The sequence below is a fragment of the Paenibacillus cisolokensis genome (assembly GCF_050481165.1).
Classification (GTDB): domain Bacteria; phylum Bacillota; class Bacilli; order Paenibacillales; family Paenibacillaceae; genus Paenibacillus_AH; species Paenibacillus_AH cisolokensis.
In genome coordinates this window covers 1-57,671 of record NZ_JBCNFP010000031.1, presented here as the reverse complement: position 1 = coordinate 57,671, position 57,671 = coordinate 1, and the positions used below count along the sequence as shown (strand labels likewise).

The window sequence follows — 57,671 nt, the reverse complement described above, 5'->3', positions numbered from 1 at the left end:
TCCGGCCGCCTTCGTCGTGCTGCCGGACTTCGAGGCGCCCGCCGGTTTCGTAGGATTTTTCGGCTTGCCGTAAAAACCGATCTCGTCGTCGTAAGCTTCGAAAATTTTACGGACGATCGGCGCCGCGCCCTGCCCGCCGAAACCGCCTTCCGGCACGACGACGGCGACCGCAAGCACCGGATCGTCCGCCGGCGCGGCCGCGATGAATACGGCGTTGTCGACGATCTTCCCGGCCACGCTCTGCTCGGACGTACCGGTCTTGCGCAAGAACGGGTACGGAAAGCCTTCGAACCCTGTTACCTTGACCCGGCGCATCCCCTGCTCGATTTCCTCCCAATAGCTGTCCGGGAAATCGATGGTGTTCAGCACCACCGGTTCGAAGCCCTGCACAAGATTGCCGTTCGCATCGCGGATTTCGTTCACGAACTGGGGCTTCATCCGCTTGCCGCGGCTGGCTAGCGTCGCCGCGTATTGGGCCAGCTGCAGCGTCGTATAGCGGCCCTGCTGGCCGAAGGACGCCTGGACGAGCGCCGACTGCACGCTTGCCGATTTGGCCTCATTGAAATATTCAATGATACCCTTCAACTCGTTATGCAATCCGCTTTCCGTCGAGACGCCGAGACCGAACTGCTTCATGTAGCTGTCCCATACTTTTACGCCTTCGTCGCCTTTATACTTCATGTACAGCGCGTTGCCGACCATCTCGGCCATGAACGGGTTGGACGATTTCTCGATCGCCCGGGCCGGGTCCATCATGCCGTAAACCGCCCCCCGGGCGTTGCGAATCGATCTCCGGTGAATTCCTTCCTTCCCGTAATAGAAGACGCCGTCGTCGTTATAATAGGTGTCGGTCGTAAACAGCTTCTCGTTCAGCCCGATCAGCACCGTCAGCGGCTTGATCGTCGAACCGAGCGGCACAAGCGAAGAGGGGTGCTTGCCGTAGTCCTCTACCGGCTGATACACTTCCCGAATCGTCCCGTTCTCCATGAAACGTTGGAGTCTATTCCAATCTTCGGTCAAAATGCTGCCGCCTTCCCAGACGTTCGGATCGTAATCCGGCATGCTGGCCATCGCGATCACTTTGCCCGTTTTGACCTCCATCGCCACCGCGTAGCCGGTGCGGGCGTTCGCCCCCCGGCCGTTCGGGGTCGACTGCAGCTCCTTCAGCTGGTCCATAATCGCCTGCTCGGTGCGCAGCTGCACCTGTTTGTTGATCGTCAAATACAGATCGTTGCCCTGCTCCGGGTTCGTAATCTGCACCGGGCCGATAATGCGGCCCGCGGCGTTGACCGGGTACGTCTTCAGCCCGTTCTTACCGCGCAGCTGCTCCTGGTACATATATTCGAGCCCGTCGAAACCGACCTGCTCGTCATCCAAATATTTCAGCCGCGGATCGGTTACATTATCCATATTTTTGTAGAACGAAAGATCTTTTGCGCCCTTGAATTTCTTCAAGTAACCGATCAGTTGCACCGCCACCGTATCTTTATCGTAATGGCGGATGCTCTCCTCGACGATGTCGATCCCTTTGAACTGATCGCGGTTTTCCGCGAAGTAGGCGATCTCCTCATTCGTCAGCCCGGACTTGATCCGTCTCGGCACCGAAATCGTGTTCCGTCGGAATGTCAGGTCCATATTCTCGATGATTTCCTCGACCGTCATCGCCTTCTCCGGATCGCCGTATTTATCGAACACCTCTTTCAGACGGCGCGCGAATTGTTCTGCTTCGTCGTTCTTGAATCCCGGCTCGATCTGAAAATAGAGCGACTGCGTCGAGGTCGAATAAGCAATCGTCTCCCCGGTCGAATCGTAAATATTGCCCCGGATAGGCGGAATCCGGACGTCTTTGGTGCTGATTTTATCCTGTGCGGCCTTCAGCGTCGGCCCTTCGACAAATTGCAAAATGGCGAGGCGCACGATCAGGATGCTGAACAATACGAATGTGGCGAAAAAAAACAGGTTCAGCCGAACGGAGAATTGCCTGCGGCGGGCAATCTCCTTCTGTTGCGGATCTTGCTGCATGCCGCTGTACCTCCTCTCCCGTTATCGTCTCCATGGCGGATAACATCTTGCCGTTCTTTTAGGCGCCGCGAATATGCGTCTCATCGAAGTTCGGCGGATCGAACCAGTTACCGGACGATGCCCAGGTTGCGTCCAGCGGTATCCACCGTCCGTCGTCGACCTTCACTTCGTTCCAGGCATGCGGGCCGAAGCCTCCTTGCCCGTCCGCCCCCAATCCGGTCACGACGCGCGCCTCGAGCCCCGCCGCCCTTGCCATCAAAGCGTACAGGCGGGCCGTATCGATGCAAACCCCTTTGCGGTGCTCGAACGTATATTGGGGCGTCTGTTCCTTCCAAATGCCGCGTTCCTCGTAATTTCGCGCTTTTTCCCAATCATAGGCGATGCGCGTGCCGAGCCAGTTGTAAAGCGCCTTTGCCTTGCCTTCCGCCGTCCGCTCGTCCTTCGTCACCTGCAGCGCCGCGGCGGCGATATCGTCCGGTATGTTGTAATCGATAATTTCGTATTTGCGCTGCAAAATCCGCTGGAATTCCTCTTCCACCGCTTTCGTCAGCACGGGCCCCCGGTCGGCCAGCATGCTGCCGGCGACCGGCTGCAGCAGCCGTTCCGACGCCTCTCCGTACAGCGGCGAGGATCGTATCCCTTCGGCCAGCGGACCGCCCGGCACAAGCGAGACGTAGATGAACAGCGCGGCCAGCAGCACGAGCGATCTTCCCGCGCCGTGAACCGCCCCGATCAGCGCCCCCGCGGCCCGGCTGGCGAGCGAGCCGGCCGATCGTTCCTCCTCGCCGTCCCGATCGCCGGTAAGCCGCTCGAACAGGATATGGGCGAGCGGGGTAAGGAAGCTGCCCGCGAAACGCAGCAGCCAGTAGCTGATCAGAAACAGAATGCCGAAGCGAAGCAGGGTGAAGTCCCGCATGCCCGTCAGCAGCGTATACCACAACTGCGCAAGCGCGCCGAGCTCCCCTTCCGGCACCGTTACCCGCGCCGCCAGCCAGCGCTGTGCGGCAGGCGACCATGCTGCCGCAAGGCGCGCGGCCGCAAACAGGAATACGACGACGAGCAGCGCTTCCCATATAAAGAAGAAGAGGCGCTTCGCGGAACCCGATGCGCCTCTTCGCATGCCTTGGACGAGCGAGCCGAGCAGGAGCAGCAGCACCACGACCGCCACAGGTTCCCATTGCGTCAACGCCTGCACGAAGTGTGTCATGCTGTTACCTCCTACAACAAAACCAGGCTATACGTTCTGCTTCGCCTTGTCGATCAAATCGCGAATCGTATCGTCAATCTTCCACGTTCCGAGAGGGGCGCCGCGAAACGACACCTTCACTTCATTCTCTCCCAGGACGCCTTGCAGCTCCAGGTTGTCCGTCTTTACCGTAAACGTGCCGTCCCCGTTCTCGATGTATGTCGCGTTGAGCGCTTCCCCGACCATCGCGTTGAGCGCTTCCTGCTTGACCGTGTCGGTCACCTTCTCGCCGATAGACTTCAAATCTTCCAGATTGTAGCCGCTGTACACGACGACCGCGATGACGACAACGGCAACGAGCAGCCACTTGACCACCGTCTTGACGATGCCGACGATGACAAGCAGCAGAATGAGCGCGATGACAAGAACGAACCAGTTCTCCTCGAAAAAGCGGCTCCAGGTTGCCCAATCGTAATTGAAATCGAAATTCACAATCGCTTCCCCTCCATTATACCGCGTACGAAACACGATTACAAAACATTATACCTTACGTCGTCGGCCGGCGTAAATGCGCACCGCAGGCCGTTTCCCGCGTCCCAGACATATTCGCCGAAAACGGGCGTACAAGTAGTAGTAACTGTTTGTACAAGGCAAGGGAGGAAACCGGCTTGAAAACCGCCGTATGGCTTTATCTGTTCCTGTTCGTGGCGTTCTTCGACCTGCACGCCCAGTACCCGATTTTGACGCCTTTCGCCATCTCGCTCGGAGCCGCGCCGTCATTCATCGGACTGATGATGGGGCTGTATTCGATTACTCACCTGCCGGGCAACCTGATCGCCGGCTACGGCGTCGACCGATACGGCAGCCGGCTGTTTATCGTGTTCAGCCTGCTCACCGCCGGCGCCGTGCTCATCGTTCAATCCCATGTCACCAATCCGTGGCAGCTTCTCGTCCTCCGGTCCGTCAGCGGTTTCGTGCTCGCCTTCCTGTCGCCCGCTTGCATGACGCTGCTCGCCCGGATTACAACCGACCGCGTCCGCCAAGGCAAGCTGATGGCCGGCAACGGATTCATCCATACGCTGGCATCCGTCGTTTCTCCCGCCGCCGGCGCCTATCTGGTCGCGCAAATCGGCTTTACGGCAGCGTTTTACGCGCTCGGCTGGATTCTGATCGCCACCGCGGTCTGCGCGCTCTTCTTCATTCGCGACATTGCCCCTGCAACGGCGGACGCTTCCGCTTCCTCCGCAGCTCCGGCCGAATCCGCTTCCGATCCGGCCGCGAAGCCTTCCGATAGCGGCGGCAAGCTGCGCCGGGAGGCCGGCATCCCTTGGACGGTCTTTCTGCTGCCGGTGGCGACCAGCTGCGCGCAGGGCATCCTGTCGTTCGAGCTGCCGCTTATGGGTCAAACCCCCGATGCGATGATGACGACCGGCCTGCTCTTCTCCATCGTCAGTCTCGGTGCCCTGCTGACGCTCAGCATGCTGTTCCTGAACCGGCTTTCCCCTTACTACCGGACGCTGTGGGGGACGCTGCTGCTGGCGGTCTGCTACTATACGATTGCGGCGGACTTCCCGGTTCCGCTCATGGCCGTCCTGTTTATCATCGGAATGGGCAAAGGCGTCATTTTCCCTGCACTGTCGTCGCTCCTCATCGAGCTAAGCGGCGGGAAACGGTACGGACGGACGTTCTCCGCACTGTCCATCGCTTTTTCGGTCGGCGCCTTCATCGGCCCGATGCTTGCGGGACATCTTCGGGAGCAGATTTCGTCCTACTTTATCGCATTCGCCGTCCTGATGCTGGCTGCGGCCATCCTGCCGCTGTGCGTCGGACGTTCGATCTCCGCACGGACCCATATTTCGTGATACTGGGTGAACGCATAGGGCTATTTCACTTCCCGTACATACGATATGGTGTCGGGTGACCTATGCGAACGCATAGAGCCATGACCTCTCAACTTACGAAAGGGAGGAGTGACAACACGATGTCTCATGTCGGTGGTGCCGGATTCGGCGGTGGTCTTTGGACTTCAACGGGCACGATTCTCGTCCTGTTTATTCTGCTGGTTATTGTATTCTGCGGTTGTTTCGGATTTTTCTAAATAAATAATAAGGGTCAAAACAGTGCCGCTCCGGCCCGTGAACACGTACGGCTCTCCTTCGGGAGAGCTTTTTTTTGAAACCTGTCGGCAAATCGGGTACACTAGCATCATTAAACGCCGGCAAAAACGTTGCGCTTGCATCGAAGCCGAACTGAAATCCAAAGGGGGAGCGGAATGGATATTGTCGTCATCGTGGAAGGAAAAAACGATCGCGCCCGGCTGCGGCGTCTGTTAAGCGCCGAAATCGAAGTTTTCTGCACCTACGGAACGCCGGGCACGCGCCAGCTGGAAAAGCTGCGCAAGGCGGTGGGCGACCGCCACGTCTATCTGTTCACCGACAACGACGCATCCGGCAGGCGCATCCGCGGCATGTTGCGGGATCTGTTCCCCGATGCCGAGCATATCTACACGCGTAAAGGCTATCCCGGCGTCGAGAACACGCCGGACGAATATTTGATCGCCCAGCTCGAGAAGGCGGGGCTCGAAGAATATATCCTCTACCCGCCCGGCCAACCCGTTTCATTCTCTTGAAGCGGCACGCCGTGCTTGCAGATTCGGCACGGCTTCGGCGCCTATCTCCTCATGTCCCTCGTCAACTCCGCGAAAGCAAATCTGCAAAAGCAACTCCGCGAAAGCGAAAAAAAACAAACAAAATCGTAAATTTACGGCATCGCCAGCGCAGGGTCGTACTGACTAAGATGAAGTTGCGGCCGCCTTTCAACCAAACCGGCGTTCAGCCGCATGGAGGGGATCGATGAAACTGCGTGATAAAGTCGTCATGATCGCCGAAGCCGGAAGCGCATCGGGCATGGCGCTGATCGACCGTTTCGCTCCGGAAGAAGCGCGCTTCATCCTGAACAGCGAAGCGGGAACGGACGCCCTCGTACCCGCTCTCGAGAAGCTGCACGCCGCCGGCTGTCCGGCGATCGCCGCCGGCGCCGATCTGTGCAGCCCCCGCGAAACAGCCGCTTTGCTGGACCGGGCCGAGCGCGAACTGGGAACGGTCGACGTGCTCATTCACAACCGCCGGGCCGTCCGGCCGGCAATGGTGGAAACTTGCGACGAGGAGCGGTTCCTGTCCGTCCTGAACGCCAACGCCAAGTCGGCTTTCGTCGTCACGCAGGCGGTCGGACGGCAGATGGCCGCGAAGCGGTCCGGCAAAATCATCTATATCGGCTCCATTCATGCCGAGAAGCCGACGGGCGCTTCGTTCGCGTACAGTGTGTCCCAGGGCGCCATCAAAATGCTTTGCCGCGAAGCGGCGCTTGTGCTTGGTCGTCACGGCATCAACGTCAATCTGATCGAGCTCGGTCCGCTCGAAGGCGACGACGTGCGGTTCCGCAGCGGCATCTCCGCCCTGTACGAAGATTACCGCTACAAAGTGCCGAACGCCGTATTGGGCACTTATGCCGACGTTGCGAATCTCGCACTCTACCTCTCATCCCCTGAGGCAGACTTCCTGAACGGGGCCGACGTCCGGCTGGACGGCGGATTTCTGATGCATTATATGGACCATAAAATGAAACGGCCTCAACATGAAACGACGGGAGGTGCGCCATGAAGTTAACCGGCAAAACCGCCCTCGTCACCGGGGCCGGAACGGGAATCGGCCAGGGCATCGCCGTGGAGCTGGCCAGGCGCGGCGCGCAGGTGGCGGTTCATTACAACCGGAGCGCCGACGGCGCGCTCGAGACGAAGCGGCGGATCGAGGAGGCGGGCGCAAGCTGCATGCTCGTACAGGCGGATGTGGCGCATAAGCCGGACATCGACCGGATGGTGCGGGAAACTGTCGACCGGTTCGGGACGGTCGATATTTTGATCAATAACGCCGCCATGCAGCTCAATTACGATTTGTTCGAATATGACGAGGAACAGTTCGACCGGATGATGGCCGTCAATCTGAAAGGCTATTGGCAGTGCATCCAGGCCGTCGTTCCCTGCATGAAAGCCCGGGGTCAAGGCCGGATCGTCAACATTTCGTCGGTTCACGGCAAAAGGCCGACCGATTTCGACCCGGTCTACGCCATGACGAAAGGCGGCATCCGCATGCTCGGGAGGGAAAGCGCGATCGAGCTGGGGAGATACGGCATTACGGTCAATACCGTCGAACCGGGCGCCGTCGACGTCGGCAAGCGAAGCTCCATGCGATCGGCCCCGCCGCCGCCCGCGAACGTTGCGAAGCCGAAATCCCGCCCGCGCGACATCCGCCGCAAATTCCCGCTCGGCCGCGTCGGCTTGCCGGGCGACGTGGCCCATCTTGTCTGCCATATCGTCTCCGACGAAAGCGAATTTCTAAACGGCGCGGCCATCATAGAAAGCGCATTCAATTTTGGCAACCGCTAATTTTGTCGAAAATCAAGCGTCGATGCGCGGCGCGCCCGGCGCCCATGTGGTTGAACGCCACCATGCGGCGAGCCGCGTAACGGGAATGTCCTTACTGAATTTTGCCCCGCGCATCGACTGTTATGAACCGTTCGAGCCGCCCGCCGCGCACGCCCATACGCTTTTGTGCGTCTTCGTATGCAGTCTCAGCTTGATGCCGGCTTTTGCGGCCAACTCGGCCGTTCTGCGCAGATTGGCGTCGGGAATATCAAGATCGGCAGAAACTTGCGGCGTTTCCATAGGTTCCCGCATCGTTACGGCTCCTCTATCCGAATTTCGTTCCATCACGGGCATCATTTCGAATGCTATGCCGCTAGCCCTGAATTTGCAGCAAGTATATGACGACGGTAACCGTCACCACGCTGAGCAGCGTCGACATAAACACCGCCTGCGACGAAAATTCCGGCTCGTTGTCGAACTCGACCGCCAGCAGCACGCTGCTGAGCGAAGTCGGAACGGCCGACGATACGATAAGCGCGGCTCCCATCAAACCATCGATTCCGAGCAGCCAGACGACGAGGGCGGCCAGCAGCGGACCGACCGCAAGACGAAGCGCATTGGAAGTCAGCACAAGCTTCAGCAGCTTGCCCCCGAGCTGCCACTTCATGCTGCCGAGCTGCACGCCGAGTGTAATGAGCGCCGTCCCGATGAACGCGTCCGACAAATAGCCGATCGGCGTCATGATAAATCCCGGCAGTTCGACCGAAAAGCCGCGCAGCGCGAACGCCAGCGGGATAACATAGATGATGGGCATCGTCATGATTTGCCGCATAATATTCCGAAAATTGCTCTTGTGCGCGTTTACGCTGTACACCCCATATGTATTCGGCACGAGCGCCTGCATCATCATGATAAGCACCTGGATCGACAGCGTGTACGGATTGCCCGCAAAGGCAAGCTGGTTCAGCGGGATGCCGTAATTCGCGCTGTTGTAGAACAGCACGCTGTTGCGCATCGCGCTCCGCATGCCGCTGTTGAGCCCCAGCCCACGGACGGCCAGCTCGACCACGGCATACTGCAGCGCCATAAACACGGCAAAAAACATCAGCACCCGGGCCACGAGCTGCCCGGAGATGTCTGTCGTATACAGCAGGTCAAAAATAATGGATGGCGAAAACAGATAAAAGTTTAGCTTGGACAACGTCCGGATATCCAAAGAAAAAGCCCGCTGCAGGATGACGCCGATCGCGACCATCACTGACAGCGGGAGCACGTTGTTCCATAAGATGTGCAGCAAAATCGTCATTCCCGTCTCTCTCCCCGCCCGCCTTGCGACGGTACTCCTTTTTACATCAACGATTCCATATCCTTGACGATCTGCTCAGGGGTCAAGTTTTCGTCATTGCCGTTGTACCATTTGCGGATCTGGCCTTCCTTGTCCACGAGCGTGATGACGTTGAAATGGGAGAACTGCCCTTTCTCGTCCTTGAATACGCCGACCCCGAACTCTTTGGCCAATGCGATGGTCGGCTCCTCCTCGCCCCGCAAAAACTTCCAGCTCGTATAATCCGCATGCACCTTGTCGGCAAAATTGCGGATCGCCTCGGGCGTATCCCGCTCCGGATCGAACGTAATCGAGATCAGCAGAGCCTTCTCGCCGAACAGGTTTTTCTCCTTGAGCTGATCCTGCACCTGCGACAGCATGAACGTCGTCGGCGGACATACGTCCGGACAGCTGGCGAAGTAAAAATAGACGATCCGCACTTTGCCGTTCGTATTTTGAAGCGAAACCTGTTCCCCGTCGATGCTGGTCAGTTCAAAATCGGGCGCCTTCTGCAGCACTTCCAGCTTCTCTCCCTCGCCCTTCAGATTGGATATAAGCAAATAGGCTGCCATCGCCAGACACAGCGCGAACAGAGCGATTTTGAAGGCATGTTTGCGGACGAATGCCATCTTGCCCTCTCCCCCTTATCTTTCAGACGGTTTGACATACCGCCGTTTTCGTTAAAATATACCGTCCGTATCGATAATCATGGCCAGGAAGATGACCATCAAATAATTGACCGACAGAAGAAAGTTCGTCCTCGCCCATTTTTCCGTGTCTTCCGCCTTCAGGCCCTGCACCGTCTGAATGAACCAAACGGCTCCGAACACGACCGAGACGACAAGGAATATATAGCCGACATAGCCGTAAGCAAAAAGCAGAATACCGGCCGGTATGAGCAATAGCGTGTACGGAATCATCTGCAGCTTGGTTCGCTTGATCCCTTTCACGACCGGCAGCATCGTAAATCCAGCCGCCCGGTACTCCTCGACCCGCCGGATGGCAAGCGACCAGAAGTGAGGGGGCTGCCACAAAAACAGCAGGGCAAACAAAATCCATGCGCCCGCATCGACCTGGCCCTCAACGGCGCAATAGCCGATAACCGGAGGCATGGCTCCCGAAATGCCGCCTACAGAAGTATTCCATACGGACGTGCGCTTCAGCCAAAATGTGTAAATGACGACATATACAAACCAGCCCAGCACCCCGAGCCAACCGACCAGCGGATTGACGAGGAAGAACAAAACGGCCAATCCCGCAATGCCGAGCGCAACGCCGAAAGCGAGCGCCACGGAAGGCGACAGCCGGCCCTGTGGAAGCGGACGGTTTTTCGTTCGTTCCATCCTGGCGTCCAGATCCCGGTCCCAGTAGTTGTTAATAACGCAGGCGGAAGCCATCGTCAGCGACGAACCGATCAGCATATACAGAAGCAGCAGCCAATCGATTTCCCATTTCGACGCCACCCAGAATCCCCCGAACGCGGCAAAGGCGTTTAGGCGGATAATCCCTGGTTTGGTCAGGGCGATCATATCTTTTAACACCTGGCGAGCCTCCTATTAATTGCGAGACAAGGCGCGTATCATAACGCGCCTTACATAGTAAAATCGAATCGATCTAATGATACCGAAAAAACAGGGCGTTGACAATCTTCACGGCGTTTGTTCATCATTTTGCCACCTCTAAGACGCCGTTTCGACACAACCTTTATTTTTGGCCGGGACAAAGCACCAATTGCCGAACCTTCAAATAAAATGTCATTGTAGTCAGACGCCCATAAGCGGACCTCACCGCTTAAAGGCAGCAAACCCGAAAGGATGTGAACAACCCGCAAATGGCCGTCGTCAATGCAAATTCCGAGGATATCAAGCTGCTGGCCCGCCTCATGCGCGCGGAAGCCGAAGGCGAGGGCGATCTCGGCATGCTTATGGCTGGAAATGTCATGGTTAACCGCGTCAAGTGCAACTGTCTTGATTTTGTGAACATCCGCACAATTCCGCAGATGGTATTCTAGTCTCCCGGAGGATTCGAGTCAACCCAAAAAAGCTACTTTTATCAAAGGGCGCGGGACAGGGAAATCCGGTTGGCCCAGCGTCTCGTTAACGGCGAGCGCCATCACCCCGCCACCTACTCGCTGTGGTTTTTCCGTCCGGCAGGCGAGTGCCCGCCGACCTGGTGGAACCAGGCGCATAGCGGCCGGTTTAAAAACCATTGCTTCTACTCTCCGTCCTGGGAAGACTGCCCCGGCGTTTATTAACGAACAACTTACGAACAAAAGGAAAGAGAGGATCAACATCGATGGCATTACCTTATAATACGCAAGGAAATATCGCGCCTCAGTCGAATGTCGGCGCGCAGTCGAACCTCGGTGCGCAGTCGAACCTCGGCGCACAGTCGAAGCCGTCGAATGTCGGCGCGCAATCGAAACCGTCCAATGTCGGCGCATATTCGAACGTTGCGCCACAGTCGAACCTCGGCGCACAGTCGAACGTTGGCGCGTACTCCAACCTCGGCGCGCAATCGTATGTTCCGAAAAGCGGGTATGACGGTTACGGCGCTTACGGCTACGGCCCAGGCGCTTACGGCGGATTCGACGGCTACGGTGCAGGCGGATACGGAATGGGCGGGTACGGAGCAGGCGGATACGGTTCTGCCATGCATGGCGGTTATCCGACTATGGGCCAACATTACGGCGCCCCCATGCCGCCGAGCGTGCCCAGCGGGTCCGTCATTACGCCGAGCGGCTGCACCATCGTGACCGCCCCGCCGTCGGAAGAGTCGTACGTTGAAAACATTTTGCGCATGAACCGCGGCAAAATGGCTACTTTTTACATGACATACGAGAACAACCGCGAATGGAACGCCAAAGTGTTCCGCGGCGTAATCGAAGCGGCCGGCCGGGACCATATCGTCATCAGCGATCCTTCGACCGGCATGCGGTATTTGCTGCTTACGCTGAACCTCGATTACGTCACGTTCGACGGCCCGATCAAGTATCAATATCCGTTCCAGGGCGGGGTCGTTACGGAGACGACGCCGTACCAGACGAACGGCATGGCTTCGGGACGTTGACGCTTGTTTTATCATAAAATAGCCAGAATAGCCAGAGAACGCTTAAGACAGCGTTCTTTTTTCTTTTCGGCTGCCCGCGCCGTTGTCGGATTTCCGTTATTCTTTCCTTAATCGTCATGAAACTTGCTAACCTGTGAAATACTTAAAGCGTATACTGGACAGAACATTACAACGTGAGGAAGTGGACGATTCATGGATTCCGGTACACATCTTGTCATGGGCATCGGCCTTGCCGGTCTTGCCGCCGTCGATCCGGCTATCGCGGGCGATCAATCGCTCCACACCGCCGTGCTGATCGGTACGGTAGCGGGATCGCAGGCGCCCGATCTCGACGGTCTGCTTCGCTTTCACAGCAATGCGGCGTATATCCGCAACCACCGGGGACCGACGCACTCCTTGCCGGCAATTGCGATATGGACGGTATTGATTACCGCCGCCCTGCAAATTGCCTACCGCGGCAGTCTGCCGCTCATTACGGTGGGGGGATGGGTGCTTCTCAGCGTCGTCATCCATATCGTCACCGACCTGTTCAACGCTTACGGCACGCAGGCGATGCGGCCTTTCACGGAGAAGTGGATTTCCTGGAATATTATTCATATATTCGACCCGGTCATTTTCTTCTCCCATGTCGTGGCCATTGTGCTCTGGGCTTTCGGCCTTGTCGAGCCGTCCCTCATGTTTCCGCTGCTGTACGGCGCTTTAATTCTTTATTTTGCATGGAGGACGCTGGAGCATCGCCGCATTTCGGCCATGCTCCCCAAGCTCGATCCGCTCGGCGAGACGTTGCCCGCAAACCGGTACATTCTTATTCCGACCGTAAATCTGGCAGCCTGGAACGTGGTCAGGCACAACGCCGACGGCAGCTTCACGATCGGCGATTTGCGGAAAGGCAGGCTGAATTGGGCGGATACGGCCCGCTGCTCCGACCATCCTGCGGTGGAAAAATCGAAAAGCGACCCGGCCGTCCGCTCCTTTCTTTATTTTACTTCTTATGCCTGCGCGGAAGTGAAGGAGCATGATTGGGGATACGAGGTCCGATGGTCGGACGTCCGCTATCGCTACCGCAAGCAATATCCGTTCGTCGCCGTGCTGATGATGGACCGCAACTATAAAACGCTCGGATCGTACGTCGGGTGGCTGAGCGACGACCGGCTGGCCAAAAGGCTTCGAATGACGACATATTGACGCCCCGGAAGCAATCGGTCACAATAGAAGCATGCTGCGTGCAAGCGGCATGCTTCTTGCCTGCAAACAACAAAAGAAAGCTCAAGGATAACCCTTGAGCCCGTTTTTTGTCGTTTGACGATTAGCGGAATTGGCCGCCTTGGCCGGACAGTTGCTGCTCCGCGATTTGGACCAGCTTTTTCGTGATATATCCGCCGAGCGAACCGGCATCGCGGGTTGCGATGTTGCCGTAGTAGCCGTCTTGCGGAATTTGCACGCCCAGTTGCTGAGCGGCTTCGTATTTCAATTGTTCCAAAGCTTGGCGAGCTTGAGGCACTACCAATGTATTGCTGCTGCGGGATTGACCTGCCATAATCGAACGTCTCCTTTCAATCTCTACGCTGTGTTCTGTTGCAAGCTTGCAAGCTTATTATGTACGGTCAGCGGAATTCTATGCCCGCGCCGCGATGCGAAGCGAAAATTTTTTCAGGAGGATATTCGTATGCCCAAATCGCTATCCCTGCTGTTTGCCGTCGTCACCGTGCTGCTTATGATGGCGACGGCTGTCTCGATTGCTCATAACGGTTGGCTCGCCGTGCTGCTGTTCGTGCTGACGGTTGCGAATATCGGGGCCGGATTCATCGTCCGGGCCCGGCTGCGCCGCCGGGAAGGCACCGACAGCGGCAATTTGTAATCGCGCCAAGTCAGCGCTTCGCCGCCAGGAAGCCCATCCGCTCCCGCACTTCGGCAACCGTCTTGTTCGCGATGGCGGACGCCTTCTCCGCTCCCTGGCGCAGAATGTCGTGAATTTCGCCCGAGCTGCGGATTTGACGGTATCTTTCCTGCAGCGGTTCGAGAACGGAGACAACCCGCTCGGCAAGCTCCTTCTTGAACGCGCCGTAGCCTTGCCCGTCGAAGCGCGCTTCGATTTCGGCAAGCGATTCGCCGGAGCAGTGGGAGAAGATGCTCATCAGGTTGCTGATCTCCGGCTTGTTCGCCGGATCGTAACGGACTTCGCGTCCGGAATCGGTCGTCGCCCGGCTGATCTTCTTGCGAATGACATCAGGCGGATCGAGCAGGGCGATATAGCTGCCCGGATTCGGGTTGCTCTTGCTCATCTTTTTCGAAGCATCGTCCAGCGACATGATGCGCGCGCCCACTTCCGGCGTATACGTCTCCGGCACCGTAAAATAATCGCCGAACCGGCCGTTGAACCGTTGCGCCAGATCGCGCGTCAGCTCCAGATGCTGCCGCTGGTCGTCGCCGACCGGCACAAGATCGGCCTGATAGAGCAGAATATCCGCGGCCATCAGTGTCGGATAAACGAACAGTCCGACGCCGATCGAATCTTTGCCCGCCGATTTCTCCTTATACTGCGTCATCCGCTCCAGCTCGCCCATGTAAGCGAGCGTGGTCATCAGCCAGCCGAGCTCGGCATGGGCAGGTACGTGCGACTGTACGAATACGGCCGCCTTCGCGGGATCGATGCCTGCCGCAATGAACAGCGAAGCGACCGATTCCGTCTGCTCGCGCAGCGCCTCCGGCTCCTGCGGAACGGTGATGGCGTGCAGATCGACCACCATAAACAGACAATCGTGCGTATGCTGCAGCTTGACAAAGTTTTGCATCGCGCCGATGTAGTTGCCGAGCGTCAATTGGCCGCTCGGTTGAATGCCGGATAATACCCGTTTCATAATCATGATCCCCGCCTTTCATGAAATTCCCTAAAATTACCTGCTGATTTCCATCGAAATTGTCTGCGATAAAACGCAAAAAAGCCCTCTCCCGCAAGGGACGAGGACCGTGGTGCCACCCTTATTCGCCGTCGTTCCGAATGCAATCGGGACAAACCGGCCTTTCGAATCCGTAACGTGGATCATCCGGACAGACATTCTGCGCGGGAACTTCGATCGGAACCAGACCCCTACGCATCCCTTCTGCCGACTCCGGGACCCATTCCATTCCGGGCATGCGCCGGTTCGCAGCAACCACCGGCTCTCTGCCGCATTCACCCGAATGTACTCTTTCCCATCATCGCGTTACCAATGATTATACCGCTCGGGCCGTCAATGTCAAGGCGACAATGTTCGTTGGTCTTATTTTGGGTACAAGCCGCATACCGTATAGTAGTCGTAATGATTACCAAGAAGAAGGGAGGTACACGATGCCGGCTTTTGTATTCCGATATGGCACACCGTTACTCGCCTTATGCTGCCTGGGGATGGCGATTCTGATCGGGACAACGCGGGATTGGTCGGATTGGTCCGCTTGGTTCGATTGGATCGACGCCCCGCACCTCCAATCGTTCAAAATTTTGTTCGTCAGCATTGTTCTGGAGGCTTTCCCTTTCCTTCTTCTCGGCGTGATCTTCTCCGCGCTGATCCAGGTTTTCGTCTCGGACCGGTTGATCCGCAAGCTGACGCCGCGCCGCCCTGTCGCAGGAGCCGTGTTCGGCGGCTTGCTCGGCATTTTGTTTCCGCTATGCGAATGCGGTATGATTCCGGTCGTGCGCCGGCTCATACGCAAAGGGATGCCGGCCTATATCGGCATCGTCTACCTATTGGCCGGACCGATCGTCAATCCGGTCGTTTACACGTCGACCGTTACCGCTTTCCGGCTTCAGCCGGATATGGCATGGGCGCGTATGGGACTTGGCTTTGCCGTAGCCGTTGTCATCGGTCTGCTGCTTTACCGCTTCGTCCGTACCGATCCTTTGAAAGTTTCGCCGGATGACGCGCCGCATATTCATGAGAGCGGTCATTCCCATCGGCATGACGCCGGCCGGGCGAAGGCACGGCAGGGACGGCTCGGCGCCGTCCTCCACCACGCATCGGAAGAATGCTTCGATATGGGCAAATATTTGATTTTCGGCGCGCTGCTGACCGCCCTTATCCAGACGGCGGTCGGACGCGAAGCGATCGCCGCCATTGCCGGACATTTGTGGCTGTCCTACGCTTTTATGGCCGGTTTCGCTTTTATCCTTTCCATCTGTTCCACTTCCGACGCCTTTATCGCCGCTTCGTTCAACGGCATGTTTCCTCCCGGCGCGCTTCTGGCGTTTCTGGTGTTCGGGCCCATGATCGATTTCAAAAATATGCTCATGCTGCTGTCCGCGTTCCGCTTCAAAATCGTGCTCGTCCTGCTGGCGCTGACGGTTGCGCTCGTGCTGCCCGGCGCCTGGCTCATCGGACGAATCTTCTGGTCGTAACGGCGCATGCTGCGGAAGGAGGCGTTAGGGATACGATGTCGAAACCGATGCGTTCATCGCTGATTCATCATCTCGTTCGTGCGGCGGCTTTTGCCGGCTATGCCTTTTTCATCGTCTATCTGGTGCGGTCCGGTTCGATCGGCCTGTATATCGCTCCCCGTATGGAGATGTACGTCAAGCTGTCGGCGCTCGCGCTGTATGCGGCGGCCTCCTGCCAGGCTTATCAAGCGTTTCGCATCTGGATTGACGGCAGCAAGGAGGCGGATTGCGACTGCGGACATGCGCACGGCCCGTCCCCGTCCGTATGGAAAAACGTTCTGGTTAACGGGTTGTTCGTTTTGCCGGTCGTGCTCGGTTTCCTGATGCCGGATGCGACACTCGGGAGCAGCCTCGCCGATAAAAAAGGGATGGCTTTGGGCGGCGCGGAAATCGCGAACCGCTGGTCGGCCGGCGACGCCGCGCCGCAGCGGCCGGACGGAGACGCCTCCGCGGACGCAACATCTACAGAAGGAATCGATCCGGACAACCTGTTCCCGGCCGATGAATATACGGCGGCTCATGCCGAATACGGGAAGCGGTTGTACAAAATGGAGCGCATCGCGGTGCAAGAGAACCTGTTTATCGAGACGCTGACAACGCTTGATCTGTACCGCCAACGTTTTGTCGGCAAAACGGTGGAAATCCGCGGTTTCGTCTATCGCGAAGAAGGGATGGGAACCGATCGGTTCGCCGTCGGCCGCTTCGCCATGAATTGCTGCTCGGCCGATTCCATGCCTTACGGCCTGCTCACCGAATGGCCGGAAGCGTACCGGCTGCATCCGGATCAGTGGGTGCGCGTCAGCGGCAAGCTGACGACGGCCGATTTCAACGGCGATGAAGTTCTGCTGCTGCAGGCGGAAACGGTCGAAGAAATCGAGGCGCCCGAATCGCCGTATGTCTATCCGAATGCCGGTTTCGATGAAGATTTCGCGGGCTGAACCCTATTCCGATCCGGATGTTCCCAATCGTATATCCCCGAATTTTGCAATGGAATCGAATTTTTTTCCATTTTGTCGAATGGAGTCGCATAAAATCATCCAGCGGGACCATACTAAGGGTACCAAAAGGAGGTGAATACGATGGCTGGACAATCCCGCAGCAGCAACTCTCTTGTTGTACCTCAAGCTAGCGCGGCGCTCGACCAAATGAAATTTGAAGTCGCCCAGGAGCTTGGCATTCAAATCCCGCAGGACGGTTATTACGGGTATATGGCAACCCGTGACACCGGCGCACTCGGCGGCTACATCACCCGCCGTCTTGTACAAATCGCAGAACAGCAACTCGCTGGACAATACCGGTAAGTTTCACCTCCATACATCCATACATTAAAGAAAAATGCTGCCCCAAAGCAGCATTTTTCTTTTTCGCGTTTACCGGAAAGCCGAGCCGGAGCCGTTCGCTTCCCGGTATCCCGGATGCTTCGGCTGAAACCGGAACATCGTGCTCGCCATATTGTAATTCGATTCATACTGGATGCTTGCCGACCATGTTCCGCTGTTCGCGCGGACGGAAAAATCGTATAAAATTTCGCCATGCGTCCAGTTTCTCTTCATCTTCAGCGCTTCGATCGCCATTCTCCTGAACGCTTGAACCTGAGCGGGAGTCATGCCTTTGGGAGCGCTTTCGAGCTCGCCGTTTCGGCTTTCGATCGGGTGATGCCGAATACCGAATTTCCCGACCGTGTTGTTACGGATATGTATCAGTACAGTACCGGCAACCGCATTCGTCAATTCCTCTTCCAGCTGACGAAAAACAAAGTCTACTTGCCGGGCTAGCGGCATCGCATCCGCATCCATCACTTCACCTCCTTGTATTACCCTTAATTTCTTGTTGTTTCCAGTCGCAAGCTTATTATAAGACAATAGTCCCTTATTTTCAACAAAATTTATCATTTTATTAGTTCTTTAGGACCATTAACACTTACGTTTCCCTTGCTCCGCTTCATTGCCGACGGCTGCAATACTTGATCAGCTGCGCGGCGTTGCGCGCCGCCGCTTCCAGATTTTTCTCCGCGTGCCGCAAACATTCCTCCAGCGATACGGGTGACGTTACCGTGGAGAAGCAGCTGACAAAGTAAGGCTGAAGCCGCTCCCAGCCCGTCCCCAGACTTCCGGAAATGAGCAGCGCGGGCTTGCCGGCCGACTGCGCAAGCTTGCCGACATGAAGCGGCAGCTTGCCGAACAGCGTTTGCCCGTCGCTGCGCCCTTCCCCGGTTATAATCCAGTCCGAACGGGCTATGCGGGCGCGCAATCCGACGATCCGTTCCAAAACTTCGGCGCCGGGCACGATCTTTCCGCCGAGCAGCAGCAGGGCAAAACCGAGGCCGCCCGCCGCTCCGGCGCCGGGGAAGTCGCGCAGCCGTTTGCCTGCCGCATCCTCAACCTGATCGGCATACCGGCACATCGCCTGCTCCAGCAGCTCGACCATAGCGGCATCCGCCCCCTTCTGGGGACCGTAAACCCGGGTCGCGCCCTGCTCTCCGAGCAGCGGATTCGCCACATCGGAAGCGATCGTAATCGCGCATTCCGCCAGACGTTTGTCCAGTCCGGACAAGTCGACGCGCGCAAGCTCGGCCAAATCCCGTCCGAAGCCGGCCAGTTCCTCGCCGTCCCGTCCCCAAAATTTCGCCCCGAGCGCGCTCAGCATGCCCATCCCGCCATCGTTCGTCGCACTACCTCCCAATCCGATCACCATCCGCCGGTATCCGCGGTCCAGAACCTGACGCATCGCATCGCCGAGTCCTCTGGTCGTCGCGAGCAGCGGATTGCGTTCGGACGGCTTCACCATCGGCAGCCCGAACAGGCCGGCGGCTTCCATGACCGCGCAAGGTCCGTCTTCGGTCTCGATATGGCCGATGCGGGCGGCGATCGGTTCACCGGACCATCCGGCCGCCGTCAGCTCGACGATCCGCCCCGACGCCCCCGCGACGATCGCCTCCACCGTTCCTTCCCCGCCGTCCGCCATCGGCAGCGCCTCGATATCGGCGTCTTCCAGCTCCGCGCGCAGCGCCCTCCCGATTACGGCGCATACTTCCAATGCCGACATGCTTCCTTTGTACGAATCCGGCGCAAGCACGATTTTCATTCGACCGCCTCCTACAGCTTCCATAATCGTACGGACGCTTTCTTCCGCTTTGACTGCATTATACCAGATTACTTTTGGCGGGAATAAACGTTTTCCGGAACTCGTTTAAAAAAGTGCGTGCATCTGCCGATATATTGGTTATAAAGGCACGGCTATTGCAGGCGGTTCGACCTAAACCATCGGAACTTATGGCCGTTTATACCTATGAAAAGGAGCGTATTCAGATGCAATGGTTCTACTCCTTATCCTTGCGCAAGAAGCTTCTGACGGGCTGCTACGCGATCGCGCTGCTGCTGTCCGCGGCCATGGTGCTGACGACCAGTTTGAGCGGAGGCTCGTTCTGGGCCGCATTGATCGTCGCGCTCGCCCTGCTCTGCGCCGTATACCCGGTTGTTCGCGTGATCGAGCGGGCGATCGGCGGTTCCATCGAAGAGATGACTTCCATTGCGTTCCGCATCTCCAAAGGGGATTTTACGCAGAAAGTCGACATGAACTCCTCGATGGCTTCCTTGGGCGAGCTCGGCCATTCGTTCAACAGCATGATCGACAAGCTGCGCGAAATTTTGAACAACACGATGAATCTGACCCGTCACGTGACAGAGGCGAGCCACAGCATCCACAGCCGCAACCAGGAGTTGAAAACGGTTATGGAACAGGTTGCGGCTTCGGCGGGGGAACTGGCTACCGGGGCTAACGAAATTTCCCGGGACGTCGGCGACATGACCGAATCGATCCGGGAGATCGAAGAGCAGGTCGCCTCCTATGCCGATTCGACACGGGAGATGAATCGCCGTTCCGAGCAGACCTTGCAGCTGGTCGAGCAAGGACGGCAGGCTGTCGATACGCAGGCCGAGGGCATGAAACGAAATGTGGAAGCGACCGCCAAAGTCGCGGAAACGATCGCCGATCTGGCGAAAAATGCAGAAGGTATCTCGGCCATTACGCGGACGATCTCGGATCTGGCCGAACAGACGAATCTGCTGTCGCTGAACGCCTCGATCGAGGCCGCCCGGGCGGGCGAGCATGGCAAAGGCTTTGCGGTAGTCGCTCAGGAGGTGCGCAAGCTTGCCGAGGAATCGAGCACGGCTACCAAAGAAGTGTTCGGGCTTGTCCGCAATATTGACACCGGCATTCAGCAGGCGATCGAACATATGCGGGCCAACGAAGAAATCGTCCGGCTGCAGAACGAGCTGCTGAAGGATTCGGAACGGATTTTTGAAGAAATCGTTCAGAGCATGCGCTTCATATCCGAGCAAATATCCGCATTCGCAGGCCAGAGCGACTCCATGCTGGACAGCGCCCGGCACATTGCCGGCGCCATCCAGAACATATCCGCCATTACACAGCAGGCGGCGGCCGGCACCGAGCAAATGTCTTCCTCGATGAACGAACAGATCGCTTCGCTGCAGAACGTCGTCGAAGATACGAACCGCATGCTCCAGATGGTATCGCAGCTTCAGAGGACCATTCAAATTTTCAAGCTTCAATAAAACGCGGCGCGAGCGGCTTGTCCCCGGGAACAAGCCGCTCGCGCCGTCTTCATGTCCGAATCTTCTATCCGTTATTCCTTTTGTATTCGTACCCGATCGCATCGAGAAAGGCGCGGGCCAGCACCATATGTCCGGCGACCGACGGATGAACGCGATCCCAGGCCAGAACGGCGGGGTATACATGCTCCAGCACGCGGTCGAACGCCGCCTGCGTATCGACGAACAGCGTGCCGTTCCGTTCCGCCACCCGTTTCACGATCCCGCCGTACTGGTCCATTCGCGCGCGCATCGCGTCGCTCTTGTTCGGTTCCAGGTAGAACGGCGTCATCAGAACGATGCCCTTGACGCTGGGAGCGGTCTGCGCCACAAGCCGCTCCAGCGTTTCCTCGTATTCTTCAGGCAGCACATGGATTTCCGGCATCGTCGGCCGGTCGAATTGCCGCCACACATCGTTCGTCCCGATCATCACGGACACCCATTGCGGCTTAAGCTCCAGCACGTCGGTCTGCCACCGCTGCTGCAAATCGCGAACCGTATTGCCGCTAATGCCGGTGTTCGTTACGCGAATGTTCAGCTCCGGATATGCCGATGTCAGGAAAGCCTCGACGAGACTGACATATCCTCTTCCGAGCCCGTCGGATGAGCCTTCGCCAATCGGCCGGCCGCGTCCGCAATCGGTGATGGAATCTCCGATCATGACAAGCCTGTCATTCCGATCCAATTTCATGAGCCGTTTTCCCTCTCCCTTGCCGGCGGGGCTGTCCCCCATGCTGCGGATGGCGAATCAGCGCTCCGCCCTCATCGTATTGGTCAGCGAACCGAGCTTTTCGATCTGGATGGTGACAACGTCGCCGTCTTTCAAGTATACTTGCTTTTCCGGCGGATAGCCAAGCACAACCCCTTCCGGCGTGCCCGTCAGGATAATGTCGCCGGGAACGAGTGTCATATGCTGTGAAATATAGTGGACGATCTCCTTGCAGGAGAAAATCATATCGGACGTGTTGGACTGCTGCCGCACTTCCCCGTTAACGGTGCAGGAGATGGCCAAATTGTTCGGATCGCCCACTTCGTCGGCCGTGACCAGATAAGGTCCGAGCGGAGAGAAGCCGTCGCAGCATTTGCCGAGCAGCCACTGCGGGGTGCGGAACTGCAGATCGCGGGCCGACAAATCGTTGACGCAGCAGTAACCGAACACGTAATCGAGCGCATCGTCCGGCGAATCGATATATTTCGCTTCCTTGCCGATGACGATGACGAGTTCGGCCTCGTAATCGACCTGCTCGCTCACTTTCGGGAGCGCCACCTCGTCGCCGTGACCGCACAGCGTATTGGCGAATTTGTTGAACAGAATCGGATATTGTGGAATCGGCGAGTTCGTCTCTTCCGCATGCTTCCGGTAATTCAGCCCGACGCAAATTATTTTGCCCGGCCGCGTCACGCACGGCGCCAGCCGCAGCGACGCCTCCTCGCGAATGGCTCCGCCCGGCGCGGACAGCGCCTTGTCCACAATGCCGTTCAGCGCCGCGATAGCCGCGCTGCCGCCTTCGATGACGGCATGGACGTCCGCCGGCGCTTCGATTCCGGCGGCCTCGGCAGCGGCCGCAACGTCGACGACGCCTTTGTCCGTCACGACGCCCAGGCGCACGTCCCCATTCTCTTTAAAATTCAACAGCTTCATATTCGCATCTCCTCTCCTATATGGCTCCTTATATATGGCTCCTTACGCGTTCTTGCCGAATACGACGCCGCCGTCGATGTACAGCGGCGAGCCCATCATAAATTTCGATTCGTCGGATGCGAGGAACAGCGCCGCCTTGGCCACATCCTCCGGCCGTCCGAGCTCCCCTGTCAGCTGGCGCCGCTTGATCGAGGCGAACCCTTCCTCGGGATCGGCGTACGACGTGCGCAAATAATGCTCCACGAACGGCGTCAGAATGGTGCCCGGAAGCAGCGCGTTGACCCGGATGCCGTATTCCGCATAGTCGACCTGCATCGACTTGGTCAGCGCGAGCACGGCGCCTTTCGTCGCCGAGTACGACGCCCTGCGGGCGAGGCCGATCTCGGCGATGCAGGACGACATGTTGATGATGTTGCCCGAACGCCGCTCCATCATATGCGGAATGACGTATTTGCACGGCAGATAGACCCCGCGGATATTGACGTTCATCACCTTGTCCCATACGTCCGGCTCGACCTCGTGAATCGCGCCTACGCCGCTGATGCCCGCGTTGTTGAACAGCACGTCGATGCGCCCGAGCCGGCCGATTGCCGTATCGACCATCGCCTTCACCGATGCCGGATCGGTGACGTCCGCCTGAATAAACAGGGCGGAGCCTCCCGCCGCTTCGATTTCCCGGACGGTTTCCTCGCCTTTGGCCGGCTCGAGATCGTTGACGATTACCGTCGCCCCTTCGCCGGCGAACAACAGCGCGCTCGCTTTGCCGATTCCCGAACCCGCTCCGGTGATCAGCACCACTTTGTCTTTCAACCTCATCGTTGCTTGCTCCTCCCCCAATATGGCCCCGCGTCCTTCGCACAGAGCGAGGACCCGGCCCTGCGCTTTTTCCTTCCGTTACAGTCTTTGCCGGGAAGCCGAGATGCGCTTCGCGACCTCCCGCACTTCCGCTTCGGCCTGCTGCTGCTTCCGTTCCCATTCGTGAACGGTCATCGAGCAGCTGACGCCGGCTATGACCCGGCCTTCGCTGTCCACTACCGGAGCGGCAACGCAGCAGAAGCCGAGCACGCCTTCCTGCAAGTCATACGCGACGCCTGCCGCCGCCGCAGCGCGCAGCTCCGCGAACAGCGCGTCCCGGCTCGGAAGCGAATGGGGCGTCACCCGCTGCAGCGGCTCGCCATCCGGGTACAGCGATAGCCACGTTTCCTCCGGCAGCCCGGCCAGCATCGCCTTGCCGAGCGCCGTAGCGTGAGCGGGAAAGCGCATGCCGGGCGAGGAGGCCAGCCGGACGGGCGTATCCGCCTCCTCCTTCGCCAGATAGACGACCTCCCGGCCTTCGAGCTTGCCGAGCTGGAACGTCTCGCCGATCCGCCGCTTCGCCATCCCCGCTTCGCGGTGAAATGCGGCTATATAGTCGTGCTGGCGGAAGTAAGCGCCACCAAACTCCCCCATCGCGGAGCCGAGCGCATACGTATCGTCGGCAAGCTTGTCGACCCAGCGCATCCGCTCCAGCGTCGTCAGCATCGCATACATCGAGCTCTTGTTCACGTTCAGCCGCCGCGACAGCTCCATCAGCTTCCAGCGCGCCGGTTCTGCTGCAATGAGACGAAGCACTTCGTTGGCCCGCAGGACGGCGGGCACCTGGTATTTCTCTGCCAAAGCCCACTTCCTTTTGGTTTAGTATATAAAACCGTTGTTTTGTATAATGCAATCTTATCATACCACGGAAACGCTTACGCGAGCAATACCGTTCATACGGATAGCCGAGATTAGCTGGGCCTGGATTACCGGGATTGCAGGGATTGTCGGGGATTGCAGGGGATTACCGGGATTACCGGGATTACCGGGATTACCGGGATTACCGGGATTACCGGGATTACCGGGATTACCGGGATTGCAGGGATTGCAGGGATTGTCAGGGATTGCAGGGATTGTCAGGGATTGCAGGGATTGCAGGGGTTGCCGAGATAGCCGGGGCTGCCGCCTTCTCCTTCCGCCGCAGCATGAGCCGGAACCCAATTGACTGTAAGCGAGCATTATGCCGTCTCATTTAACTGTCATTAACCTTTTCCTTGGCGTTCCCTTCCAACCGCTCGAACTGTGCTACAATGAGGCTGAATCATTGCCGCTTCAAGAAACGCTCGGCATGTTCCGGGGAAGGCGGCGCTGTTGCCTACGTTTTCGCACAACGATAAATGTCAGTCAAGCCCGCCCAAAGATCCGAACGCCCCGGGCAACAGGACGGATGCGGCCCGTCCGGCAAAGGAGGCGAATAGAGCTTGAAATTATCCGTCTTTACGGTGGCGGTTCCCGACATGACGCCGGAGCAGCTGTGCTCGGCGGCCGAGGCGGCGGGTATCGTCGGCATCGAATGGAGATGCAAGGAAACGCCCGAGCATGTGCGGAAGGAAGCGCCCTCGTTCTGGGGCAATAACCGCTGCACGATCGATCCACGGGCGTCGGAGGAAAAACTGGCGTCCCTGGCGCAAACGGTGCGCGCAACGGGCAGACGGTCGCTTGCGCTGGCCCCTTACTTGTCCTGCGGCGACCTGGAGGGTACCGAGCGCATGTTTCGCATCGCCCGTTCGCTTGGGGCCTCTCTTGTGCGCGTCGGCGTCCCGGGCTACGACGGCAGCCGCGATTTCGGCAGCCTGTTCGCCGAGGCGTCCGCTTATTTGGCCGAAGTGGAAGCGCTCGCAGGCGACTATGGGGTGAAGGCGCTCGTGGAGACGCATCACCGGACGATTGCGCCCAGCGCCTCGCTCGCCCACCGTCTCGTATCGCGTTTCGATCCGGACAAAGTAGGCGTGCTGTACGATCCCGGCAACATGGTGTACGAAGGATTCGAAAATTACCGGATGGGGTTTGAGCTGCTCGGCCCGTATCTGGCGCATGTCCATGTCAAAAATGCCGGATGGTCGCCCGCCCGCGGCGGGAGCGGCGCGCATCCGAACTTGCCCCAGGCCGAAGGGAGCGGCGGACCGGAAGCCGAGCCGTTGTCTCCGGTCGAGTGGACTTGCGGATGGCGGCCGATCGCGAGCGGCATCGTGCCGTGGCGGCAGGTGCTCGCCGATCTCAAGGCCGTCGGCTACGACGGCTGGCTCGGTCTGGAAGATTTCAGCGGAGCTTACGGCTCCGCGGATATGCTGCGCGTATATGCGGCGCAAATGAACGAATGGCAGGGAGATGGAACGAATGGATAACGTACGGTTCGGAATTGTAGGAATCGGCAATATGGGGGCGAGCCATGCGAAGCATTTGCTGGCCGGCGCCGTCAACGGCGCGACGCTTGCGGCCGTTTGCGACGGCATGCCGGAAAAACGGCAGTGGGCGGAAGCCCATCTGCCCGGCGTTCCCTTTTTTGAAACGTCGGAGCAGATGTACGAATCCGGACTCGTGGACGCGGTCATAATCGCGACGCCGCATTATGATCATCCGCCGGAAGCCCGCAAAGCGTTCGCCGCCGGCCTGCACGTCCTGATCGAGAAGCCGGCGGGCGTCTATACGAAGCAGGTTCGCCAGATGAACGAAGCCGCCGCGGCGAGCGGCCGCAAATTCGGCATCGTCTACAACCAGCGCATGAATCCGCTGTACGTGAAGCTGCGCGAATTGATCGCAAGCGGCGAGCTGGGCGAAATCCGCCGCACGAACTGGATCATCACGAACTGGTACCGTTCGCAGGCGTATTACGATTCCGGCTCCTGGCGCGCGACCTGGGCCGGAGAAGGCGGCGGCGTGCTAATCAACCAATGTCCGCATCAGCTGGATCTGTGGCAGTGGACGATCGGCATGATGCCGTCGCGAATCCGGGCGTTCTGCCATTTCGGCAAGCATCGCGACATCGAGGTGGAGGACGACGTCACCGCTTACGTCGAGTACCCGAACGGCGCGACCGGCGTATTCGTGACGACGACCGGCGAAGCGCCGGGCACGAACCGGTTCGAGGTCAGCGGCGACCGCGGCAAAATCGTCGTCGAGAACGGCAACATGCAGTTTTGGCGGCTGCGCGAGTCGGAACGGGAGTTCAACAAGCGCAACCGAGTCCCTTTCGCCGCTCCGGAATGCTGGAAAGTGGAGCTTCCGCCGTTCGGCCGCAGCCCCGAACATGTCGGGATCATGCAAAATTTCACCGACGCCATCCGGCACGGCACGCCGCTTGTCGCTCCAGGCGAAGAAGGAATACGCGGTCTTTCCATTTCCAATGCGATGCATCTGTCTACCTGGCTCGACGATTGGGTCGACCTGCCTTTTGACGAAGATTTGTACGAGCGCGAGCTGAACCGGCGGATCGCAGGCTCCCGGCATTCCAAGAGAGCCGAACTGCAGAGCGCGGCCCCTGTCGATTTGTCCGGCACGCATTAACCCGCAAATGAAAGGACGTGAGCTTCCGATGTCAGCATCATCCTCTCCCGAACCTACCTTCGGCAAGAAGGACGGCATGACCTACGCGCCGAAAGCCGCCAAGCCGGAGCCCGTATGCGGGCCGGGCGAATTCGTTTTCGCCGCTGCGGCGCTTGACCACGGCCATATTTACGGCCAGACCAACGGCCTGCTTGAGGCTGGCGGAACGCTGAAATGGGTGTACGATCCCGACCCGGACAAGGTGAAGGCGTTCTGCCGCACCTTTCCGCAAGCGAAGGCGGCGCCGTCGCTGGAAACGATTCTGAACGATCCCGAAGTCCGGCTCGTCGCCGCGGCCGCCATTCCTTCCGAACGGTGCGCGCTCGGCTTGAGGGTCATGGACAGCGGCAAAGATTATTTTACCGACAAGACGCCTTTCACCACGCTGGAGCAGCTGGCCGCCGCCCGCCGCAAAGCCGCCGAAACGGGGCGCAAATATATGGTGTACTACAGCGAGCGTCTCCATGTCGAAAGCGCGATCTATGCCGGCCGTTTAATTGATGAAGGAGCGATCGGGCGCGTCGTCCAGGTGCTGGGCACCGGACCGCATCGGCTTGGCAAGAACCGCCCGGACTGGTTTTTCCGCAAAGAACAATACGGCGGCATCCTGTGCGACATCGGCAGCCATCAGATCGAGCAGTTTCTTTATTATACGGGCTGCAAGGATGCGCGCGTGGCCTCGAGCAAGGTCGGGAACTACCGCAATCCGCAGCATCCGGAACTGGAGGATTTCGGCGATGCGACGCTGATCGGCGACAACGGCGCAACCGGATATTTCCGCGTCGACTGGCTGACGCCCGACGGGCTCGGCACCTGGGGCGACGGACGGACGATCATTCTCGGGACGGACGGCTATATCGAGCTGCGTAAATATATCGATGTCGCCCGCGAGAAGTCCGGCGACCATGTATACCTGGTCAATCACGAGGGCGAGTATCATTTCAACGTCAGCGGACAAATCGGATACCCGTTTTTCGGCGAACTCATTCTCGACTGCCTGAACCGGACGGAACATGCGATGACCCAGGAGCATGCGTTCAAAGCGGCGGAACTATGTCTGATCGCGCAGCGGGACGCGGAACGGGTGCAATAACGGTAAGCGGCATGGTACAATCGCCTTACGAAGAAACGTTTCCGTGCCGTTAGCCGGCACGGAAGACGAAGATACGCCGGAGGTGAGGGCCGATGGCCGTGCCGCAATGGGATCGGCCGATCGATTTCGTTTACCGCCACGCAGCGCCGATGGAAGGAATCCACTTCCATTCCCATGCCATGTACGAGCTGTATTATTTTCATCAGGGGCAATGCAATTATTTGATCGGGGACAAGCTGTTCTCGCTTTCGCCCGGCGATCTTATCCTGATGCACGGGATGACTCTTCACTGCCCGAATCCTTCCCCGCACGCGCCGTATGTGCGGACCATGTTCCATTTCGATCCGGCGTACGTTCAGCGGATTTTACAGCCCGAGCTGGCGCGGGCGCTGCTTGCGCCGTTCGAGCGGCTGCGCAATTATCGCATTCGGCTGAATCCGGATCAGCGGAAGGAAGCGGAGCGGATGTTCGCGGAGATGGACGGGCTGTACGCCGCCGGCGACGGCGGGCCGGATTATAAGTACGAGCGGTTCGTCATGCGTTTTATCGAGCTGCTGTATATGGTGAAAGGCTGGTGCGCCTCTCCGGAAGGCGCCCATGCCCCGGCTTCCGAACGGGAGAAGCATGTGCAGCGGGTCATTACGTTTCTGGAAGAGCACTATGCCGAGCATTTGACGCTGGAGGCGATAGCCGAATCGCTCCATCTGACAAAGCCGTATTTGTCCAACATGTTCAAGAGCGTAACCGGTACGACCGTATTCAAATATTTGTACAACCGGCGCATTAATCAGGCCAAAATTTACTTCCGCCTCGAGCCCCATCGTTCGGTGACGGATATTTGCCATGCGGTCGGGTTTCAGCATTTGCCGCATTTTAGCCGAATGTTCAAGGCGGCGGTCGGCACGACGCCCGAAGCGTACCGCAGACGGATGGCCCAGGCGGCGTCCCGGTCCTAGACGGCCGGCGGACCGGGGCGGGCGCTGCCGTACCGCGCGCTGCCGTACTGCGCGCAGGCCCGGCTTTCGGGCTATACCTGCAAACCGACGCCGCCGGTGAAAGCCGAAGGCGGTGAATACTGCAAAAGTGCAGGATTTTTGCCCCTGACGGATACTTTTGGCTCACATTCCTGCAAAAGTACAGGATTTTTTATCCATTTCCGTCTCACATACCGTTTGGAGGTCGAAAATATTGCATTATCGCAGGAATTTGAGCGTTCAGGCTGTCAATAGCGGAAAAAAACTGCACTTTTGCAGGATTGGTTGATTTAACACGAATGAAAACAGCAGCGAACAGGTGCTAAGGCCAAACGGCTAAGGCTAAACGGCAGCGAGCAGGTGCTAGGGCTAAACAGTATCGACAGTTGTCAGGGCTAAACGGTAGCGAACAGGTGTCGGTTGCAATCGGGCGGCTCAATACCGTCGCGCAGCACGCCCCGGGACAACCTCTCATGCCCGTTGTGCAGCACGCCCCAGAGGAACTTGTCGCACCCGCCGCGCTCCCTCTTCATCGTTCCCTCCGTACCGCGCCGTTACAACCGGCAAAGTTGTCTGGCGTTTTCGTACAGCACCTTGTGCCTAGTTTACGGGCTCATCCGCCAAAAGGCCAGCGGGTCGAAATCCCATGCAGATAGTCGCTCGAATGCGGCAGCATGTTGTCGGTGCCGTCCATGGTGTCGACCTCGGCGTCGTCCATCGCGACCACAGCGCCGCCCATGGCGTCGACCTCGGCATCGTCCATGGCGCCGACCACAGCATCGCCCATAGCGCCGTCCATAGCGTCGACCTCGCGTCGCCCATGGTGTCGACCTCGGCATCGTCCATAGCATCGGCCATAGCGTCGCCCATGGCGTCGACCTCGCGTCGACCTCGCGTCATCCATGGCGTCGTCCATCGCGACCACAGCGCCGCCCATGGTGTCGACCTCGGCATCGTCCATAGCATCGGCCATAGCGTCGCCCATGGCGTCGACCTCGCGTCGACCTCGCGTCGTCCATGGCGTCGGCCATCGCGACCATAGCGCCGTCCATGGCGTCGACCTCGCGTCGGCCATCGCGACCACAGCATCGCCCATGGTGTCGACCTCGGCATCGTCCATAGCATCGGCCATAGCGTCGCCCATGGCGTCGACCTCGCGTCGACCTCGCGTCGTCCATGGCGTCGCCCATCGCGACCACAGCGTCGCCCATAGCGCCGTCCATGGCGTCGTCCTCGGCGTCGTCCATCGCGACCATAGCGTCGACCATAGCGTCGACCTCGGCATCGTCCATGGCGCCGACCACAGCATCGCCCATAGCGCCGTCCCTGGCGTCGACCTCGGCATCGTCCATGGCTACCGCAGCATCGTCCATGGCGACCTCAGCGTCGGCCCTATTGAGCAGGTCGACCGGATGTTGCAGATTGTCCGGCTCCTCCACCGGCTGCGTCGACAAGCAACAGTGCTCGCAGATGTATTGGCTCAGCAACTGCTCAAGCCAAGGCGCCTGGGTGCGCAGCGCCTTGGCTGAGCCACGCTATGCCGCCTTCAACAAGCACGGCCTTGAGCCGGGGAAACTTCCCGAATATCCCACCGCACGCTTTGCTCACAAGATGGTCCGCGCACATCTGGGACTGCCCCTTCGATTATTATGCTATTCGCCGGTAATGCCCGTCTTATCGATACTTTCCACAAACCACCGTTGAACGATCAAATAGAGGATCGCTAGCGGAATAATGGAAAGAAGAGTCCCCGCAAAAGCTTTGGCTTCCGTGAAATTCAGGTTCGGATTTTTGCTGAAATCGCCCCCTCCGCCGGCATTCACCGCCGCGCCGAAAGTATCCTGCAAATCTCCCAGCAGCATCGGAACCGTTTGGATTTTCCCGTCCAAATAAAAAGAGGTTAAGAACGTTTCGTTCCAATAGATCGAAAAGCCGTACACGCCTGTAATAATAAAAGCCGGTCCGGCCATCGGAAGCGCAATGTTCCAGAACGTTCGGAAGGCGCCCGCTCCATCGATAAATGCGGCTTCTTCCAACGCTTTCGGAATCATTCTGAAAAATTGATAGAAAATGAGAATAAAAAGCGCCGCCTGCTCTCCTTGGCCGGTTAAAGCCGGTACGACCAACGCCCCGAGATTGCCTTTCAGCCCCATCTCCGTAAAAATTTGAAATCTCGGTATGAAAAACAGCGTCTTCGGAACGATGTAGGTAAACAGAAGCAGCGCAAACACGATTACTTTGCCTCTGAATGCGAAGCGTGCCAAACCGTACCCGATCAGCGCCGAAGACAGGATGACGCTTACGGTGGAAGCGCCCGCTACCAAAGCGGTCGTAACGAAAGCGCCCGGCAGCTTTAGCGCCCTCCATGTCGTTTCGAAGTTAAACGTATACAGAGCGGTTGGCAGCCATTCGACGGTGTTGTCCACCAGATCCAGGTTGGACATGAAGCTTACGGACAACATGTAGAGCAACGGGTACAAAAAAACAAATCCGAATACCGTCAGCACCGCATAGGTTGCGGCTTTGTAAACGAGACCGTCGCTGATTTGCATTCCGAAAAACGCTTTTCTTACTGTCGGCATAAGGAGTATGATTCGATGTTTGATGCGTAAATACGTGCCCGTCAAATCGGTCACCTCCCTTTCGAGCTTCTGCTGCGAGTCGCATAATAGAGAATCGCGATCAGCAGGATCTGTACGGCGGAATAAAGGATGGCAAGCGCGGAAGCGTAGCCTTCGCGCCGGGAACCGTCATACTTGGACTCCATAATGATCGTATTGATCGGGTTCGCTTCGAAATTGGCCAGAAAAACGACCACATAAACGACGCATACGCTGACCAGCGGGTAAATCATCGGCAAGGTAATTTTCCAGAAAGAAGTCCATGGCGATGCTCCGTCGATCGACGCCGCCTCGTACATATCTTTGCTGATTTTCTGAAGCGCAGCCAAAAAAATCAAAATCGGTACGGCACTGTACCATAACAATTGAACGATCAGTTCGAAGAGGTCGACGATCAGCATCACCGCATGGCTGGAAGGAATGATCATCAAGAGCGTCTCCAGAATAAAACGGTTTGCCGCGATCGACATCCCGCCGTACGTGCTCATGTTGTCCATCAATTCGCCGTTTAAAATCAGGATCGGCAAAAAGAACAGTAGACGATAAAGCGATGTTCCTTTTATTTTCCGATTGAGCAAGAGCGCAATGATGACCGACAAAGCGATAATGACCGGAACGTACAACAGCGTGCTGACAAAGAAATTTTGAGCTTCGATGACAAAGTCGATCTCTTCCAGCAAAATTCTGCTGTAATTGTCCATGCCGACCCATTTGTATCTCCAGCCGGTCTTGAGCCCGAAAGAAACATTATGAAAGCTCATGAACACGGTCCTGTACAACGGATAGGCGACAAATGCCAGGAAACCGATAATCCAGGGGCTGATGAAGAGCAAGCCGGTCAAGCCTTGTTTGCTTTTTATGCTCAAGCGGCGTTTTGCGGGCTTAACCTTTCCCGTTTGCACTTTGGCTTCGGCGGAAACAGTTGTCATAGAATCTCAAACCCTTTTGATTTAATTTTCACATCTTCATACATATAATCCGAGCCGTTGTAATTCATAATGATTTTCCTTCCGTTGTCGTATTCGACCAGGACCACTCCGGCATCCAGTATCGTATGATCGATCATTTCGCGGCCCGCTACTTCCTTTAACGCGCGATTTACGGTGGAGTAGTAAAAATCGATCCGATCCTCCAAATATTCGAGCTCCGAAGTATAGACATCGTTGGATGCGGTTCGTTTGATGTCGTATGTCGACTCGCCTGTCAGGACGAACGACGGATAAATGCCGAACTCTATCAACCTGAGCGCCGCATCGGCATCATTGGACGAAAAATTCATATACGAAGAATACATGTCCGTATAACCGCTTAAAACGAGCGGCACCAGCGGAATCGTCGCATCGATGAACAGCAGCTCGGAGGAAGCGACCGGCGCGTCGTAATATTCGCTGACATATTTGTAGAGATACGCATCAGGCTGATAAAGGCCGGTTTGAATGCCGTTATCGTTCAGAAGCTGCAGGAGATGCTCCACATATGCCATTCCCTCATTGGAATAACCGATCGTTCCATGATCGTAATGGGTAAACAGGCTTGTCCCGAAGCCGTCCAATGCCAGCGATCCGATGTCGTATTTTTGGAAAGCGGCCAGGTCTTTTTCCGCCAGCACTTCGAAATATTTGGGATTATTCAAGTAGTTGTACAACGATTTATTTTCATTCAGGACACTTGCATCTTTTCGGTTCAACTTGCTCGCTGTATATCTCGTTTTTTCGTAATAAGATCTGGCATAGTCGACATAATAGCTAAACTTGATACCTTTGGATGCGAAATATTCCGTCGTCTCCTGAAAAGCGGGGCTTCCGCCGAGATGTTTCATCACTTTGAAACGATAGGACCGGTCTTCTTTCACGAATGTTTTAAATGAAACATTCAAACGATCGTATCCTTTGTCCGCCAATGTCCCGACAATTTCTTGCGCCTGCTTGTACGTGGTCGCCGGTACATCTTCAAGCCCCAACGTTCCCATCGTAATTTCGTTATTGATAAAGTCGATTTTCATCGGAATCTTGTCGTGAGTATTGTCCGCTTTCTTTGCCAAGCCGTCCTTCTTGACCAGAAAATCCCGGAAACCTTTCGCCACCCCGACATAATTGGCTTGCTTGCCGTTCAAAAAAACGTAGCGCTGGACAAGGTCAAATCGATTGGGTTGCTCCTGAAATCCCAAGATGTGCTGATCTTCTTTCACCCTGCTTTGGAACTGGGCATAGGCCGTCCGATAGTTGTAAGTGAAGTACGATTGATAATAGTTCGTTTGCAAATTTTTCGACACATAATTATAAGTCGCGTAACTGGCGCCGTTCTCCGCGATAACGAGCACGCCGGCACGATCCGCATCGTGAATCATCCCGTAAATCGGCAAAGATACCCTTTCCAGCGGTTTGACGGCAATTCGGCGGGGATTGAGCTCAACCGTATTTTCATATCCCGGATCCTGACCATATACGGGGGCCGAGTATCCGGTGGCATACTTCGGTGTTTCATTCAAGTTCACCATTGCGCCGGAACCGTCAGGAATCACGATATATCCGTCTTCCTTGGACGCCGCGCTCCCGAAGAACGGGAACACAATAATCTCGCTTAATGAAATGTCGTCGTTACCCGGCTTCCACAACTTGGGATTATATTCCTGAATGCTTTCACGCGGGATATGAACGATGACGTCTCCCTGCCGCAGCGTGACGGCCATATCGAATTTGATCTGCGCCTTCGTAAAATCAATCGTTACGGTAAAGCCGTCGTCTCTCAATCGGAATGTCTTTTCCGCCTTATCGCCCAGAATCGTCCTTCGCCCGGGCGTAAATTTGTCGTACGTCATGATCGATATGCCGGATTTGATATAAGCGATCATATCTGCGCTGTATCCGGCCTCTTGCATGTCCGTACCGACGTCATAGGAAAACCAGACATATCCGCTGCATTTGTCTTTGACGGCAATGGCAACGCTCTCTTCCTCGAGATAAAGCTCAAGCTGCTCATTATCGGCCACCTTTTTGAAGGTATCCGGAACGGACGCTTCGGCGGCATGGGCGGCGCATGTTTTCGTCCCGTCGTTCACCGCAATGTCCTCGTAGTTGCTTTGCGCTACAGCCAATCCATATTTTACATCCTGACGATTACCCAACAAACAGCTGACGCCGAATATGGCCAAGATGAGAAATACGATTCCGTATTTCCATATTTTCACTACCATCTTTTGCTCGCCTCCGCAAACACGTCATGCACGAATCCAAGCAGCTGGCTGCCTATCGAATAAAAGACAAACAGGAACAATCCGATAATGAGCATCGTAAAGACGCTTCTAAAAATGACGCTCACGGTTTCGCCAACTTCATAATTATGGATGTCCTTGATCATGAAAAACATTAAAAATGCGACCCAGATCGTCATCGCCTGAACCGGCAAATGGTAAAATACCGACTGCTCTAACGTTAACCCGTTGCTGAGCAGGACGAGCGGCGGCAAGATCACAAGTACCGGACTCAAGGAGTAAGCGGTAGCGTTGTAGACATCCCTGAATTTCCCTTCTCCGTCAGCGATCGAGCAAATCAGGTAATTGGACAGCACCCATAAGACGGCAAGGCCGACCATACTTGCCAATTCATACACGACGTACCCTTGCTTCTGTACGAACAACGGGCTGGCATATTCGTAATGTACGATCAACAGCATGACGATCAGCAGATAGATAACGGTAGATGATACCCTCGACACCCGGTTTTCGTACTGGATTTGATAATATCCCTCCAGCGGCTGCTTTAAGAAAGTAAAAACATACAGCAAATCGTCCACGATTTTAATTGTTCTGACGCTCCTGAACGCACCGGATATTTTCGGGCCGTATCCGTACTTTCGGTTCAAATATTTATGGACATAATGAGCGAGCAAAACGGCGAGGAAGACGATAAATACGATGTTCAAGTGGTTTTGCAGCCAGGATTGGCGAATTTCCCAGAAAGCTTCCGATACGCCCGGGTTATATTTGGCATACCGGTATTCTTCCATGGCAGCGGCAGCATCTCCATCCCGGAAATAGGCGTCGCCCAAACCGATACGGGCTTTGTCAAAAAGCGAGTTATACTTGAGCGTGTACTTCCAAAGCTCCTTACTCTTTTGATAATCACCGTCTTGATAGGCATCCATCGCTTGGTGAACGGCATCGGCGAACTCTGTCGAGCGGTAGGTTTGAATGATTTTCGTTCCCTGATCGACGACGATCAGTTCGTCCGCAGAATTGGACGCCATGCTTACAGGCCGGTTCAGCAGGCCCAGCCGGCTGGAGTTGAAGTCTTTTCCCCCGAACAGGAACAACAAATTACCATACGAGTCATACTCGAAAATCCAACCGTCCGCACTGACGGCGAACACGTTGTTATGATTGCCGATCCATACGCTTTCCATGGAAAAGGTTCCGACCATTCGATCGGGGAAATAGTTCGTTCCCGACACGTTAAATTTCTTGATCGGATTGGTTTCGACGGATGAGGTAACCGTATAAATAAACCCTTTCTTATCGATTGCAAGATTGCTGGGAACATCGGAAAATACTTTCTGCACTTTCTCTTCCTGCACTTTTGTGAGAAAAAGAGAGCGCAATTGGTCCAGCAAAGGGACTTTTAACGGATTGGCGCCGAAGAATGTCATAAATTCTCCGTCTCGGTTCAGCATAATTAAACCGTTTACGGAACCGGTGCTTCGCACATAAATGTTGCCCCTCACATCTACCGCAACATGCGTCGGAGCGAACTCATAGCCTTCCGCGAAAATCGGCGAGTCCGGTTTGCCGATCTCTTGCACCAGTGTATGAGAGAGTTTGTCGAAAATCATAATTTTATTTGCCGACGTATCGACAACATAGATGTATTGGTCGGTTACAAACGTGCTTTTGATAGCGGAGAACTTATTGCTGGCGAGCTCTTTATAAAAACGAAAATTTCCGTCCAAGATCAAAATTTTGTTTAACGCGCTGTCCGTAATATAGACATAGTCCTGATCGTCGACAAATACGTGCTCCGGCATCTCCAGCCTTTGGCCGTTAATTACGCTGATTTGCGCGCCCGGCGTATAAGCGGCTTGCGTCTTGATCGTATAGCCTTCGCTGTCGCTGGTATAGGTGTAGTAAGGGGCATCAGCAGCCGCATACGCATGCGGCATAACGAAATAAACCAGCACGACTGCCGCAAAAAAATTCAGCACACCTTGTAGTTTTCTCATACTTACTTGATCCCCGTATGCGCCATGGAAGCCATGACTTTATTTTGTAAAATAACAAATAGTATCAGATTCGGGACAAACATGACCAAGCCGGCCACAGCCGACAATCCCGCTCCGGCCACGATATTGCCGGATTGGGCGACCAGGGTGTTCATGTAAAACGGAAGGGTTCTTAACGACTCGTCATCCATAAAGATCGACGAGCCTTCGACATTGCCCCAGCTTGCCTGAAACGTCAATATGGCTACCGTAACAAGGGCAGGCTTGACAAGCGGCAGCATCACGTTCCAATACACCCGCCAATTGCCCGCCCCGTCCATCTTCGAAGCCTCGATCAGATCGTCCGGAATTTGATCCATAAACTGCTTGATCAAAAAAATGCCGATCGGCATGGCCAGCATCGGAATGATGTGTGCGAGATACGTGTTGAATATGCCCAAATTTTTAATAATTAGAAACCGCGGAATGGCAACGGCTATCGGAACGAACATCAGCGCCAGCGTATTGATTTTATTAAAAGTGTATTTTCCTTTGAAATGCAGCTTCGACAATGCGTAAGCCGCCGCAGAGCTGACGAGCAAAGTCAGCAAAATGACGATCGTCGTCGTGAACAAACTGTTAAACACGTATCGCGAAGCCGGAATTCCCGATTCCGCGGAAAAATGAAATAACAGACGAAAATTTTCAAGCGTTGGGCTGTTCACGAAGAACGTCGGCGGATACGCAAACAGTTCCGTGAACGGCTTGAACGCATGATTGACGATAAACACGATCGGAAGGGCCATAAAAACGGACATAACCGTTAAAACCAGATGGAAACTTAATTGATCCCTATGCAATTTGTCGGGGTTAATTTTGATCAACTCTTCTCACCACGCTAAAGGAAATAATGGAAACTACTTATGGTCTCCGAATAATTTGTAGCTGATCTTGTTAAACAGAATCACGATAAACAACAGAACGACGGTGACCGCGGAGGCGTATCCCATTTCATAACGGACGAATCCGAAGTCGTTCGCATGATCGACAATGAGCCAGCCGGCATACTGCGGAGGAGGCGACCCTCCGCTGAGTGTCGCCGCAATGCCGGATGCGTTGAACGTACCGATGATGGCCATAACCGCGCCGAACAACATTTGAGGCTTCATCGACGGAATAGTGATATAAAAAATTTCTTGCCAGCGATTTTGAATTCCGTCGATATAAGCCGCTTCATACAACGTTCTGTCGATATTCAGCAAGCCTGCCAGCATGGCCAGAAATCCTACGCCCATACTTCCCCACAGTCCGATAAAAATCATGATCGGCACCAGCAAATCCGGCGACTTTAACCACTGCAGCGGCTCCTGAATGATGTTCATGTTCAGAAGCCAATAGTTTAAATAGCCTGCACGGTCTCCGCTGAACAGCACCCTCCATACGACCGCCATCATGACGGGGCCGGTCACGGAAGGAGAATAAATGATGACGGTATAGATCGTTCTGATGTTGTGGGGCACTTGCGAAAGCATCCAGGCGAGCAAAAACGCGAGTATATACCCGATAGGCCCTACGATAACGGCATATAGCAAAGTATTGGACACCGCATGCTGTAAAAACACCGTATCGCCTGTAAATAGATCGATGTAATTTTGAAATCCGACGAACTTTGGAAATTCGACAGTATTAAAGTAAGTAAAAGACAACGCGATAGCGACAGCCACCGGCAAAACAATCAATAGCGAAAACAATACGGCATATGGCAAAATGAACAGATAAGGAGACTCCGCCCATCGGGCAAGGCTTTGCTTCAGTTGGCGTTGGCGCTGCACCCTTACGTTTGCCTCGACGCTACTTTCCATTGGTTCTCACCCAGTTCTCTACATTTTCGAGCATTGGAACAACGTAAGGTTTGATCATGTTGCCGTTCTCGATATAACCAAACTCGTTCAGTTTCCGTTCCAATTCCCTGTTGATGATTTTTACGGCATTGTCGATTGCAATTCGCGGGTTTTGCTTGTCAAATACGACCTGGTTCCACGCATTGCTGATTTCGCGCTCCAACACATAGTCCCCGGGCACTTTTCCGGTTGCCTGGATCCACTTCCATTGCTCCAGAATGACGTCCTTGGAGTCGGAAGGCCATGCGCTGTTTTCGAACCCTTCCAGGTTTGCCGTCATATACAGAAACTTGTCTCCCAATGTTGCCTGAATATTGTACGAAAACGCACTTTGCGTCTCGGCGCTTGCCCACCACTTGATGAACTCCCAGGCCGCTTCCTTTTTGTCGCTGTTTTTGAATATGATGCTTGCGCTGCCGTATGTAGGATCCCAGCGCTCAATGATTCCGGCTTTATTTTTGACGCCCGGGATCGGGAGAATCCCCCATTGCCCGGCCAGCTCCGGCGCGGCATGCTTTAATTGAATGTAAGTGTTGGCGTCGCCGATTCCAACCGGCGTTTTCCCGTTCCGAAAGCTTTGAAAAAACTCGGAGGTCGTAACCGGAACGTTGTAAACGGTAAAGAGGTCGGTCATAAATTCGAACGCCTGGTACGCGCCGTCTTTATGGATGACGGTTTTGGTTCCCGTCTCATCGTACAGCTGTCCGCCGAATTGATAGATGAACGGTGTCGTCACGTCGAATCCTTTGTACGCATTGTCGGAACCGAGCGGCGTATAGAAATTCATGTCATATTTTTGCAGCATCGGAACGAGACTGACGACATCGTCCCACGTCTCGGGCGGTTCTTCTCCCAGGAAATCCAAAATATCTTTGCGGTAAAATAACATTTTGACGTCTTGTGTTTCCGGGAAAGCGTACACGCCCTCGTCATAAATAAACGGTATAAACGCCCCGGGATGGTATTGTTCCGCCAATTCGTAGAATCCGTCGTACGTTCTCAAATTTTCGATGATCCCTCTGAGCGCCAGTTCGAAAGGTCTGCCGTGACTGACGCCCAAAGCCGCGTCCGGCGTGCTGTCTGCCGCATTCGACAACACGATTTTGTTTTCGTCCGGCAAGATGGACAGGTTGATTTTGATGCCTGTTTCAGGCGTAAACTCCTCATCGATCATCCGCTGAATGATTTCCACATATAATCTGGATTGATTCACCCATATCTCGACCGTATCATCGTCAATTTCCGCAGCCTGGACATATCTGGGGTTGGCAAAGGTATAAAAGAATGCTTTCGTGTTTTCGACCGTCCTTGTAAGCAGATTGGCTTTTGGCGCCGGCAGTTCGCCGCCGTTGTGAACGTAGATTTTGTCCAGGTGAAGCGGATTGTAAACGAGCATCGGGAGTACGGACTTTATTTTTCCGTATGCGGAAGACGGGCCTTCATTGAACTTGGTCATATAATGCGGCAATTGTTCCGGGTCTTGAATAAATTCGCGTATCAATTGTTCGGCGATTTCAAGCTCCGTAATGACGGGCAAATCGTCGCTTTGAGTCTGCGCAATCAAGGCAAGCTTTTGCTCCTCGATTTTAGCCGCGATCCCTTGCAAATAAGCGGCGATCTCGGGGATATAGGTTTCAATTTTCCACGTCCGTTCCTTGTCGATCAGGCCGCCTGTCAAGCGATTCACATGTTGAGCGGTAATATCGATAGCCTCCAAGGTTCTAAGCAGTTCGTGATAGATCTCCCTGATTTTGGCGTTATCAATCGACAGCGTAAGCGTATGTTCGCCTTTATGTAAATAAATTTGGTAAGGGACCCTGTTTTCATCCTGAAGCGTTTCGTTTTTCCAGCCGCTGGAATAGTGGAATGCGTAATGTTCCAGCTCTTTGAACGGGACTTCCCCGTCAATTTCGATTCTCCTGTTCGTCGGCATCCCGTTGTTGGTATCCTGGGAGTATTTAAACGTCAATTCATAGTATCCGCTTTCTTCCACCGTAAACGGATAGGACACCCGGTCCCCGCTTTCCCCGAACGAATAGCCGTCCAGTACGTTCATGACCCGGTGTTTATATGCATAGGGTGTCACTTGCGGATCTCTGACATATTTGGCGCGAATGCTTTGCCTGCTTTTAAGCGAGACTTGTTCGGCTTCGATCGTTATCACCTTGTTCGAACCGTTTTTCGAATCTTCAAGGTTTGCGCCTTCAAGGGCTGCGCGATATTCATTATAGGTCACGGCAGAAGGTTGCGTATTTTTCAGCTCGATTTTTCCGACCAAAATATAACCTTCGTTCAGCGTGATGCGGACCGAATTTTTCCCTTTATGCAATAAGAATTTCAACGGTTCGGTAAAAAAATAATTGGGATCGGCCAAACCTTCGCTTCTCCATCTGGTCATAATGGCCGACTTCGGCGTCAATTCATCGCCGAAACGGTCAACCTTGCGGCTGCCGTCGTTCACCTTCCAGTCGATTGCAAGATTTAATTTGTTCATTTCGTTAAATTGATATTTGCCGTTAATTTCAACGTCAAGTTCCGGGTTTAAAGCTGTTTTGTCCAACGTGTAATAGTCGATCCATATTTCATACAAACCTTGCTCGGCGACATCCGCATCGAAAGTCAGAACCTCTTTCGGTTCAAGATAGACGACATCGCTTCCATACCCTTCGCTTTGAGAACGGCCGTATACTTTTCCGCCGGTCATCGCAGCTGCCGGAATGTTGTACTGGCGGTTTGGAACGGCTTCTTTCGCTTCTTCCCATTTCTTGTAGACATGATAATAGCTGCTATTTTCGCCATTGGCCGTCACAAACGTCTCCAAAGCTGCAATACTGTGTCCGGGATCGGCGCCGGACCGTTCTTGCCCGGAACCGGCAGGCCGATCATTGCTGCCGAAGTACAACGCGGCGGCCGCCGCCGCCATGAGGAGCAAACCGAATATTCGTAAAGGGGCTTTCTTTTTTGTTGTCACTTGATCACAACCTAACAAAAATTTTGCGGTATGAATCTGAAACTTTAAGAATAAGTCAATAGTTTCTAATTATTTCTAATTAGAAACTATTGACTGTTCATCTCCAATTATTTGTTATATTCCCTCAAATAATCGTCCAATGTTTTATTCAGCAGCGCATCCCATTCCGGAGCAATGTCGCTGTATTTTTTGCCTTCGTCCCGGATATCGTCCCGAATGTCCCACGGGTTCAACGTACCGTAAGTTTTGGCTACGCCGGGTATATGTCTCGGGTAAGGTATCGGATTCGAAAGCATCTGCTGGAAGTCGACATTCTGGAATGCCGGGAAATTAAAGATCGCCAGCTCGCTATCTTCCGGGAATCCTTTGACAAGCGGATGATGCTTCAACACTTCAGGATTCGTCGTAATCGGCCACCCCTGAACGAAATCCATCAACCGGTCTTCCGCTCTTAACGGCGCATCTTCGGGAAGTCCGGTATATTCATCGATCAGCGCCCAGCGGGATATCAATCCTTCTTCGCTGTATGTCAACCATTTCAATAATTGGAATGCCGCTTCCGCTTTGACCGGATCTTCCGATAGTGCGCTGGACAAGCTTAGCGTGTCGTAATAAGCGTGAATACTGGTTGTGCCGCCTTCCGGCGCTTGCGGCATCGGGTAAATATCGATTTCCATTTTGCGCGTTTTAATCAATTCATTCACATCCGAGCTCAGCGCATACATCCAAACGTTTCCGACCGCTTCCAGGCCGTCGCCCCAGGACCAGCCCAGATTTCCCGCTTTCTTCGCTCTTTCCTCTTCGGTCAAATCGTAAAAGTGCAGTCCCTGCTTGCCTTCTTTGGAAACCTGATCGAGCCATTCGCCGAATTTTTTGCTATTGGTGTAATCGAATCGGCGCGTTTCCATATTGAACCCTTTCCAGCCGTTCGGAATGCTGTCAAAGTAATGCGACCCGAATTCGATAAATTCAATCATTCCCGGCCAAATCGGGTTATTGGGCGTAAGCTTGGCAACTTCGGAACGAAGATGCTCGTAATCGTCATAAGTCCAGTTGTACGGCGGAATCGCAATATTGTTTTCTCTTAGCAATTTCAGGTTTAATGCCGGGAACTGCGCGACGGACATCCAGGGAATCCCGTATACTTCTTTGCCGTCATACGTTTGCATAAAGCTTCTCGCGTTCTCGGATATCCATTTCGAGTCCGGATCGGCTTCCAGATAAGGCGTCAGGTCCAACGTGAGCTCCCTGTCATACACCTCGGCCGATAGCGGCGAATAGAAAATATCCGGCAGCGTGCCTTCCATCGCTCTTGCCGTCAGGATTTCAAGCTCGTCGCCATCCGGCTGCTCAATAGCGAATTGACGGTCGCGGGTAACTTTGATATTCGGATACTTTTCGGTAAATTTCTTAATATTCAAATAAATCGGGTTGGCATCGTCATTTTCGCCGTAGAAACGCAACGCGAACAACAATTCGATCGGTTTTTCCTGCCAGTCGGGAACGCCGTTTCCGTCTTCGTCAATTCCGGCCGATTCGGAACTTTGTTCATTCTGGGTGACTTCTTCTGTCTCATTGGCTTCATTGGACTCATTGGATTCCGCCGCTCCCTCATCTTTCGAACAAGCGGAAAGCACAAGCGAAAAAATGAGCGCAAGCGAAAGGAGTAAGGCAATTTTTCTTTTCATCGGGACCCTCCATGTACTCGAAATGTGCTTGAATGCCTTTTTATTATAAAGTGAAAGAAACTGTCGCTAAGATAGAATGCGGTCGCCAGTTAGGATAGACAAATGATTGCAAGTTTCGAAGCGGCGGCAGCTGCCTTCTGCAGGCGAACGACATGTTTCTCCCTATCTGTCGAACATTTGTCTACGATGCGGCAATGCCGTTTATTTGTAGTCGATTTTGACCAGATCCCAATACTTCAATTTCGGCAGCTTGAATGACACCTGTCCGTCTTGCTGTTCAAACGTCAACGGCACGGGCGAACCGTTGTAATAATCGGGAGAAGCAAACATGATGCCGCCGACCTTCCGGTCCGCCGGAAAGATGACGCTCACATCCCGAAGCTCTTCCGGCTCGGCCTGATTCGCCTCGTTGTCTTTCCAATCCATCGTTGTCGCGCTGGTGAAATTGATAAAGTGAATGATATCGCTTCGATTCTTTCGCTTTGCAAAGGACCATATTTTGCCCTGTTCGGCTCTTGCCGATATTTCCGGCCCGCCCGATCCCGCAACTTTCAGCTTCGAATCTTCCAGACCGTCGCGCAAAATATTTTGGTACGCCGTAAGAAAATCGTAATAGCGAATCAGCTGCGCTTCCAATTCGGGCGACACGGATAAATTTTTGTTGGGAAAATACTCGTTGGAGAGCATATTTTCCCCAAGCTCCAAGTGAGCCCCGCCGGAGGCGAAGATGACCGCGTCCGTAAGCAAAACGCCCGCCGGATTAAACTGCCCCCGTCCGGATTTGGAATGATCGTAGTTCATATACGCGGCGAGAACCGTGTTCAATTTGTTTCTGCTGGATTGGCTGTTTCGATCGATCACCGCTTTCAAATCGTCATACTTCGGATAGGACCAAACCTCGGTATAGAGAAAATCAACGGGCGCGAGCGCCGCCAGCAAGCCCTGCCCGTATTGATCGACTGCATTCATGACATACGCGACGTCCAGGTTTTTCTTTGCCGTCTTTAGAAACGAAACATAGCCTTGCGGAAGATTGACCATTTTCCCCGCTGCATCGAACAACATCCCCCGATCGCCCAGCTGGTCCACATGCCAGCCGTCGAAAGGCAGCGTGTTGAACACCTCTTTCTCTTTCCCGATAAGATAGTTTTGCCATTCGGGGTTGCCGGGATCGTACAGCATAATATCGCTTGCCCAGCCCGGAAGCGGGTGTTTGTCCTGATCGGTTCGGTCGCGGCCTTTGAACAGCCCCCATTCTGTTTTCACGCCGTCTTCCGCCGCGTCCTCGTATGCACCGAATATCAGGTTATAATTCATCGCTTTCATATTTTTGCCGTGCGCGAGATCAATATAGCCCTTCACCGTATCGAAAGCGACCGGACGGTTCGCAATATCCGGCCACATGTCCGCCGGCTTGCCGCCGACCCGTTTGATCGGATCGTGATGCTTGTATTGCCAATCGTAAAACTGGATTCCGTTAATATGGAACCGGTTCAGACGTTCGATCACGCTCTCCATCTGTTCCCGGCTCATCTTGTGGAAATCCGCCAAATAACCGTAACGCGGAAATTTGCTCCAGTCGGAGGAAACATCGACGGCAATATTAAGGTGGTCCGCGATCCGGTCATGCTTTACAACGAATACTTCCGCCATATAGCCTCTGAAGTCATCTTTCGGCGGCTTCCAGCTCCAGACGACCCGTTCCCCTTCCGCTTTCATTTCCCGTTCGCCGATCTTCGCGCCGAGATGACGATACTGAACAAGCACTTTGGTATCGGGTTCGAACGGATGGAGCCGAAGCGTAAAGTTCACGGGCTCTCCCGGGCGATAGGCCGCTTTGTCGGTGGCGATCCACTTCATTATGCCTTCTCCCGCCGCCTGAGCGGTATCTATTTCAATGTCCTTCTTCCCGCTTATCCTGCATCCGGTAGCGAACGCTGTCATACAGCATGTCAATACGATGGCACAACGTCTCGCTCTCGCCATATTGAATTTCATTCCGTCATCTCCAATCTGCGCCATTGAAATCCGACAGTTTATCTTTAGCATAAGGTAAAAAGCCGGAATACTAGATAGGAAGCGGTAGCGAATTCAGGTAGAAAAATGACTGCAACCGTAACGACATTTCTCCCCCTTGTCCGACGACATTTGTCTAACGTCGTCGCAAGTTCCGCATCCGCTCATACAAAAAACCGGTCCCTGAGAAGGAACCGGTTATCTCTGCATCATCGCTTGCGCCACTTCGTCCGTAATCCGATCGCCGCCTTGTCTTTTCCACTCTTCGACCCATCGGTCGAAGGCTTCGAGCGGCGCGACCCCCATAATAATCTGCGTGAACAAATCCATCTCCGCGTCCACAAGATGGCGCCATTGCGTCTCCATCGTTTCGGTATGCGAATAGTAGATGCTGCTCACTTTGTTCAGATTCGGATCGAGCAGATTTCTCCCGCCTACCAGCAAGGAATAGGCTCGTTTGAAATTGCTGCCCCGCGTATTCCAGTATTGAATATCGGTGCGATCGTAGGGAGCCAGTTTCGTATTTTTGATGGCGTTCAAGTCGTTATGCAGCAACGAATATTCGACTTTATCGGCAAAATCCTCGGGCTTGCTTTCCCCGGCCATCACGTCATGAAGTGCTTTTACAGAAAACGAAATTTCATCGCGGGGAGCAAGCGTAATCCGCAATGGCTGAAAGTCTATCCCGTATTTGTACTCGTCCCGCAAAATCAAATTCGCCACTTTGATTACCGCTTCAGGGTATTCATAGCCTTTACGGACGACCACAAACGATTTCGTCGGCTTAAACATTTTGGCATTAAAATGCCCGTCAGCATCGAGCGGCAAGGCGTAAGCCTGCCAATTGGCTCGCGGGTTGTTTTTCAAAGCTTCCGGCACCGGCCAATATCCCCCTGAGAAAGGCGCAAAAAATATTCCGCCTTTGCCGTCGATCACGGCTTCTGCGGGCGATTCGCGAATCCCCATTTCCTGATCGATCAACCCGCTGCCATACAGATCGCGAAGCTTGGCAAGCGCTGCTTTCGTCTCCGGCTGGATCGATCCGTAGACCGGTTTTCCGTCGGCGCTTTTCAGCCAAAAGCCGGGGTAGCTATTATAGGCGGAAAAGACCGGATTTAAATTAAAGCTGCCGGGACCGGAATGAAAATCGTCATAAAGAGAAGGGCCTGTGACGATGCCGACCGTATCCGCCCGGCCGTTCCCGTCAGGATCTCTCTCGACGAAAGCTCTCGCCGTTTGCTCCAACTTCTCCATCGTTGCGGGCGGCTGAAGGCCGAGACGGTCCAGCCAGTCCTGACGAATCCACATCATGCTGATATCTTCCGCTTCGACGGATGGAAGGGCGAGCATTTTGCCGTCGAACGTGGCGTGTTCCATCGCCTTCCCGTTTGTGCTGTCGATAATGCGTTTCATGACAGGCGATGCGTAACGATGATACACTTCCGTCAAATCGGCCAGCTCGTCGGCTTTGACCATTTGCTTTAATTGAAATTGGGAGACCACCATCGCATCCGGCAGCGTATTGCTGGCGATCGCCAAATCGATCTTTTGTTCCATATTCTCGTTGGCGACCATCCAATCAATTTTGATGTTCACATTGAGCGTATCTTTAATGGCCGTAACCCAAGGATTACGGGCCGGGGTCTCCCCGGTGTATGACTTGAAAGTAGGGTCTACTCCCATTCCGATGCGCAGCGTAATCGGCTGCTCGTATTTCCCGAACGGATGATGTTCGTCGGTTACCAAAGCGGAGCCGGAGTCCGGTATATTTGATCTGCTGCAAGTTGCGATCACAATCAACAATGCGAAAATGAATACTGCGGCGCTTTTGTTCAGCATGCGTTACCTCTTGCTATCGGCATCGTTTTACGCTTCCGCACGTTTGCTGAGCCGGTATTCGCTCGGAAGCATTCCCGTAAATTCCCGAAAAGTGCGGCTAAAATATTTGTCGTCCATATACCCGGTATGCTGCGCAATCCATTGAATCGTTTTGTTCGTGTAAAGCAGATACTGCTTTGCCTTTGCCATACGGATCATCCGAAGATGCTCATTGAACGTATTACCGATAATATCTTTAAAGCACTGGCTGAAATAACTGCGGCTCATATTCATCCTTCTGGCCACATAGGCGGCAGTCAACGGCTGATCCATTTCGGAACGCATGAATTGTTCCGCTTTCAGAATGCAGTCTACGATTTGCTGCGAGTAACCGGTTTTATGTACCGCAAGCCGGACCAATTCGCGGATGCCGACCAGCCACTGCTCGACTTGAAACCACGAATGGACCGGTTCCTTCAGCGTAATTTTCCCGAGCATCGGTTGGGAATATAAGCGGTTCCACTCGTTAACAAAGGCGTATAACAGCCCCAGCAGCTTCGCTTTCGGCAGTCTGAGCAGCTTGATTTCCCGGACGAGTTTGGCAAACAACCCGTCATGATAAAGCCATTCGGCGGACAGCCATAAATCTTTCAGCGATTCCAGCTCTTCTTCCGCAGGTTCTGCCAGCTGCTGATAGCCTTTATGAATGCAAATCGCGATAATCTTGCAGTCGGGGCGATAAAGATAAAACAATTCCCTCTCCGCAAAATCCCTTATCCATCGCTGCACTTCTGACCTGGTCCATCCCGCCAAACCGGATAATTCGACCAAAACACCGTTTTCCGATGCGCTCACGTTGTTCGATAATTGCTGCGAAAGATTACGGTCATCCCCTTCTTCGGAAAGCAGCAGCCAACTGCTCCGGTCCGCTTCGATGATGCGAACGTGCGCAGAGAGTTTCAAATTGTCGGCCCACTCGCGATACGAAACGCCGTTCAGACAAACGACCGCATATCCCCGGTCGGACGCAAGAGGCGCGAATTCGTGCTGAACATGTTGAACGTCGCTGTGCTTCGACTGTTCTTGAATCCGGATTGCGATCCTCCCCAGAACTTCATCCAATTGATCTTGCTCGAGCTCCACCTTCGCAATATAATCAATGGCCCCCAGCCGGAGCGCTTCCTGGATATATTCGAAATCTTGATGCAAAGTCAGAACGACGATATGAACATGGGGAAATCGCTTGCGGACGATCCTCATCAATTCAATCCCGGACATTACAGGCATGGCGAGGTCCGTCAGTAACAAATCGACAGCCTGCGATTCCAGCAATTCCAGCGCTTTCTCTCCGTTATTCGCTTCGCCGACGACCTGCATCCCGAATTGCTGCCACGGCATCACCGAAATGAGCCCTTTTCGGACCAATTTGTCGTCTTCCACCACGAGTACTTTAATCATGCTGCGTTCTCACCTCTTCAATCGGCAACGTTAGATAGATGCTTGTCCCTTTCCCTATTTCGCTCTTTATCTCCAGCCCGGCTTTATCTCCATATCGGGACTCGATCGTCCGTTTCACATAATTCAAGCCGATTCCAAGTCCGACCTTTTGCTGTCCGGCCGTTCTGCTATGCAGCAATTTTTGGACGGTTTCCTCCGACATGCCCGAGCCGTTATCATGAATCGCGATCTCGATGCCTTGATTCAAACGGACGTCTATCCGAATGTACCCGTCGTCCTGCAATCCGTGATAGAGCGAATTTTCCACGAGCGGCTGCAAAATGAAGCGGGGAACCGGTATTTTTAATACGTTCTCGTCCACATGAATGCGAACGTCGAATTGAAAATTGTATCGGATTTGCTGCAGCGTCAAATATTGTTTTATCGCGTCTACTTCTTCTTCAATGGTAGAAGGCCGTCCTAATTTCCCCAAATTGTAATACAATAATTTGTTCAACGACTGGATCAGACGATCGAGCTCTTGCTGCCCGTTCATGACTGCAAGCCAGTGCGCGGTATCGAGCGTATTCATCAAAAAGTGAGGATTGATCTGATAAAGCAGTTTTTCCACTTCCAGGTCGACCCGTTGCTTCTCTTTTTCTCTCACTTCATGAAACAAGTCCCATATTTGTTTTTTCATTTTTTGAAATTGACGCAGCAACGTGTGAAATTCCGGTATCTTCGTCTGTTCGAGGTTGGCGTTGGTTTGCGTTTGCGTAATCATTTTGATTTCCGTCTGGAACTGGTTAAGAGGCTTGTATACCATCTTCCACAGCAGCCATGCAAGCAATAATGTTACCGTAATCAGGAACAAGGTGAATAATGAAATCTGGACGATCCATCGATTTTTTTCTTCGTTAAAATCTTTTTCCGCAATGACCGATACGACGCTCCAGCCTTGACTGCTCGCCTGCTTGTACCAGTAATAACCTTTGCTGTAGCCGGACGTATCGCCTTTCGAAAAATCGGAGAAGGTTGTGCCGCTTCTGAATAACCGCGGAACTTCGCTATAGATGATTTTCCCGTTGTTATCCAAAATAACATGGGAAAAATTATTTTTGGATTGATCACTATCGGGCATATTTTGGACCAATTGAAGGCCCATCTCGATATAGACGTACACATCGTCTCTGCCGGGGAAATCCACTTTTCTTAATGCCGAAAGCACATATCGGTTGTCGAGCCGGTTAAAGCTTTCATGAGGTCCATAATAGGAAATGCCATAATATCCGGCAAAAAGAGGCAGTTTCTTCGGAGAGAAGCTGTATTTCACCGGTAAATTTTCAAATTGGTATTTTTGATCGTTTCCGAAATAATACAATGTCAGGCCGATATCCGGATTGGTGAATGTAATCAGGTTCAATTTTTTCTTGAATTGGTGCTGCAGCTTCATTCGGAGAAACGGTTCTTCGGTTCGCATAAGCTCGTCGAGCTCTCTTACGATCGTGCCTTCATAAGCGAATTGCTGGGAAATATGGTTCAGACTGTTGATCGATTTTTCCAAAGACAGCGTCACTTGCCTGAGGTTGCTGCGAATGCCTGTTTCAATTTTATTCGATAAGATGGAGTTGATCGTAAAATAAGAAATGATGCTGATGCTTATAAATGAAACGAGCGAACTGAATAAAAAAATGATAAATATTCTTGCTTTTAAAGTCATGGAAGACACCTGTTTTCAAGATCTTCCGTACTCAGATATGCGGTTATGCTCATTTGACCCGACCTTTTATATTTATCATATGTATAATTTTTGTATAATTTTGAACCCCGATTTGATCGCTTTCGATGCCAAACGATTCAATCGGCAAGCAGGGCATGCCTATAATCCTACATCCCCCGCCCGCGCTGGGGAGCAGGGGACATAGGACTGCGATCCGAAACGCCGATTATTGCGTCAATACAACCCCAGGAAGAAGCGGGCGATTTTGTCCTGCAAGCCCGGAAGACCTTCATGCCCGAAGTCCGGGAAAATTTCCAGCCTTTTCTTCGAAGTGATCTTGTTGTATGCCGCGAATTGGGTAGACGGCGGACAGATCGTATCCATCAGCCCGACTCCGAACAGCACTTCCCCGCGAATGCGATTGGCCAAATGTTGAATATCAATATAACCGAGACGGGTGAAAATTTCCTCTTCCCGCTTGTGCTGCGGATCGAACATGCGGAAATAGGTGCTCAGTTCCTCGTAAGCGCCTTTGGCCAGATCCATTTCCCAGACGCGCCGATAATCGCTCAGAAACGGAAACACCGGCGCAAGCTTCTTCACGCGGGGCTCCAGCGCCGCGCAGGCAATGGCCAGGGCGCCTCCTTGCGATCCGCCGGCTGCGTATACCTCCTCCGGATCGACTTCCGGAAGCGACATGGCGATGGCGGCAAGCTGGGCGGTATCGAGGAAAATTTGCCTGTACAGCAGATCGTCCGGCTCGCCGTCAAGACCGCGGATAATATGCCCGCGATGCGTGTTGCCTACGACCGATCCGGAATCCTGCGAACGCCCTCCTTGCCCACGGCAGTCCAACGCCAGCACCGAGAATCCGAGCGACGCGTAAGCCAGTTTGTCGAACCAGTCGCCGGAGCTTCCCGTATAGCCGTGAAACAGGACGACCGCCGGATGCGGCTCCTTCGCTCCCTTCGGCCGGACATACTTGGCATGCACGCGCGCGCCTTTTACCCCGTTAAAATACAAATGGAAACAGTCCGCTGCGGGCGTCGTAAAATCGCTAGGCACAATTTCGATCCGGGCATCGACGGCTCTCATCTCCGCCAGTCCCCGCTCCCAGTACGCATCGAAATCGTCAGGGCGCGGATTTCTTCCCTGGTAGGCGTAAAGCTGCTCCAGTGGCATATCAATCAGTGGCATGCTTGTTCTTCTCCTCATTTCGTTTTGGAGTACAACGCTTTCATTTGCTATGTTAAGCTTTCGCGTTCCGGAAGTAAAGAGTTTGCATGATATCGGACCAAACCGCACATCCTAACCCGGACAACTGGCATCAATCGGGAGGTTCGAGCTATGACTTGCAGGAAAGAGCCGGCCGCACGCATTCGAATGAAGCGGCCGCAACTGCCGGTAAGCCGCATCGTGCCGATGCTGGCCATCATATCGGCGTTGCTGGCGAACTTCGGGACATGTGCTGCCGAGGCGCCGGGCATGCGCAGCGCGGCCGACATGTCGGGGCTTCGCGTTCACTCAAGCAGCGCGGCCGACATGTCGGGGCTTCGCTTTCACAACCGCGGGGCGGCTTCGGATACGAATGCATACCTGTCGTCGCCGGCGCAATTCGTTTCAGCCGGGCAAGCGGGCACCCGCGTCACCAGCGCCGAATACAAGGCAAAGCCACGCCAACGGCGAGACATTCCAAGCTGGACGTTGCTGGAGCGCCGCTTCCCGGGCGTATTCGTCATCAGCGGTCCCCGCAATGCGATGAAGGTGGCGCTCACGTTCGACGATGTGCCGGACCCTCGTTTTACGGGACAAGTGCTGGACATCCTCGCCAAGCATAAAGTGAAAGCGACGTTCTTCGTTGTCGGTTGGCGAGCGGTCAAATATCCGGAACTCGTTCGCCGCATTCACCGCGAAGGCCATACCATCGGCAATCATTCTTACGGCCATGCCGCATTTTCAGCCTTGTCCGAAGCATCGTTCATCAAGGAGATCCGGACGACGGATACCGTTTTGTCCCGTCTGACCGGTTCCGAGCCGCGACTTATCCGGCCTCCGTACGGCGAAATTTCGTCCCGACAATTGCAGTGGGCGCGGGATAACGGCCGCATCGTCGTCAATTGGGATGTCGATTCCGTCGACTGGAAAGGCATAAACCAGTATCAAATCTTGAAAAATGTGCGCAAAACGCTTCAGCCGGGCTCCATTATTTTGCAGCATGCCGGCGGCGGCGTCGGTCAGGATTTGTCGGGAACGATCGCAGCGCTCCCCGGCCTGATCGCCATGCTCCGCAACGAAGGATACGAGCTTGTGACGGTGCCCGACCTGCTCGGCTTGCCGTCTGTCGGCAGGCCGCATCGGACGTAACGCTGTTTTGCCAAGTCTACCTGTTGCTGCAAGCTGCCCGTAAAACGCAAAACACCGGAATTTGTCCTTGCGTTGACAAATTCCGGTGTCGATGCGATTATTCCAGAACATAAACATTAATATACTGAATACCGAATTGGCTCGCTTGCTGGCGGCTGCCGCCGACGAACAGATCGACCCGGTAACCGTTGATCGCGCTGCCCGTATCCGTCGCCGTTGCGTAATAACCGCCCTGCGGCAAACCGTTATAGTCGTAGCCGGTAATATAAAGCTTCGTTCCGAGCGGAATAACTTTGGGATCGACCGCTACCGTGCCGATTTTGAGCGGATTGCCAAAGTAATCGACCGGTCCCCAGCCGTTTTCCTCATGGGATGCCGTATATGCCGTCGCTTTTGCTTTAATCGCCGTTTTGTAGGCGATCGTCTTGCCGTTCAGTTTGACGGTTTTCGTATTTTGAGCGGCTTTGGAAGCGGAAGCGGCCTTGACCGTATTCGCCGATGCCGCGCCGGTTGCCGGAATTTTGATTTTCAACCCGGCATAGATGTTGAGCGGATCGATCGTCGGATTGGCTTTCATCAGCTTGTTCAAGTCGACATTATACTGGCGGGAAAGCTTCCAGAATGTATCGTGATTCGTTGCCGTATGTGTCTTGGTTGCTGCGGAAGCGGTCGCAGCCGAAGCCGATAACGCGAATGCGAGGGCGAGCGACGTTGCAGTTACAACGGTCCGCCGGACTAATTTTACCATTCGTACCATTGAACCTCCTGTTTCAGCGTAATAAAATATGCGCCGTCGACGTACCGGCGGCGCATATCCTCAAACTGGCTTAACCGATGAACATTTGCACCCATTGGCCTTTGTAGTACGCAACCCCGATTTTCGTAAAGTTTTTGCTCAGGATATTGGCACGGTGACCCGAGCTGTTCATCCAGGCGTCCATTACTTCCTGAGGAGAACGTTGACCGGAAGCGATGTTCTCACCTGCGTAAGAATACTTCACGCCAAAAGAGCGCATCATATCGAATGGCGATCCGTAAGTCGGCGACGTGTGGCTGAAGTAATTGTTGATCGACATGTCTTTCGCTTTTTCAAGCGCGACTTTCGTCAGCAACGGGTCCGACTGCAGAGCAGGCAGTCCTGCTTTGGCGCGTTCCTGGTTAACCAGCGTTACGACCTGCTGGGCGAACTGATCCTGGGCTACCGTCGAACCTCCGGTGTTGCCGGCATTGCCGTTGGAACCGTTGTTGCCATTACCGGCGTTGCCTTGGTTCGCACCGCCGTTGACGGCGTTGCCTTGATCTGCGCCGCCGTTGCCGGCTTTGCCTTGATCTGCGCCACCGTTGCCGCCATTTGCTCCGCCGGGTTGTCCGGGCAGATTCGGGAAGCAATTGCCTTGGCCAAGATCGATTCCACCAAGGTCAATGTTACCAAGATTGATATCATCGAGATTGATACCATATTTATCTGCAATTTGTTTAAGCGTATTGTTGTCAATCTTAATCGGTGCACTGAAGTTCCACTTCACGACGGGTGCGGCTTCCGCCGGTTTCGCCGTCGCTCCGACTCCTGCTACTGTCATGCCAGCGATGACGAGACTAGCAATCCCCAACCGAATCGGTTGCCATTTCATGAATGTTTCCTCCCATGCTCGTTTTTTCGGGCTGCTTGGCCCCTCACGAAAATTATCGTAACATGAGAACAACCGGCGCAGATCACACAATAAATGCCAAATCTCGATTATGAGAATCTGTTCATCGAAATTTGTTGATTTGCCGACATTCGACCGAATCCGGATGAGAAAAAGCTAATGTTTTTAAGGTGCATAACATCGCATTAACGAGGCTCGCTTGACCGGCATAATGCCGAAATCAGCCAGTTTATCCGGCATTCCGCTTCGTTTGTATGCCGTCGCCGCGCGGCCCATAGCGCACCTGTAAGGCGCTACCGGCGTAAAAAAACACTCTGCCGCAATCGACAGAGTGTTTTTTCGCTATACGTCCGTGCCTATCAGCGGGCCAGCCAGCCGCCGTCCACGCAAAGGATATGGCCGTTCATGTAATCGGAAGCCGCGGATGCGAGGAAGATGACAGGACCTTTCATATCCTCCGGCGTTCCCCAGCGGCCGGCCGGAATCCGTTCGAGTATCGAGTCGTGCCGCGCTTTGTCGGCGCGCAGCGCCGCCGTGTTATCGGTTGCCATATAGCCCGGCGCGATCGCATTGACCTGAATGCCCTTGCCCGCCCATTCGTTCGCAAGCGCCTTCGTCAGTCCGGCAATCGCGTGCTTGCTGGCTGTATAGCCCGGAACGTTGATGCCGCCCTGGAACGACAGCATCGAGGCGATATTGATGATTTTGCCGCTGCCGCGCTCGATCATATGGCGTCCGATCTGCTGGGACAGCCGGAATACGGCATGCAAATTGACGTCAATGACGTCATGCCAATCCTGCTCCGCATGATCGGCCGCCGGCGTGCGCCGGATAATACCGGCGTTGTTGACCAGAATGTCGATCGCGCCGAAAGCTTCTATCGCGCGCCGGACGACATCGCCGATGCCGTCCAGTTCGCCGAGATCGGCGGCCAGATGGACCGCCCGCCGCCCGACCGCCTCGATGGCGCGGACCGCTTCGCCGCTGTCGGAGCGGGAAACGAGCACCACATCCGCTCCCGCCTCCGCCAGACCGACCGCCATCGCCTGCCCGAGACCTCCGGACGTTCCGGTGACGAGAGCCTTCTTGCCGCTCAAATCAAAACGATTCGTCATGTCCGTTATACCGCCTTTCTTTCCATTCGTTCTGCAGCTGCCGTTTATTCGTCGATGATTTTCAGCTTCGGCCGCCGGTATGCCGCCGCTTGCTCGGCGGGCAGCTTCCGGTCCGTGACGATCGCATCCAGCTCGTCGATCGCCGCGAACGTGATCAGCGCGCATTGGCCGAATTTCGTATGATCGGCGACAGCGATCACTTCATGGGCCGTTTCGACGAGCGCCCGCTTGAAATCGGCCAGCTCGCTCGTATAGATCGACAGCCCGATCTGCGCATCGACCGCCGTCGCCGAAATGAACGCCTTGCGGATGTTCAGTTTCCGTACATATTCCACCGCTTCCGGACCTGTCAAAATGTTGCGGACGCGGCGTCCGCCGGGAACGACGAGCCGGATATGCTCCTTGCTTGCCAGCTCGCGGATAATAAACACGTCGTTCGTAATGACGGTAAGCGGCGCATCGTCCAGCAGCCGGGCGATTTCCAGCGTCGTGCTGCCCCCGTCCAGCGCAATAATGTCGCCGGGTTCGATCAACGCCGCCGCCCGGCGGCCGATGACCGCTTTCTCCGCCGCTTGCCTGACGATCGGCTCCCGCTTCGGGAAAATATCCCACTGGTTGCTCTGCGCCAGCACGGCGCCGCCGTGCACGCGGACGAGCAGCCCCCGCTCCTCGAGCTTGCCGAGATCTTCCCGCACCGTCTTGCCCGATACGCCGAGCATTTCGCTCAGCTCGCCGACGGTGGCTTCTTTGCGCTCGATCAACCGTTCCATAATGAGTTCGTATCGTTTCATGGCATGCATCTATTTTCAACCGCTTTCGCTTTCGAATTGGGGGTCCGGCCATCAAATTTCAGGCGCAAAACGCATACACCTTTATTTCAAATCTTTCATCGCGACCGGATCCATATCGTCGAATTCCTGGTTTTCGCCGGCCATTCCCCAGATGAAGGTGTAGCTAGTCGTTCCGACGCCGCTATGGATCGACCAGCTCGGAGAGAAAACCGCCTGCTCGTTGCGCACGACCAGATGGCGGGTTTCATGCGGCTCGCCCATCATATGGAACACGACGCCGTCCTCCGGCATGTCAAAATATAGATATACTTCCGAACGGCGATTGTGCGTATGGCAAGGCATCGTGTTCCACATGCTGCCGTCTTTCAGCAGCGTCATGCCCATGACGAGCTGGCAGCTCCGGATGCCGCCGCCGTGAATATATTTGTAAATCGTGCGCTCGTTTGAGGTGCTGAGGCTTCCCAGATGGACCGGAGCCGCTTCCTCAATGGCCGCCTTCACCGTCGGATACGACTTATGCGCAGGCGACGAATTGTAATAGAAGCGCGCCGGATTGGCCGCATCGTTGCTGGCGAACGTGACATCGCGGGTACCGAGGCCGATGTACAGGCAGTCGCGCGGCGCCAGCTCGTAGCGCACGCCGTCGGCCGTTACGATGCCCGCCCCGCCGATATTGATAATGCCGATTTCGCGTCGTTCCAGAAAATAGTCGCTTCCCATCTCCTTCTTGTCCGCTTCCAGCTTCACCGGTTCATTCACCGGCAGCGCGCCGCCGACGAGAAACCGGTCGACATGCGAGTATACGGCCGTCAGCTTGTCCGGCACGAACAACGTGTCAATCAAAAATTCCTTGCGCAGACGTTCCGTATCGAAATGCTTCACTTCCTCGGGGTGAGAGGCGTACCGAATTTCCATTCCTGCATCATCCTCCATTGGTTTATAACGAGAACGTTCATTTACGTTCATTATAGTTTATTTACGTTTATTTGGGTAGTGTGATTTACCGTTCCGAGTCGATTTTCCACTAATCCCGGCATTCTCCCGCTTGTAGCCCCACAGTTTTAAGAAAAACGACTCCGTCGTCCCTGTCTGAGGACGATACTGATTCGCGATAAATGCTTAAACAGGATGGCGGCCGGAGTTCTATTCGCCCTCGCCACCCGACCGCTGGGCAACTAATTGCGAACCTCCAGGGCCTTATTCGCTCACGCCACCCTCGCCGGGCGCCTGATTGCGAA

The 57,671-nt window shown here is 54.8% G+C and carries 52 protein-coding genes, 1 pseudogene and 1 other annotated feature (1 of these 54 running past the window's edge); of the genes and pseudogenes, 19 read left to right on the top strand and 34 right to left on the bottom strand.

All coding sequences use genetic code 11. From position 1 onward, the window contains the following. The 3 genes in view from ABEV74_RS06405 to ABEV74_RS06395 are tightly spaced (at most 58 nt apart) and all read right to left on the bottom strand, a layout consistent with a single transcriptional unit that may run on beyond the window. A protein-coding gene (locus ABEV74_RS06405) for a peptidoglycan D,D-transpeptidase FtsI family protein (RefSeq protein ID WP_430144501.1) crosses the window boundary here: on the bottom strand, positions 1-2,022 show its 5' portion. It extends 27 nt beyond the left edge of the window; the window shows 2,022 of its 2,049 coding nt (coding positions 1-2,022); its start codon is at positions 2,020-2,022; its stop codon lies beyond the left edge, outside the window. A gap of 58 nt (positions 2,023-2,080) precedes the next feature. Further along, the gene (locus ABEV74_RS06400; RefSeq protein ID WP_062491482.1) at positions 2,081-3,229 is read right to left on the bottom strand and encodes a transglutaminase domain-containing protein; all 1,149 of its coding nucleotides are present in this window, start codon (positions 3,227-3,229) and stop codon (positions 2,081-2,083) included. A gap of 27 nt (positions 3,230-3,256) precedes the next feature. Continuing rightward, positions 3,257-3,700 carry a hypothetical protein gene (locus tag ABEV74_RS06395; RefSeq protein ID WP_235593368.1) on the bottom strand — a complete coding sequence of 148 codons (444 nt, stop codon included), beginning with the start codon at positions 3,698-3,700 and terminating at the stop codon, positions 3,257-3,259. Positions 3,701-3,876: 176 nt separating this feature from the next. Here ABEV74_RS06395 and ABEV74_RS06390 point away from each other — a divergent pair, with 176 nt between their 5' ends. From ABEV74_RS06390 to ABEV74_RS06370, 5 genes are all read left to right on the top strand, one after another. Then, entirely contained in the window at positions 3,877-5,070 is a 1,194-nt protein-coding gene (locus ABEV74_RS06390; RefSeq protein WP_430144497.1) for an MFS transporter, read from the top strand. Between the two features lie 119 nt (positions 5,071-5,189). Then, a complete protein-coding gene (locus ABEV74_RS06385) occupies positions 5,190-5,306 on the top strand; it encodes a sporulation protein YjcZ (protein WP_145977156.1) in 117 nt (38 codons plus the stop codon). 174 nt (positions 5,307-5,480) lie between these two features. After that, positions 5,481-5,837, top strand: coding sequence for a ribonuclease M5 (locus tag ABEV74_RS06380; protein ID WP_430144493.1), 357 nt, complete (start codon positions 5,481-5,483; stop codon positions 5,835-5,837). Positions 5,838-6,060: 223 nt separating this feature from the next. Then, the gene (locus ABEV74_RS06375; RefSeq protein WP_430144490.1) at positions 6,061-6,867 is read left to right on the top strand and encodes an SDR family NAD(P)-dependent oxidoreductase; all 807 of its coding nucleotides are present in this window, start codon (positions 6,061-6,063) and stop codon (positions 6,865-6,867) included. After that, a complete protein-coding gene (locus ABEV74_RS06370) occupies positions 6,864-7,649 on the top strand; it encodes an SDR family NAD(P)-dependent oxidoreductase (protein ID WP_430144488.1) in 786 nt (261 codons plus the stop codon). Before ABEV74_RS06375 ends, ABEV74_RS06370 begins: the two co-directional genes overlap by 4 nt. A 120-nt stretch (positions 7,650-7,769) precedes the next feature. Here the strand turns inward: ABEV74_RS06370 and ABEV74_RS06365 are convergent, their stop codons facing one another. The 4 genes from ABEV74_RS06365 to cyoE all read right to left on the bottom strand — a co-directional run bounded on the left by ABEV74_RS06365 (position 7,770) and on the right by cyoE (position 10,493). Further along, positions 7,770-7,940, bottom strand: a complete 171-nt coding sequence (locus tag ABEV74_RS06365) for a hypothetical protein (RefSeq protein WP_430144485.1) — start codon at positions 7,938-7,940, stop codon at positions 7,770-7,772. A 61-nt stretch (positions 7,941-8,001) separates the two neighbouring features. Continuing rightward, positions 8,002-8,934 (bottom strand): AEC family transporter, encoded by a 933-nt coding sequence (locus ABEV74_RS06360; protein WP_062491454.1) that lies wholly within the window; start codon positions 8,932-8,934, stop codon positions 8,002-8,004. 41 nt (positions 8,935-8,975) lie between these two features. After that, complete coding sequence (locus tag ABEV74_RS06355) at positions 8,976-9,581, bottom strand: SCO family protein (protein ID WP_062491452.1); 606 nt, start codon at positions 9,579-9,581, stop codon at positions 8,976-8,978. Positions 9,582-9,632: 51 nt separating this feature from the next. After that, entirely contained in the window at positions 9,633-10,493 is an 861-nt protein-coding gene (cyoE, locus tag ABEV74_RS06350) for a heme o synthase (RefSeq protein WP_430144482.1), read from the bottom strand. A 290-nt stretch (positions 10,494-10,783) separates the two neighbouring features. Here cyoE and ABEV74_RS06345 point away from each other — a divergent pair. The 3 genes and pseudogenes from ABEV74_RS06345 (at position 10,784) to ABEV74_RS06335 (ending at position 13,206) form a co-directional block, all read left to right on the top strand. Then, positions 10,784-11,206: pseudogene (locus ABEV74_RS06345) on the top strand (cell wall hydrolase). 398 nt (positions 11,207-11,604) lie between these two features. Next, a complete protein-coding gene (gene gerQ / locus ABEV74_RS06340) occupies positions 11,605-12,021 on the top strand; it encodes a spore coat protein GerQ (RefSeq protein ID WP_430144504.1) in 417 nt (138 codons plus the stop codon). A 192-nt stretch (positions 12,022-12,213) separates the two neighbouring features. Continuing rightward, positions 12,214-13,206, top strand: a complete 993-nt coding sequence (locus ABEV74_RS06335; RefSeq protein ID WP_430144479.1) for a metal-dependent hydrolase — start codon at positions 12,214-12,216, stop codon at positions 13,204-13,206. Between the two features lie 121 nt (positions 13,207-13,327). Here the strand turns inward: ABEV74_RS06335 and ABEV74_RS06330 are convergent, their stop codons facing one another. After that, positions 13,328-13,561, bottom strand: a complete 234-nt coding sequence (locus tag ABEV74_RS06330; RefSeq protein ID WP_062491444.1) for an alpha/beta-type small acid-soluble spore protein — start codon at positions 13,559-13,561, stop codon at positions 13,328-13,330. A 126-nt stretch (positions 13,562-13,687) separates the two neighbouring features. Between ABEV74_RS06330 and ABEV74_RS06325 the strand changes: the two genes are divergently transcribed. Continuing rightward, positions 13,688-13,879 (top strand): DUF5325 family protein, encoded by a 192-nt coding sequence (locus tag ABEV74_RS06325; RefSeq protein WP_062491442.1) that lies wholly within the window; start codon positions 13,688-13,690, stop codon positions 13,877-13,879. A 10-nt stretch (positions 13,880-13,889) separates the two neighbouring features. On the opposite strand, the gene trpS is transcribed toward ABEV74_RS06325, so the two are convergent. Further along, positions 13,890-14,879 carry a tryptophan--tRNA ligase gene (gene trpS, locus ABEV74_RS06320; protein WP_062496579.1) on the bottom strand — a complete coding sequence of 330 codons (990 nt, stop codon included), beginning with the start codon at positions 14,877-14,879 and terminating at the stop codon, positions 13,890-13,892. 93 nt (positions 14,880-14,972) lie between these two features. Next, positions 14,973-15,229 (bottom strand) — a binding site (T-box leader). A 120-nt stretch (positions 15,230-15,349) separates the two neighbouring features. Here trpS and ABEV74_RS06315 point away from each other — a divergent pair. The 3 genes from ABEV74_RS06315 (at position 15,350) to ABEV74_RS06305 (ending at position 17,733) form a co-directional block, all read left to right on the top strand. Next, complete coding sequence (locus ABEV74_RS06315) at positions 15,350-16,393, top strand: permease (RefSeq protein ID WP_430144476.1); 1,044 nt, start codon at positions 15,350-15,352, stop codon at positions 16,391-16,393. A 35-nt stretch (positions 16,394-16,428) separates the two neighbouring features. Beyond that, the gene (locus ABEV74_RS06310) at positions 16,429-17,370 is read left to right on the top strand and encodes a TIGR03943 family putative permease subunit (RefSeq protein WP_430144473.1); all 942 of its coding nucleotides are present in this window, start codon (positions 16,429-16,431) and stop codon (positions 17,368-17,370) included. A gap of 141 nt (positions 17,371-17,511) precedes the next feature. Further along, positions 17,512-17,733 carry an alpha/beta-type small acid-soluble spore protein gene (locus tag ABEV74_RS06305; protein WP_062491437.1) on the top strand — a complete coding sequence of 74 codons (222 nt, stop codon included), beginning with the start codon at positions 17,512-17,514 and terminating at the stop codon, positions 17,731-17,733. Between the two features lie 69 nt (positions 17,734-17,802). Here ABEV74_RS06305 and ABEV74_RS06300 read toward each other — a convergent pair whose 3' ends face one another. Continuing rightward, on the bottom strand, positions 17,803-18,228 hold the full coding sequence (locus tag ABEV74_RS06300) for a hypothetical protein (protein ID WP_062491434.1): 426 nt from the start codon (positions 18,226-18,228) through the stop codon (positions 17,803-17,805). Positions 18,229-18,373: 145 nt separating this feature from the next. Next, complete coding sequence (locus tag ABEV74_RS06295; RefSeq protein WP_213531208.1) at positions 18,374-19,516, bottom strand: glycerate kinase; 1,143 nt, start codon at positions 19,514-19,516, stop codon at positions 18,374-18,376. Between the two features lie 224 nt (positions 19,517-19,740). Between ABEV74_RS06295 and ABEV74_RS06290 the strand changes: the two genes are divergently transcribed. Next, positions 19,741-21,006 carry a methyl-accepting chemotaxis protein gene (locus tag ABEV74_RS06290; RefSeq protein WP_430144470.1) on the top strand — a complete coding sequence of 422 codons (1,266 nt, stop codon included), beginning with the start codon at positions 19,741-19,743 and terminating at the stop codon, positions 21,004-21,006. A 64-nt stretch (positions 21,007-21,070) separates the two neighbouring features. Here ABEV74_RS06290 and ABEV74_RS06285 read toward each other — a convergent pair whose 3' ends face one another. The 4 genes from ABEV74_RS06285 to ABEV74_RS06270 all read right to left on the bottom strand — a co-directional run bounded on the left by ABEV74_RS06285 (position 21,071) and on the right by ABEV74_RS06270 (position 24,340). Next, positions 21,071-21,733, bottom strand: a complete 663-nt coding sequence (locus ABEV74_RS06285) for an SGNH/GDSL hydrolase family protein (protein ID WP_430144467.1) — start codon at positions 21,731-21,733, stop codon at positions 21,071-21,073. A 57-nt stretch (positions 21,734-21,790) separates the two neighbouring features. Further along, on the bottom strand, positions 21,791-22,684 hold the full coding sequence (locus tag ABEV74_RS06280) for a fumarylacetoacetate hydrolase family protein (RefSeq protein ID WP_213531204.1): 894 nt from the start codon (positions 22,682-22,684) through the stop codon (positions 21,791-21,793). A gap of 42 nt (positions 22,685-22,726) precedes the next feature. Continuing rightward, a complete protein-coding gene (locus ABEV74_RS06275; RefSeq protein WP_062491424.1) occupies positions 22,727-23,500 on the bottom strand; it encodes an SDR family NAD(P)-dependent oxidoreductase in 774 nt (257 codons plus the stop codon). Positions 23,501-23,578: 78 nt separating this feature from the next. Beyond that, positions 23,579-24,340: an IclR family transcriptional regulator gene (locus ABEV74_RS06270; RefSeq protein ID WP_430144463.1), complete on the bottom strand. Its 762-nt coding sequence runs from the start codon at positions 24,338-24,340 to the stop codon at positions 23,579-23,581. Between the two features lie 620 nt (positions 24,341-24,960). Here ABEV74_RS06270 and ABEV74_RS06265 point away from each other — a divergent pair. From ABEV74_RS06265 to ABEV74_RS06250, 4 genes are all read left to right on the top strand, one after another. Then, complete coding sequence (locus ABEV74_RS06265; protein WP_430144460.1) at positions 24,961-25,884, top strand: sugar phosphate isomerase/epimerase family protein; 924 nt, start codon at positions 24,961-24,963, stop codon at positions 25,882-25,884. Beyond that, a complete protein-coding gene (locus ABEV74_RS06260; RefSeq protein ID WP_062491419.1) occupies positions 25,877-27,043 on the top strand; it encodes a Gfo/Idh/MocA family protein in 1,167 nt (388 codons plus the stop codon). The genes ABEV74_RS06265 and ABEV74_RS06260 overlap by 8 nt, the downstream gene beginning before the upstream one ends. A gap of 28 nt (positions 27,044-27,071) precedes the next feature. Continuing rightward, entirely contained in the window at positions 27,072-28,175 is a 1,104-nt protein-coding gene (locus ABEV74_RS06255) for a Gfo/Idh/MocA family protein (RefSeq protein WP_213531200.1), read from the top strand. A gap of 92 nt (positions 28,176-28,267) precedes the next feature. After that, the gene (locus ABEV74_RS06250; RefSeq protein WP_213531198.1) at positions 28,268-29,131 is read left to right on the top strand and encodes a helix-turn-helix transcriptional regulator; all 864 of its coding nucleotides are present in this window, start codon (positions 28,268-28,270) and stop codon (positions 29,129-29,131) included. Positions 29,132-29,762: 631 nt separating this feature from the next. Here ABEV74_RS06250 and ABEV74_RS06245 read toward each other — a convergent pair. Then, a complete protein-coding gene (locus tag ABEV74_RS06245) occupies positions 29,763-30,293 on the bottom strand; it encodes a hypothetical protein (RefSeq protein ID WP_430144456.1) in 531 nt (176 codons plus the stop codon). Between ABEV74_RS06245 and ABEV74_RS06240 the strand changes: the two genes are divergently transcribed. After that, positions 30,292-30,678 (top strand): hypothetical protein, encoded by a 387-nt coding sequence (locus ABEV74_RS06240; RefSeq protein WP_430144453.1) that lies wholly within the window; start codon positions 30,292-30,294, stop codon positions 30,676-30,678. The two genes, ABEV74_RS06245 and ABEV74_RS06240, sit on opposite strands and share 2 nt — an antisense overlap. A 123-nt stretch (positions 30,679-30,801) precedes the next feature. Here the strand turns inward: ABEV74_RS06240 and ABEV74_RS06235 are convergent, their stop codons facing one another. The 13 genes from ABEV74_RS06235 to ABEV74_RS06175 all read right to left on the bottom strand — a co-directional run bounded on the left by ABEV74_RS06235 (position 30,802) and on the right by ABEV74_RS06175 (position 51,711). After that, entirely contained in the window at positions 30,802-31,701 is a 900-nt protein-coding gene (locus ABEV74_RS06235) for a carbohydrate ABC transporter permease (protein WP_430144451.1), read from the bottom strand. Positions 31,702-31,781: 80 nt separating this feature from the next. After that, a complete protein-coding gene (locus tag ABEV74_RS06230) occupies positions 31,782-32,531 on the bottom strand; it encodes a carbohydrate ABC transporter permease (protein WP_430144448.1) in 750 nt (249 codons plus the stop codon). Positions 32,532-32,695: 164 nt separating this feature from the next. Beyond that, on the bottom strand, positions 32,696-34,963 hold the full coding sequence (locus tag ABEV74_RS06225) for a DUF5696 domain-containing protein (protein WP_062491411.1): 2,268 nt from the start codon (positions 34,961-34,963) through the stop codon (positions 32,696-32,698). Beyond that, the gene (locus ABEV74_RS06220; protein WP_430144445.1) at positions 34,957-36,984 is read right to left on the bottom strand and encodes a YIP1 family protein; all 2,028 of its coding nucleotides are present in this window, start codon (positions 36,982-36,984) and stop codon (positions 34,957-34,959) included. The genes ABEV74_RS06225 and ABEV74_RS06220 overlap by 7 nt, the downstream gene beginning before the upstream one ends. Positions 36,985-36,986: 2 nt before the next feature. Further along, positions 36,987-37,781 carry a carbohydrate ABC transporter permease gene (locus ABEV74_RS06215; RefSeq protein ID WP_430144443.1) on the bottom strand — a complete coding sequence of 265 codons (795 nt, stop codon included), beginning with the start codon at positions 37,779-37,781 and terminating at the stop codon, positions 36,987-36,989. A 99-nt stretch (positions 37,782-37,880) separates the two neighbouring features. Further along, the gene (locus ABEV74_RS06210) at positions 37,881-38,825 is read right to left on the bottom strand and encodes a carbohydrate ABC transporter permease (RefSeq protein WP_430144440.1); all 945 of its coding nucleotides are present in this window, start codon (positions 38,823-38,825) and stop codon (positions 37,881-37,883) included. Then, a complete protein-coding gene (locus tag ABEV74_RS06205; protein WP_430144437.1) occupies positions 38,815-41,835 on the bottom strand; it encodes an extracellular solute-binding protein in 3,021 nt (1,006 codons plus the stop codon). Before ABEV74_RS06205 ends, ABEV74_RS06210 begins: the two co-directional genes overlap by 11 nt. Before the next feature lie 107 nt (positions 41,836-41,942). Then, entirely contained in the window at positions 41,943-43,523 is a 1,581-nt protein-coding gene (locus tag ABEV74_RS06200; RefSeq protein WP_430144435.1) for an ABC transporter substrate-binding protein, read from the bottom strand. A gap of 201 nt (positions 43,524-43,724) precedes the next feature. Continuing rightward, complete coding sequence (locus ABEV74_RS06195; protein WP_430144432.1) at positions 43,725-45,383, bottom strand: glycoside hydrolase family 66 protein; 1,659 nt, start codon at positions 45,381-45,383, stop codon at positions 43,725-43,727. A gap of 354 nt (positions 45,384-45,737) precedes the next feature. Further along, the gene (locus ABEV74_RS06190; RefSeq protein ID WP_430144429.1) at positions 45,738-47,378 is read right to left on the bottom strand and encodes an extracellular solute-binding protein; all 1,641 of its coding nucleotides are present in this window, start codon (positions 47,376-47,378) and stop codon (positions 45,738-45,740) included. Positions 47,379-47,405: 27 nt separating this feature from the next. Continuing rightward, positions 47,406-48,815 (bottom strand): response regulator transcription factor, encoded by a 1,410-nt coding sequence (locus tag ABEV74_RS06185; RefSeq protein WP_430144426.1) that lies wholly within the window; start codon positions 48,813-48,815, stop codon positions 47,406-47,408. Beyond that, complete coding sequence (locus ABEV74_RS06180; RefSeq protein WP_430144423.1) at positions 48,808-50,514, bottom strand: sensor histidine kinase; 1,707 nt, start codon at positions 50,512-50,514, stop codon at positions 48,808-48,810. Before ABEV74_RS06180 ends, ABEV74_RS06185 begins: the two co-directional genes overlap by 8 nt. Positions 50,515-50,748: 234 nt before the next feature. Continuing rightward, positions 50,749-51,711, bottom strand: coding sequence for an alpha/beta fold hydrolase (locus tag ABEV74_RS06175; RefSeq protein WP_430144421.1), 963 nt, complete (start codon positions 51,709-51,711; stop codon positions 50,749-50,751). Positions 51,712-51,861: 150 nt separating this feature from the next. Between ABEV74_RS06175 and ABEV74_RS06170 the strand changes: the two genes are divergently transcribed. Beyond that, on the top strand, positions 51,862-52,878 hold the full coding sequence (locus tag ABEV74_RS06170; protein ID WP_430144418.1) for a polysaccharide deacetylase family protein: 1,017 nt from the start codon (positions 51,862-51,864) through the stop codon (positions 52,876-52,878). A gap of 97 nt (positions 52,879-52,975) precedes the next feature. Here ABEV74_RS06170 and ABEV74_RS06165 read toward each other — a convergent pair whose 3' ends face one another. The 5 genes from ABEV74_RS06165 to kduI form a co-directional block, all read right to left on the bottom strand. After that, positions 52,976-53,626 (bottom strand): 3D domain-containing protein, encoded by a 651-nt coding sequence (locus ABEV74_RS06165; RefSeq protein ID WP_235593364.1) that lies wholly within the window; start codon positions 53,624-53,626, stop codon positions 52,976-52,978. A 79-nt stretch (positions 53,627-53,705) separates the two neighbouring features. Then, positions 53,706-54,509, bottom strand: coding sequence for a CAP domain-containing protein (locus ABEV74_RS06160; protein ID WP_430144416.1), 804 nt, complete (start codon positions 54,507-54,509; stop codon positions 53,706-53,708). 377 nt (positions 54,510-54,886) lie between these two features. Then, positions 54,887-55,642 carry a 2-dehydro-3-deoxy-D-gluconate 5-dehydrogenase KduD gene (kduD, locus tag ABEV74_RS06155; RefSeq protein WP_430144413.1) on the bottom strand — a complete coding sequence of 252 codons (756 nt, stop codon included), beginning with the start codon at positions 55,640-55,642 and terminating at the stop codon, positions 54,887-54,889. Positions 55,643-55,686: 44 nt separating this feature from the next. Then, complete coding sequence (locus ABEV74_RS06150; RefSeq protein ID WP_213530180.1) at positions 55,687-56,442, bottom strand: DeoR/GlpR family DNA-binding transcription regulator; 756 nt, start codon at positions 56,440-56,442, stop codon at positions 55,687-55,689. Between the two features lie 72 nt (positions 56,443-56,514). Next, positions 56,515-57,348 carry a 5-dehydro-4-deoxy-D-glucuronate isomerase gene (gene kduI, locus ABEV74_RS06145; protein ID WP_430144409.1) on the bottom strand — a complete coding sequence of 278 codons (834 nt, stop codon included), beginning with the start codon at positions 57,346-57,348 and terminating at the stop codon, positions 56,515-56,517. Positions 57,349-57,671: the final 323 nt, after the last annotated feature.

Excerpts from the sequence above, each read along its gene's own strand:
- ABEV74_RS06180 (WP_430144423.1), bottom strand. The coding sequence starts at position 50,514 with ATGACTTTAAAAGCAAGAATATTTATCATTTTTTTATTCAGTTCGCTC.
- ABEV74_RS06400 (WP_062491482.1), bottom strand. The coding sequence starts at position 3,229 with ATGACACACTTCGTGCAGGCGTTGACGCAATGGGAACCTGTGGCGGTC.
- ABEV74_RS06195 (WP_430144432.1), bottom strand. The coding sequence starts at position 45,383 with ATGAAGTGGATCGCCACCGACAAAGCGGCCTATCGCCCGGGAGAGCCC.
- ABEV74_RS06295 (WP_213531208.1), bottom strand. The coding sequence starts at position 19,516 with ATGAAAATCGTGCTTGCGCCGGATTCGTACAAAGGAAGCATGTCGGCA.
- ABEV74_RS06190 (WP_430144429.1), bottom strand. The coding sequence starts at position 47,378 with ATGCTGAACAAAAGCGCCGCAGTATTCATTTTCGCATTGTTGATTGTG.
- ABEV74_RS06160 (WP_430144416.1), bottom strand. The coding sequence starts at position 54,509 with ATGAAATGGCAACCGATTCGGTTGGGGATTGCTAGTCTCGTCATCGCT.
- kduI (WP_430144409.1), bottom strand. The coding sequence starts at position 57,348 with ATGGAAATTCGGTACGCCTCTCACCCCGAGGAAGTGAAGCATTTCGAT.
- ABEV74_RS06150 (WP_213530180.1), bottom strand. The coding sequence starts at position 56,442 with ATGCATGCCATGAAACGATACGAACTCATTATGGAACGGTTGATCGAG.
- ABEV74_RS06325 (WP_062491442.1), top strand. The coding sequence starts at position 13,688 with ATGCCCAAATCGCTATCCCTGCTGTTTGCCGTCGTCACCGTGCTGCTT.
- ABEV74_RS06335 (WP_430144479.1), top strand. The coding sequence starts at position 12,214 with ATGGATTCCGGTACACATCTTGTCATGGGCATCGGCCTTGCCGGTCTT.
- ABEV74_RS06290 (WP_430144470.1), top strand. The coding sequence starts at position 19,741 with ATGCAATGGTTCTACTCCTTATCCTTGCGCAAGAAGCTTCTGACGGGC.
- ABEV74_RS06210 (WP_430144440.1), bottom strand. The coding sequence starts at position 38,825 with ATGGAAAGTAGCGTCGAGGCAAACGTAAGGGTGCAGCGCCAACGCCAA.
- ABEV74_RS06165 (WP_235593364.1), bottom strand. The coding sequence starts at position 53,626 with ATGGTAAAATTAGTCCGGCGGACCGTTGTAACTGCAACGTCGCTCGCC.
- ABEV74_RS06235 (WP_430144451.1), bottom strand. The coding sequence starts at position 31,701 with ATGCAAATCAGCGACGGTCTCGTTTACAAAGCCGCAACCTATGCGGTG.
- ABEV74_RS06280 (WP_213531204.1), bottom strand. The coding sequence starts at position 22,684 with ATGAAGCTGTTGAATTTTAAAGAGAATGGGGACGTGCGCCTGGGCGTC.
- ABEV74_RS06170 (WP_430144418.1), top strand. The coding sequence starts at position 51,862 with ATGACTTGCAGGAAAGAGCCGGCCGCACGCATTCGAATGAAGCGGCCG.
- ABEV74_RS06370 (WP_430144488.1), top strand. The coding sequence starts at position 6,864 with ATGAAGTTAACCGGCAAAACCGCCCTCGTCACCGGGGCCGGAACGGGA.
- trpS (WP_062496579.1), bottom strand. The coding sequence starts at position 14,879 with ATGAAACGGGTATTATCCGGCATTCAACCGAGCGGCCAATTGACGCTC.
- ABEV74_RS06300 (WP_062491434.1), bottom strand. The coding sequence starts at position 18,228 with ATGGATGCGGATGCGATGCCGCTAGCCCGGCAAGTAGACTTTGTTTTT.
- ABEV74_RS06360 (WP_062491454.1), bottom strand. The coding sequence starts at position 8,934 with ATGACGATTTTGCTGCACATCTTATGGAACAACGTGCTCCCGCTGTCA.
- ABEV74_RS06215 (WP_430144443.1), bottom strand. The coding sequence starts at position 37,781 with ATGTCCGTTTTTATGGCCCTTCCGATCGTGTTTATCGTCAATCATGCG.
- ABEV74_RS06305 (WP_062491437.1), top strand. The coding sequence starts at position 17,512 with ATGGCTGGACAATCCCGCAGCAGCAACTCTCTTGTTGTACCTCAAGCT.
- ABEV74_RS06225 (WP_062491411.1), bottom strand. The coding sequence starts at position 34,963 with ATGGTAGTGAAAATATGGAAATACGGAATCGTATTTCTCATCTTGGCC.
- ABEV74_RS06285 (WP_430144467.1), bottom strand. The coding sequence starts at position 21,733 with ATGAAATTGGATCGGAATGACAGGCTTGTCATGATCGGAGATTCCATC.
- ABEV74_RS06230 (WP_430144448.1), bottom strand. The coding sequence starts at position 32,531 with ATGAGCTTTCATAATGTTTCTTTCGGGCTCAAGACCGGCTGGAGATAC.
- ABEV74_RS06175 (WP_430144421.1), bottom strand. The coding sequence starts at position 51,711 with ATGCCACTGATTGATATGCCACTGGAGCAGCTTTACGCCTACCAGGGA.
- ABEV74_RS06240 (WP_430144453.1), top strand. The coding sequence starts at position 30,292 with ATGGCGTCGACCTCGCGTCGACCTCGCGTCGTCCATGGCGTCGCCCAT.
- ABEV74_RS06380 (WP_430144493.1), top strand. The coding sequence starts at position 5,481 with ATGGATATTGTCGTCATCGTGGAAGGAAAAAACGATCGCGCCCGGCTG.
- ABEV74_RS06260 (WP_062491419.1), top strand. The coding sequence starts at position 25,877 with ATGGATAACGTACGGTTCGGAATTGTAGGAATCGGCAATATGGGGGCG.
- gerQ (WP_430144504.1), top strand. The coding sequence starts at position 11,605 with ATGCATGGCGGTTATCCGACTATGGGCCAACATTACGGCGCCCCCATG.
- ABEV74_RS06255 (WP_213531200.1), top strand. The coding sequence starts at position 27,072 with ATGTCAGCATCATCCTCTCCCGAACCTACCTTCGGCAAGAAGGACGGC.
- ABEV74_RS06365 (WP_430144485.1), bottom strand. The coding sequence starts at position 7,940 with ATGCGGGAACCTATGGAAACGCCGCAAGTTTCTGCCGATCTTGATATT.
- kduD (WP_430144413.1), bottom strand. The coding sequence starts at position 55,642 with ATGACGAATCGTTTTGATTTGAGCGGCAAGAAGGCTCTCGTCACCGGA.
- ABEV74_RS06250 (WP_213531198.1), top strand. The coding sequence starts at position 28,268 with ATGGCCGTGCCGCAATGGGATCGGCCGATCGATTTCGTTTACCGCCAC.
- ABEV74_RS06315 (WP_430144476.1), top strand. The coding sequence starts at position 15,350 with ATGCCGGCTTTTGTATTCCGATATGGCACACCGTTACTCGCCTTATGC.
- ABEV74_RS06200 (WP_430144435.1), bottom strand. The coding sequence starts at position 43,523 with ATGAAAAGAAAAATTGCCTTACTCCTTTCGCTTGCGCTCATTTTTTCG.
- ABEV74_RS06220 (WP_430144445.1), bottom strand. The coding sequence starts at position 36,984 with ATGAGAAAACTACAAGGTGTGCTGAATTTTTTTGCGGCAGTCGTGCTG.
- ABEV74_RS06385 (WP_145977156.1), top strand. The coding sequence starts at position 5,190 with ATGTCTCATGTCGGTGGTGCCGGATTCGGCGGTGGTCTTTGGACTTCA.
- ABEV74_RS06375 (WP_430144490.1), top strand. The coding sequence starts at position 6,061 with ATGAAACTGCGTGATAAAGTCGTCATGATCGCCGAAGCCGGAAGCGCA.
- ABEV74_RS06355 (WP_062491452.1), bottom strand. The coding sequence starts at position 9,581 with ATGGCATTCGTCCGCAAACATGCCTTCAAAATCGCTCTGTTCGCGCTG.
- ABEV74_RS06310 (WP_430144473.1), top strand. The coding sequence starts at position 16,429 with ATGTCGAAACCGATGCGTTCATCGCTGATTCATCATCTCGTTCGTGCG.
- ABEV74_RS06275 (WP_062491424.1), bottom strand. The coding sequence starts at position 23,500 with ATGAGGTTGAAAGACAAAGTGGTGCTGATCACCGGAGCGGGTTCGGGA.
- ABEV74_RS06185 (WP_430144426.1), bottom strand. The coding sequence starts at position 48,815 with ATGATTAAAGTACTCGTGGTGGAAGACGACAAATTGGTCCGAAAAGGG.
- ABEV74_RS06245 (WP_430144456.1), bottom strand. The coding sequence starts at position 30,293 with ATGGGCGACGCTATGGCCGATGCTATGGACGATGCCGAGGTCGACACC.